Origin of the sequence: Pseudomonas sp. RIT-PI-q, assembly GCF_001297125.1 — a bacterium.
Lineage (GTDB): Bacteria > Pseudomonadota > Gammaproteobacteria > Pseudomonadales > Pseudomonadaceae > Aquipseudomonas.
The window spans coordinates 55,865-112,947 of the sequence record NZ_LHPC01000057.1; the positions used below are offsets into that span (position 1 = coordinate 55,865).

At 58.9% G+C, this 57,083-nt stretch carries 55 protein-coding genes and 1 pseudogene (2 of these 56 running past the window's edge); 10 read left to right on the forward strand and 46 right to left on the reverse strand.

What is annotated here, in order from left to right:
* From fleN to flhA, 3 genes are all read right to left on the reverse strand, one after another.
* A protein-coding gene (gene fleN / locus AEQ67_RS30970; protein WP_008001746.1) for a flagellar synthesis regulator FleN crosses the window boundary here: on the reverse strand, positions 1-647 show its 5' portion. 184 nt of this gene lie to the left of the window's left edge; only the first 647 of its 831 coding nucleotides appear in the window; the start codon lies at positions 645-647; the stop codon falls past the left edge of the window.
* A 116-nt stretch (positions 648-763) separates the two neighbouring features.
* Positions 764-2,092 (reverse strand): flagellar biosynthesis protein FlhF, encoded by a 1,329-nt coding sequence (gene flhF / locus AEQ67_RS30975; protein WP_059407552.1) that lies wholly within the window; start codon positions 2,090-2,092, stop codon positions 764-766.
* 11 nt (positions 2,093-2,103) lie between these two features.
* Entirely contained in the window at positions 2,104-4,233 is a 2,130-nt protein-coding gene (gene flhA / locus AEQ67_RS30980; RefSeq protein ID WP_059407553.1) for a flagellar biosynthesis protein FlhA, read from the reverse strand.
* Between the two features lie 353 nt (positions 4,234-4,586).
* Here flhA and AEQ67_RS30985 point away from each other — a divergent pair, with 353 nt between their 5' ends.
* Positions 4,587-5,141: a cytochrome b gene (locus AEQ67_RS30985; protein WP_059407554.1), complete on the forward strand. Its 555-nt coding sequence runs from the start codon at positions 4,587-4,589 to the stop codon at positions 5,139-5,141.
* A gap of 394 nt (positions 5,142-5,535) precedes the next feature.
* On the forward strand, positions 5,536-6,633 hold the full coding sequence (locus AEQ67_RS33445; RefSeq protein WP_063854485.1) for an RHS repeat-associated core domain-containing protein: 1,098 nt from the start codon (positions 5,536-5,538) through the stop codon (positions 6,631-6,633).
* A gap of 613 nt (positions 6,634-7,246) precedes the next feature.
* On the opposite strand, the pseudogene AEQ67_RS34490 reads toward AEQ67_RS33445, so the two are convergent.
* Positions 7,247-7,444, reverse strand: a pseudogene (locus tag AEQ67_RS34490) (EscU/YscU/HrcU family type III secretion system export apparatus switch protein); the annotation flags it as partial.
* A 251-nt stretch (positions 7,445-7,695) separates the two neighbouring features.
* Here AEQ67_RS34490 and AEQ67_RS34495 point away from each other — a divergent pair.
* The gene (locus tag AEQ67_RS34495; protein ID WP_082378002.1) at positions 7,696-8,862 is read left to right on the forward strand and encodes an RHS repeat-associated core domain-containing protein; all 1,167 of its coding nucleotides are present in this window, start codon (positions 7,696-7,698) and stop codon (positions 8,860-8,862) included.
* 27 nt (positions 8,863-8,889) lie between these two features.
* On the opposite strand, the gene flhB is transcribed toward AEQ67_RS34495, so the two are convergent.
* From flhB to AEQ67_RS31165, 36 genes are all read right to left on the reverse strand, one after another.
* Positions 8,890-10,029 (reverse strand): flagellar biosynthesis protein FlhB, encoded by a 1,140-nt coding sequence (flhB, locus tag AEQ67_RS30995; RefSeq protein ID WP_059407555.1) that lies wholly within the window; start codon positions 10,027-10,029, stop codon positions 8,890-8,892.
* Positions 10,030-10,032: 3 nt separating this feature from the next.
* Positions 10,033-10,818: a flagellar biosynthetic protein FliR gene (gene fliR, locus AEQ67_RS31000; protein WP_059407556.1), complete on the reverse strand. Its 786-nt coding sequence runs from the start codon at positions 10,816-10,818 to the stop codon at positions 10,033-10,035.
* 3 nt (positions 10,819-10,821) lie between these two features.
* The gene (gene fliQ / locus AEQ67_RS31005; protein WP_007948918.1) at positions 10,822-11,091 is read right to left on the reverse strand and encodes a flagellar biosynthesis protein FliQ; all 270 of its coding nucleotides are present in this window, start codon (positions 11,089-11,091) and stop codon (positions 10,822-10,824) included.
* Positions 11,088-11,846 carry a flagellar type III secretion system pore protein FliP gene (gene fliP, locus AEQ67_RS31010; RefSeq protein ID WP_059407557.1) on the reverse strand — a complete coding sequence of 253 codons (759 nt, stop codon included), beginning with the start codon at positions 11,844-11,846 and terminating at the stop codon, positions 11,088-11,090. Before fliP ends, fliQ begins: the two co-directional genes overlap by 4 nt.
* On the reverse strand, positions 11,846-12,292 hold the full coding sequence (gene fliO / locus AEQ67_RS31015) for a flagellar biosynthetic protein FliO (protein ID WP_059407558.1): 447 nt from the start codon (positions 12,290-12,292) through the stop codon (positions 11,846-11,848). The genes fliP and fliO overlap by 1 nt, the downstream gene beginning before the upstream one ends.
* Positions 12,293-12,751: a flagellar motor switch protein FliN gene (fliN, locus tag AEQ67_RS31020; protein ID WP_059407559.1), complete on the reverse strand. Its 459-nt coding sequence runs from the start codon at positions 12,749-12,751 to the stop codon at positions 12,293-12,295.
* A 70-nt stretch (positions 12,752-12,821) separates the two neighbouring features.
* Complete coding sequence (gene fliM / locus AEQ67_RS31025) at positions 12,822-13,790, reverse strand: flagellar motor switch protein FliM (protein WP_059407560.1); 969 nt, start codon at positions 13,788-13,790, stop codon at positions 12,822-12,824.
* A 9-nt stretch (positions 13,791-13,799) separates the two neighbouring features.
* Entirely contained in the window at positions 13,800-14,300 is a 501-nt protein-coding gene (gene fliL / locus AEQ67_RS31030) for a flagellar basal body-associated protein FliL (protein ID WP_059407561.1), read from the reverse strand.
* A gap of 217 nt (positions 14,301-14,517) precedes the next feature.
* Positions 14,518-15,861: a flagellar hook-length control protein FliK gene (locus AEQ67_RS31035; RefSeq protein WP_059407562.1), complete on the reverse strand. Its 1,344-nt coding sequence runs from the start codon at positions 15,859-15,861 to the stop codon at positions 14,518-14,520.
* An 83-nt stretch (positions 15,862-15,944) separates the two neighbouring features.
* Positions 15,945-16,313, reverse strand: coding sequence for an Hpt domain-containing protein (locus AEQ67_RS31040; protein ID WP_059407563.1), 369 nt, complete (start codon positions 16,311-16,313; stop codon positions 15,945-15,947).
* Between the two features lie 30 nt (positions 16,314-16,343).
* The gene (locus tag AEQ67_RS31045; RefSeq protein ID WP_082378003.1) at positions 16,344-18,050 is read right to left on the reverse strand and encodes an ATP-binding SpoIIE family protein phosphatase; all 1,707 of its coding nucleotides are present in this window, start codon (positions 18,048-18,050) and stop codon (positions 16,344-16,346) included.
* Positions 18,051-18,055: 5 nt separating this feature from the next.
* The gene (locus tag AEQ67_RS31050) at positions 18,056-18,361 is read right to left on the reverse strand and encodes an STAS domain-containing protein (RefSeq protein WP_059407564.1); all 306 of its coding nucleotides are present in this window, start codon (positions 18,359-18,361) and stop codon (positions 18,056-18,058) included.
* A gap of 216 nt (positions 18,362-18,577) precedes the next feature.
* Positions 18,578-19,027: a flagellar export protein FliJ gene (gene fliJ, locus AEQ67_RS31055; RefSeq protein WP_059407565.1), complete on the reverse strand. Its 450-nt coding sequence runs from the start codon at positions 19,025-19,027 to the stop codon at positions 18,578-18,580.
* A 6-nt stretch (positions 19,028-19,033) separates the two neighbouring features.
* Positions 19,034-20,392: a flagellar protein export ATPase FliI gene (gene fliI, locus AEQ67_RS31060; RefSeq protein WP_059407566.1), complete on the reverse strand. Its 1,359-nt coding sequence runs from the start codon at positions 20,390-20,392 to the stop codon at positions 19,034-19,036.
* On the reverse strand, positions 20,382-21,182 hold the full coding sequence (gene fliH, locus AEQ67_RS31065; RefSeq protein WP_059407567.1) for a flagellar assembly protein FliH: 801 nt from the start codon (positions 21,180-21,182) through the stop codon (positions 20,382-20,384). The genes fliI and fliH overlap by 11 nt, the downstream gene beginning before the upstream one ends.
* Positions 21,183-21,189: 7 nt before the next feature.
* Positions 21,190-22,209 carry a flagellar motor switch protein FliG gene (gene fliG, locus AEQ67_RS31070; protein WP_007948903.1) on the reverse strand — a complete coding sequence of 340 codons (1,020 nt, stop codon included), beginning with the start codon at positions 22,207-22,209 and terminating at the stop codon, positions 21,190-21,192.
* Positions 22,202-23,989, reverse strand: coding sequence for a flagellar basal-body MS-ring/collar protein FliF (gene fliF, locus AEQ67_RS31075; protein ID WP_059407568.1), 1,788 nt, complete (start codon positions 23,987-23,989; stop codon positions 22,202-22,204). Before fliF ends, fliG begins: the two co-directional genes overlap by 8 nt.
* 14 nt (positions 23,990-24,003) lie before the next feature.
* Positions 24,004-24,333 (reverse strand): flagellar hook-basal body complex protein FliE, encoded by a 330-nt coding sequence (fliE, locus tag AEQ67_RS31080; RefSeq protein WP_059407569.1) that lies wholly within the window; start codon positions 24,331-24,333, stop codon positions 24,004-24,006.
* A 242-nt stretch (positions 24,334-24,575) separates the two neighbouring features.
* Positions 24,576-25,961: a sigma-54-dependent transcriptional regulator gene (locus AEQ67_RS31085; RefSeq protein WP_059407570.1), complete on the reverse strand. Its 1,386-nt coding sequence runs from the start codon at positions 25,959-25,961 to the stop codon at positions 24,576-24,578.
* A 5-nt stretch (positions 25,962-25,966) separates the two neighbouring features.
* Positions 25,967-27,172 (reverse strand): sensor histidine kinase, encoded by a 1,206-nt coding sequence (locus tag AEQ67_RS31090; RefSeq protein WP_161807495.1) that lies wholly within the window; start codon positions 27,170-27,172, stop codon positions 25,967-25,969.
* A 128-nt stretch (positions 27,173-27,300) separates the two neighbouring features.
* Positions 27,301-28,776, reverse strand: a complete 1,476-nt coding sequence (locus tag AEQ67_RS31095; protein ID WP_059407572.1) for a sigma-54 dependent transcriptional regulator — start codon at positions 28,774-28,776, stop codon at positions 27,301-27,303.
* Positions 28,777-28,949: 173 nt separating this feature from the next.
* Positions 28,950-29,246, reverse strand: a complete 297-nt coding sequence (gene fliT, locus AEQ67_RS31100; protein ID WP_059407573.1) for a flagellar protein FliT — start codon at positions 29,244-29,246, stop codon at positions 28,950-28,952.
* A 24-nt stretch (positions 29,247-29,270) separates the two neighbouring features.
* A complete protein-coding gene (gene fliS, locus AEQ67_RS31105; RefSeq protein ID WP_033055968.1) occupies positions 29,271-29,660 on the reverse strand; it encodes a flagellar export chaperone FliS in 390 nt (129 codons plus the stop codon).
* Positions 29,661-29,815: 155 nt separating this feature from the next.
* Complete coding sequence (fliD, locus tag AEQ67_RS31110; protein WP_059407574.1) at positions 29,816-31,201, reverse strand: flagellar filament capping protein FliD; 1,386 nt, start codon at positions 31,199-31,201, stop codon at positions 29,816-29,818.
* 80 nt (positions 31,202-31,281) lie between these two features.
* Entirely contained in the window at positions 31,282-31,632 is a 351-nt protein-coding gene (locus AEQ67_RS31115) for a flagellar protein FlaG (protein WP_059407575.1), read from the reverse strand.
* Between the two features lie 74 nt (positions 31,633-31,706).
* Positions 31,707-33,146, reverse strand: coding sequence for a flagellin N-terminal helical domain-containing protein (locus AEQ67_RS31120; RefSeq protein ID WP_059407576.1), 1,440 nt, complete (start codon positions 33,144-33,146; stop codon positions 31,707-31,709).
* Between the two features lie 252 nt (positions 33,147-33,398).
* The gene (locus AEQ67_RS31125; protein ID WP_059407577.1) at positions 33,399-34,328 is read right to left on the reverse strand and encodes a ketoacyl-ACP synthase III; all 930 of its coding nucleotides are present in this window, start codon (positions 34,326-34,328) and stop codon (positions 33,399-33,401) included.
* A 313-nt stretch (positions 34,329-34,641) separates the two neighbouring features.
* Positions 34,642-36,219: a flagellar hook-associated protein 3 gene (locus AEQ67_RS31130; protein WP_059407578.1), complete on the reverse strand. Its 1,578-nt coding sequence runs from the start codon at positions 36,217-36,219 to the stop codon at positions 34,642-34,644.
* A gap of 13 nt (positions 36,220-36,232) precedes the next feature.
* Entirely contained in the window at positions 36,233-38,242 is a 2,010-nt protein-coding gene (flgK, locus tag AEQ67_RS31135; protein WP_059407579.1) for a flagellar hook-associated protein FlgK, read from the reverse strand.
* 23 nt (positions 38,243-38,265) lie between these two features.
* The gene (flgJ, locus tag AEQ67_RS31140) at positions 38,266-39,564 is read right to left on the reverse strand and encodes a flagellar assembly peptidoglycan hydrolase FlgJ (RefSeq protein WP_059407580.1); all 1,299 of its coding nucleotides are present in this window, start codon (positions 39,562-39,564) and stop codon (positions 38,266-38,268) included.
* Between the two features lie 11 nt (positions 39,565-39,575).
* Complete coding sequence (locus AEQ67_RS31145) at positions 39,576-40,664, reverse strand: flagellar basal body P-ring protein FlgI (protein WP_059407581.1); 1,089 nt, start codon at positions 40,662-40,664, stop codon at positions 39,576-39,578.
* Between the two features lie 27 nt (positions 40,665-40,691).
* Positions 40,692-41,387, reverse strand: coding sequence for a flagellar basal body L-ring protein FlgH (gene flgH / locus AEQ67_RS31150; protein ID WP_059407582.1), 696 nt, complete (start codon positions 41,385-41,387; stop codon positions 40,692-40,694).
* Positions 41,388-41,439: 52 nt separating this feature from the next.
* Positions 41,440-42,225 (reverse strand): flagellar basal-body rod protein FlgG, encoded by a 786-nt coding sequence (gene flgG / locus AEQ67_RS31155; RefSeq protein ID WP_059407583.1) that lies wholly within the window; start codon positions 42,223-42,225, stop codon positions 41,440-41,442.
* Between the two features lie 45 nt (positions 42,226-42,270).
* Positions 42,271-43,011 (reverse strand): flagellar basal body rod protein FlgF, encoded by a 741-nt coding sequence (locus tag AEQ67_RS31160; protein ID WP_059407584.1) that lies wholly within the window; start codon positions 43,009-43,011, stop codon positions 42,271-42,273.
* A gap of 47 nt (positions 43,012-43,058) precedes the next feature.
* The gene (locus tag AEQ67_RS35740) at positions 43,059-43,316 is read right to left on the reverse strand and encodes a hypothetical protein (RefSeq protein ID WP_152974937.1); all 258 of its coding nucleotides are present in this window, start codon (positions 43,314-43,316) and stop codon (positions 43,059-43,061) included.
* Positions 43,317-43,377: 61 nt separating this feature from the next.
* Entirely contained in the window at positions 43,378-44,943 is a 1,566-nt protein-coding gene (locus AEQ67_RS31165) for a sigma-54-dependent transcriptional regulator (RefSeq protein ID WP_059407585.1), read from the reverse strand.
* A gap of 384 nt (positions 44,944-45,327) precedes the next feature.
* Between AEQ67_RS31165 and phhA the strand changes: the two genes are divergently transcribed.
* The 6 genes from phhA (at position 45,328) to AEQ67_RS31190 (ending at position 49,827) form a co-directional block, all read left to right on the forward strand.
* A complete protein-coding gene (gene phhA, locus AEQ67_RS31170; RefSeq protein WP_059407586.1) occupies positions 45,328-46,119 on the forward strand; it encodes a phenylalanine 4-monooxygenase in 792 nt (263 codons plus the stop codon).
* A gap of 104 nt (positions 46,120-46,223) precedes the next feature.
* Positions 46,224-46,580, forward strand: a complete 357-nt coding sequence (locus AEQ67_RS31175; RefSeq protein WP_059407587.1) for a 4a-hydroxytetrahydrobiopterin dehydratase — start codon at positions 46,224-46,226, stop codon at positions 46,578-46,580.
* Positions 46,580-47,773 (forward strand): amino acid aminotransferase, encoded by a 1,194-nt coding sequence (locus AEQ67_RS31180; RefSeq protein ID WP_059407588.1) that lies wholly within the window; start codon positions 46,580-46,582, stop codon positions 47,771-47,773. Before AEQ67_RS31175 ends, AEQ67_RS31180 begins: the two co-directional genes overlap by 1 nt.
* 356 nt (positions 47,774-48,129) lie before the next feature.
* Positions 48,130-48,261, forward strand: a complete 132-nt coding sequence (locus tag AEQ67_RS36540) for a hypothetical protein (RefSeq protein ID WP_269084770.1) — start codon at positions 48,130-48,132, stop codon at positions 48,259-48,261.
* Between the two features lie 77 nt (positions 48,262-48,338).
* Positions 48,339-48,521: a hypothetical protein gene (locus AEQ67_RS31185; protein WP_059407589.1), complete on the forward strand. Its 183-nt coding sequence runs from the start codon at positions 48,339-48,341 to the stop codon at positions 48,519-48,521.
* Between the two features lie 106 nt (positions 48,522-48,627).
* On the forward strand, positions 48,628-49,827 hold the full coding sequence (locus tag AEQ67_RS31190) for an MFS transporter (protein WP_059407590.1): 1,200 nt from the start codon (positions 48,628-48,630) through the stop codon (positions 49,825-49,827).
* On the opposite strand, the gene arfB is transcribed toward AEQ67_RS31190, so the two are convergent.
* The 3 genes from arfB to AEQ67_RS31205 all read right to left on the reverse strand — a co-directional run bounded on the left by arfB (position 49,824) and on the right by AEQ67_RS31205 (position 51,857).
* Positions 49,824-50,237, reverse strand: a complete 414-nt coding sequence (gene arfB, locus AEQ67_RS31195) for an alternative ribosome rescue aminoacyl-tRNA hydrolase ArfB (protein ID WP_008010994.1) — start codon at positions 50,235-50,237, stop codon at positions 49,824-49,826. The two genes, AEQ67_RS31190 and arfB, sit on opposite strands and share 4 nt — an antisense overlap.
* A gap of 428 nt (positions 50,238-50,665) precedes the next feature.
* Complete coding sequence (locus AEQ67_RS31200; RefSeq protein ID WP_059407591.1) at positions 50,666-51,364, reverse strand: DUF4225 domain-containing protein; 699 nt, start codon at positions 51,362-51,364, stop codon at positions 50,666-50,668.
* Complete coding sequence (locus tag AEQ67_RS31205) at positions 51,357-51,857, reverse strand: Hcp family type VI secretion system effector (protein WP_059407592.1); 501 nt, start codon at positions 51,855-51,857, stop codon at positions 51,357-51,359. Before AEQ67_RS31205 ends, AEQ67_RS31200 begins: the two co-directional genes overlap by 8 nt.
* Positions 51,858-52,137: 280 nt before the next feature.
* Between AEQ67_RS31205 and AEQ67_RS31210 the strand changes: the two genes are divergently transcribed.
* Positions 52,138-52,980 carry an alpha/beta fold hydrolase gene (locus AEQ67_RS31210; RefSeq protein WP_059407593.1) on the forward strand — a complete coding sequence of 281 codons (843 nt, stop codon included), beginning with the start codon at positions 52,138-52,140 and terminating at the stop codon, positions 52,978-52,980.
* A 303-nt stretch (positions 52,981-53,283) separates the two neighbouring features.
* Here the strand turns inward: AEQ67_RS31210 and AEQ67_RS31215 are convergent, their stop codons facing one another.
* The 3 genes from AEQ67_RS31215 to AEQ67_RS31225 all read right to left on the reverse strand — a co-directional run.
* Entirely contained in the window at positions 53,284-54,705 is a 1,422-nt protein-coding gene (locus tag AEQ67_RS31215; protein ID WP_059407594.1) for an amino acid permease, read from the reverse strand.
* Between the two features lie 866 nt (positions 54,706-55,571).
* Entirely contained in the window at positions 55,572-56,843 is a 1,272-nt protein-coding gene (gene rluB, locus AEQ67_RS31220) for a 23S rRNA pseudouridine(2605) synthase RluB (RefSeq protein ID WP_059407595.1), read from the reverse strand.
* 156 nt (positions 56,844-56,999) lie between these two features.
* Positions 57,000-57,083 carry the end of a DUF1289 domain-containing protein gene (locus AEQ67_RS31225; protein ID WP_059407596.1) on the reverse strand. It continues 108 nt past the right edge of the window, so 84 of the gene's 192 nt are visible here — the last part of the coding sequence; the start codon falls outside the window, past its right edge — the gene reads right to left on this strand; its stop codon occupies positions 57,000-57,002.

Sequence of the window (57,083 nt, forward strand, 5' to 3'; positions counted from 1 at the left end):
CTTTCGTCGTACGGCACCGCACCGACATATTGTAAGGCGACGTCGAGGAAGCGATCCGTGACCTTGGTCAACTTGGCGAACAGGTTGCGACCTTCCTGCGGGCTCTGGGCCATGTTGGCCAGGACGCGGAAGCGGTTCATGCCGTAATCGCGGTTCAACAGTTTGATCAGTGCGTAGGCGTCGGTGATCGACGTCGGTTCGTCACACACCACCAGCAAGACTTCTTGCGCTGCGCGAACGAAACTGACGACCGAGTCACCAATGCCCGCGGCGGTGTCGATTACCAACACGTCGAGGTTGTCGCCGATATCGCTGAACGCCTGGATCAGGCCGGCGTGTTGAGCCGGGCTCAAATGAACCATGCTCTGGGTGCCGGACGCGGCCGGGACGATGCGGATACCGCCTGGGCCCTGCAACAATACGTCGCGCAGCTCACAGCGGCCTTCGATCACGTCGGCCAGGGTACGTTTGGGTGTCAGTCCCAACAGAACGTCGACGTTCGCCAGCCCCAGATCGGCGTCCAGCAGCATCACGCGCCGGCCGAGCTCAGCTAGAGCCAGGGACAAGTTCACTGACACGTTAGTCTTCCCGACGCCACCTTTGCCGCCGGTCACCGCGATCACCTGTACGGGATGCATGCTGCCCATGAATTTTCTTTACCTTGTCTTACTTAGACGGAGGCCACATTACTGGCTGCGCGTTCACAAACGGAACAATGCATGGCAGACCATCGATGTAGGTACAAAAACTGTTCATTAATACCTCAGCCAACCTGCTTGGTCGGGCTGTGGTAAATATCAGCGAACATGTCAGCCATGGCTTCTTCGCTGGGTTCTTCTTGCATTTGCACGCTTACGGCGCGACTGACCAACTGATGACGACGCGGCAGATGCAAATCATCCGGAATCCGCGGGCCATCGGTCAGGTAGGCCACCGGCAATTCATGACTGATGGCCAGGCTCAACACCTCGCCCAGACTTGCCGTTTCATCCAGTTTAGTCAGGATGCAGCCAGCAAGCCCGCAGCGTTTGTAACTGTGATAAGCGGCGGTTAGAACCTGTTTCTGGCTGGTGGTTGCCAACACCAGATAATTTTTCGATTTGATGCCACGACCGGCCAGGCTTTCGAGCTGCATGCGCAGTGCCGGATCGCTGGCCTGGAGGCCCGCGGTATCGATCAGCACCACGCGTTTGCGCAGCAAGGGTTCCAGCGCCTGCACCAGGGACTGGCCCGGGTCGACGTGGGTCACCGAGACGTTGAGGATGCGCCCCAGGGTCTTGAGTTGTTCCTGGGCGCCAATGCGATAGCTGTCCATGCTCACCAGCGCGATGTTCTGCGCGCCGTACTTGAGCACGTAACGGGCCGCGAGCTTGGCCAGCGTGGTGGTCTTGCCCATGCCGGCGGGGCCGACCATGGCGATCACACCGCCCTCTTCCCGCGGCGCGACTTCCGGGGCGGGGGTCATCCGCCCCCGGGGCGCCCGCCACCTGCGCCCGGCCCGACGAGGGTCTTCAATATCGCTGATCAGTGACAGCAGGTCCCGCGACAACGGGCCGGAAAGGCCAATGCGTTGCAGGCGCCGCCAGAGGTTGGCCTGGGCCGGACGGCTGCCTTGCAGCTGATTCCAGGCCAGCGAGCCCAGCTGCACTTCCATCAATTCACGCAGGCTGTTGAGTTCGAAACGCATTGAGTCGAATGCACGCGGATCGACGCCATTCGACGCAGGCGCAGGAGCCGGCGCAGGGCGACGCGGTTCGGCGTAGGTCGGCTCGATCAGCGGTTCGGCGGCGGTCAGCGGCAGGCCGGCGAACAACTGGCGATTAGTCGCCTTGTCGCTCTCGCCTTCGCTGCGCAGGCTCAGTTCGGCCTGGGCGGTGACGATCCGCGACTGGGTCTTGCGCAACTCGTCTTCGAGCGCCATGTTCGGCACACGCGGGGCCAGCGCCGACAGCTTGTAATCCAGGGCAGCCGTCAGCTCGACACCACCGGCGATCCGGCGGTTGCCAATGATGGCGGCATCGGCGCCCAGCTCATCACGAACCAGTTTCATGGCCTGACGCATATCGGCGGCGAAAAAACGCTTAACTTGCATAAACCACTACCTCAGCCGTTGGGCCCTACTGTCGCAACGATGGTCACTTGCTTGTTGTCAGGAATTTCCTGATACGCCAACACGTGCAAACCCGGGACTGCCAGTCGGCCGAATCGCGACAACATTGCGCGAACCGGACCGGCTACCAGCAGAATCACCGGTTGACCTTGCATTTCCTGACGCTGCGCCGCATCGATCAACGAGCGCTGCAACTTCTCAGCCATGCTTGGCTCCAGCAGAACGCCCTCTTCCGAGCCTTGTCCTGCCTTCTGAAGACTATTGAGCAATATCTGTTCCAACCTTGGTTCCAGCGTGATCACAGGGAGCTCGGAGTCAGTGCCTACAATGCTTTGGACGATAGCGCGAGATACGCCGACGCGCACCGCGGCCACCAATGCGGCAGTATCTTGACTCTTGTTGGCGTTGTTGGCGATCGCCTCGGCAATGCTGCGAATGTCCCGTACCGGTACTTGTTCGGCCAGCAACGCCTGCAATACCTTGAGCAGTTGCGACAGCGACAGCACGCCCGGCACCAGCTCTTCCGCCAGTTTTGGCGAGCTTTTGGCCAGCAATTGCATGAGTTGCTGCACTTCCTCGTGGCCGATCAGCTCACTGGAGTGTTTGTACAAAATCTGGTTCAAGTGGGTGGCCACTACCGTACTGGCATCGACCACGGTGTAACCGAGCGATTGCGCCTGGGCACGCTGGCTGATTTCGATCCAGACCGCCTCCAGGCCAAAAGCCGGATCTTTGGCGGTAATGCCGTTCAACGTACCGTAGACCTGTCCCGGGTTGATCGCCAGTTCGCGGTCCGGGTAAATCTCGGCTTCGGCCAGGATCACGCCCATGAGGGTCAGGCGGTAGGCGCTCGGCGCGAGGTCGAGGTTGTCACGGATATGCACCGTCGGCATCAGGAAGCCCAGGTCCTGGGAGAGCTTCTTGCGCACGCCCTTGATCCGCGCCAGCAACTGACCGCCCTGGTTGCGGTCCACCAGTGGAATCAGGCGATAACCGACTTCCAGGCCAATCATGTCGATCGGGGTCACGTCATCCCAGCCCAGCTCCTTGGTTTCCTGGGCGCGGGCCGGGGACGGGAGCATTTCCTGCTGACGCTTGATTTCTTGCAGGGCCTGAACCTTGACGGTGTTCTGCTTCTTCCAGAACAGGTAAGCACCGCCCGCCGCCAGGGCCGCCATGCTCAGGAAAGAGAAGTGCGGCATGCCCGGCACCAGGCCCATCACCGCCATCAAACCCGCTGCCACCGCCAACGCCTTGGGCGAGGCGAACATCTGGCGATTGATTTGCTTGCCCATGTCTTCGGAACCGGAAGCACGGGTCACCATGATCGCGGCCGCTGTCGATAACAACAGTGATGGCAATTGCGCCACCAAACCGTCACCGATGGTCAGCAGCGCGTAGACCTTGCCGGCATCGCCGAAGGTCATGCCGTGCTGGAAGATACCGACCGCCATGCCGCCGATCAGGTTGATGAACAGAATCAGCAGGCCGGCGATGGCGTCGCCACGAACGAACTTGCTGGCACCGTCCATGGAACCGTAGAACTCGGCTTCCTGGGCCACTTCCATCCGGCGCAGTTTGGCCTGGTTCTGATCGATCAGGCCGGCGTTCAAGTCGGCGTCGATGGCCATCTGTTTGCCGGGCATCGCATCGAGGGTGAAACGCGCGCTCACCTCGGAAATCCGCCCGGCACCCTTGGTGACCACGACGAAGTTGATGATCATCAAAATCGCGAAAACCACGATACCGACCACGTAGTTACCGCCGATCACCACCTCACCGAAGGCCTGGATCACCTTACCGGCGGACGCGTGCCCGTCCTGACCGTGGAGCATCACCACCCGCGTCGAGGCCACGTTCAAAGCCAGTCGCAGCAGCGTCGCCACCAGCAGAATGGTCGGGAACACCGCAAAATCCAGCGGCCGCAAGGCGTAGACGCAGACCAGAAGGACGACAATCGACAGCGCGATGTTGAACGTGAAAAACACGTCGAGCAGGAACGGCGGGATGGGCAACATCATCATCGCCAGCATGACCAGCAGCAACAACGGCACGCCCAGATTGCCCCGACTTAAATCGGCAACGTTTGTGCGAGCACTGTTGAGTAACTGAGAGCGATCCACCGGTTTCCCCCGTTCCTTTAAAGCAAACTTTTGACGCCTGAAGCAGGCGCAAAGCGGCTACTGCAAGAAGCCTTCCAACTTTTGCCGGGGGTTGAAACAGAGGGATGTATCGGGGGGATTTGCGTTGTCTGGACCGGCCCCTTCGCGGGCAAGCCTCGCTCCTACAGGATTTATGTCATATGCGTGAACGATGCAAAACCTGTAGGAGCGAGGCTTGCCCGCGAAGGGGCCGGTACTGCCAAAGAAAAATCTGGAGGACCACGGCGCCCCGATGCCCCCCCTAATACCTGGTTAATAAAACCTCTACACGATGAAAAATCGATAAGGCTTCGAAAACAGGTAGCAAAAGCAAAATGCCGAAAACAAAAACCACTGAATACACTAGCACCGCCAAGTGGCTGCATTGGGGCATGGCGCTCGTCTGGATGACTAGCTGGACACTGGGCATCCTGGCCACCCACTGGCGTGATGAGCTGAACCCGCATCACGAACTGACCTTTCTGCACAAGGCACTGGCCAGCACCCTGCTCTTGATGGTTGTTGTACGCGTTGCCTGGCGACTGAAGAACCGACCGCCAGCCCTGCCGGACAGCATGACGGTGGCGATGAAGCGCGGAGCCATGGTTGGTCATGTTCTGCTCTACGCCATTGCCCTGATTGCCCTGCCCGTTTCCGGCTGGTATTGGAGTTCGGTCGCCGACAAACCCATTCTCGTGGCGGGCCTGTTCTTCCTGCCGCCACTGGTTGATCCTGATCCCGACCTCTACGACCTGGCCAAGTACATTCATACCTGGACGTCGTGGTTCTGTGGCGCGTTGGTTGGCGGGCATTTGTTGATTGCGCTGAAGCACCAATTGATCGACAAGGACAACATCCTGGCCGGGATGCTGCCGAAGGTCAGGCGTTGAGGTAAACGTGGTGCCACGCAGGCACAACTCACTCTTGAATCCCGGCGCAACAACGCATCGAAACAAGGGGATGATTGATTTACGCGAAAAACCACTTTTGCCGGAGGTTGAAATCGAGAGGGTTACGGGATGATTCGTGCCGTCTGGAGCGAACACTAAACACCTGTAGCAGCTGTCGAGCATGCGAGGCTGCGTCCGGCTGCGTCCGGCTGCGCAGCAGTCGTGAAATCCTGGCGAGGACTTCGTCCTCGAACGCAGCCTCGCAGGCTCGTCAGCTGCTACAAAAGCCCCTACTCAAGAATCATGGCGGCGAACCTATCAGTTCTGATAGTACCCAACCTCGTTACCCGCGCAGATACTCAAGACCCTGCCCTTGCTCGTCCGGAGCGCGTAAATGGTTTCCATACAATCAACGCTGCGCTGCCACTATCGATACGATCCACTGGATCGACTGATCAACCAAACCCAACCCGATACGCCCGTGCATCAGCGCTTCTACTGCAAAAGCCGCTTGGCTACGGAGATTCAGGGTGCAATACAGCATTCGATTATCCAGCACGGCGATCTGTTGCTGGCGCAAGGACGGCGCCAGGGTGATTTAATCGAAACCACCTTGCTGGCCACCGACCTGCAACGCTCGGTGCTGCAGACGCTCAAGGCCAACCAGCAAGGACAACCCATCGCCTACAGCCCTTACGGTCACCGCCGCGCCGAAAGTGGCTTGACCAGTTTGCTGGGATTCAATGGCGAACGACCGGACTCGGTGACTGGGCATTATTTATTGGGGAATGGGTATCGGGCGTTTAATCCGGTGCTGATGCGGTTTAATAGTCCGGACAGCTTGAGCCCCTTCGCGAAGGGTGGGCTGAATTCGTATGTGTATTGTGTTGGAGATCCTATCAATCTGACCGACCCTACAGGCCACGTCCTGGAAAAACTCTATGCCCTGCTATTCCCCCCTACACAACCTATAGCCTACAGTTCTGCACTTGTATCAAAGACAGGGGTAACAGCTCAACAAGGCCAACGTGCATACTCCCAATTGAACAATCTAAAGAGTGAAATAACCAACCTTACAAACAATACACAAAATCAAGTATTCGATAGAGACTATAAGACGGCAATTACAGCCGCCAACTCAGACTCCCGCCCAGTCAGCGACCTTCAATTACGAGCTTATAAAAAAATACGACCTGCCAGTAGAATATTTGACGAACCAAAAGATATAGAAACCACATTCGAAGGCCTTGCCCCCACCGGACTTATAGAAAGGGCTGCAATTACTGAACAAGCAAGCTACGCCCCCCTATTTCAAGACATGATCAATATTACGTCATATAATATCTCCGAAAAACTTACATACCCGCACATTAAACACTCACACCCAACAACAGCGCACCTGTATAGAATGAGAACTAACTCAATCACAAACCAAAATATTTCTGAATTGAAAGCCGAATATAAGCGTATTCGCGAGCAAAACTTCCAATAGGCTGCATCCAGCCTTGGACAACTGATAAAAGCCTTTGCCGCTCGCATGACTCGTTACCGCAATAAGTTCGAAGACGTTCGAGGACCTCGTGGGAGAGCCAGTACAAATCCAGTCAATGGAAACCTACCTACTGTCGTGTAGCCGATACATTGAACTGAATCCGGTGAGAGCCCGTATTGTGTCCCGCGCAGAAGATTATCCGCAGCCAAGCTTCCGTCTTCGCATGATGGAGACTGCAGAAAACACCTGGCTCGATCTAGACCCATGCTTTTACGAACTGGGTACAACTGAGCTTCTTCGTCGTAATCGCCCTATGGCATTCGTAGATCAGGTCGCTCCGAGTGACAAGTTAGAGCTTATAAGAGACTCTCTGCAACGCGAGCACCGGGACCGCCTGCTTCGTAACGAGATAGAACACATCACAGGGCTTCGAGCAGGCAATCTTTAGAGGTCGATCAGGTAGACCGCGTTATCGTTCTTCGCTGGCAAGCCAGCTCCTACAAAATCCGACCGCGCCGAAAAATGGTAATCGATGCGAATCCTTGTAGGAGCCGGCTTGCCGGCGAAGGAATTAAATCAGCCAACGCAAGACTCAAGACTCAAGACTCAAGACTCAAGAATCCCGGCGCAAATCCGCCGGAATCGGCAAATCATCCTTAAGCGGATCCGGTCGTTTGCCTTTACCGGCGCGGTATTGCCGAATCTGATAGACGTAGGCCAATACCTGAGCGACCCGCCAGATACAGCCCCCCGGAATTTCCTGCTCCAGCTCCGTGGGGTAATAAATCGACCGAGCCAGCGCCGGCGACTCCGGCCGGGAACACTAAACCCCCGCAGCTGCCGAGCCGGCGAGGATGCGTTCGGCGGCACAGCGGTCGTGAAATCCTGCCGAGGACTTCGTCCTCGAACGCAGCCTCGCCGGCTCGGCAGCTGCTACAACAAGCGCCCACCACAGGGTGGTTTTTGACCAATACCCGCCGAACCTATCAGTTCTGATAGTACCCGACCTCGTGACCTGCGCAGATACTCAAGAACCTGCCCTTGCTCGTCCGGAGCGCGTAAATGGTTTCCATACAATCAACGCTGCGCTGCCACTATCGATACGATCCACTGGATCGACTGATCAACCAAACCCAACCCGATACGCCCGTGCATCAGCGCTTCTACTGCAAAAGCCGCCTGGCTACGGAGATTCAGGGTGCAATACAGCATTCGATTATCCAGCACGGCGATCTGTTGCTGGCGCAAGGACGGCGCCAGGAAGATTTAATCGAAACCACCTTGCTGGCCACCGACCTGCAACGCTCGGTGCTGCAGACGCTCAAGGCCAACCAGCAAGGACAACCCATCGCCTACAGCCCCTACGGCCACCGCCGCGCCGAAAGTGGCTTGACTAGTTTGCTGGGATTCAATGGCGAACGACCGGACCCAGTGACCGGACATTATTTGTTGGGGAATGGGTATCGGGCGTTTAATCCGGTTTTGATGCGGTTTAATAGTCCGGATAGTTGGAGTCCGTTTGGAAAGGGAGGGTTGAATGCCTATGCGTATTGCAAGTGGAATCCCATCAGCGAGAGCGACCCAACCGGACACGCCAACATGGTGAAAGTTGTAAGCGCTGTAAAAATCGGCTTGAAAAGTTCGCTAAACCGAGCACGCGCAAGACTTGCCGTTCCAAGCGGAAAACATGGGGACATGGTTCACCAGCCTTACCAATTAAAAAAGCCAGGAGTTCTCGACAGCTATAGTTCATCCAGCAGAGTAGTCAATAGAGGGACATCCACAGAGTTCACCTACCCATCTGGCCTAACAAGAGCCGTAATGAATAGACCTGAACCCTCACTCTATCAATCGAGCATCAACGCCTTGCCAGGTAAATACATCCAGCACGCATTGAATACACCGGGAGAACTGCCCGCAACACTACAAAATAAATTGCTTCCACTTGATGCTACGCACGCACAAATAAATTATTACAACCATATCGGACGATCAAACATAACAGCACTAAACTCAACCAAAAACCCATTTAAACTAAAAGCAGAACTAATAGCACAAGCGCTAAATGGCGAAGCGCCAGGGGTAACACCCGAAACAGCAAAATCTATACTTTTTCAATCCGGGCAATACGACCCTTCGATGTCGTCTGCCGCACAGAAATTCCACCGAGACTTATATGAGGATCTGTTCAACATACGAAACCACAACGATAATTCATTGGGACAATAAATAACGTTCCAACACTCATCACAGATATCAAGCATCCCGGCGCAAATCCGGAGGAATCGGCAGATCATCCTTGAGCGGATCCGGCCGTTTGCCTTTACCGGCGCGGTACTGCCGGATCTGATAGACATACGCCAACACCTGCGCCACCGCCAAATACAGCCCACCCGGAATCTCCTGCTCCAGCTCGGTCGAGTAGTAAATCGACCGCGCCAGCGCCGGTGACTCCAGCAGCAGCACATTATTCGCCACCGCAATTTCACGCATTTTCAACGCCAGGAAATCGCTGCCCTTGGCCAGCAACACCGGAGCAGCGCCCTTGTCCGGATCGTACTTGAGTGCCACCGCATAGTGGGTCGGGTTGGTGATGACCACGTCCGCGTCGGGCACCGCCGCCATCATCCGGCGCTGGGACATTTCGCGTTGCAGCTGGCGAATCCGTTGTTTGACTTCCGGGCGCCCTTCCTGGTCCTTGTGCTCGTCGCGCACTTCCTGCTTGGTCATCTTCAGTTTCTTGATGCTTTCCCAGAGCTGTATCGGCACGTCGACGGCGGCGATGATGATCAGCCCGCAGGCCATCCACAAGGTGCTCCAGCCGACCACTTGCAGGCTGTGAATGATCGCCATGTCCAAGGGTTCGTGGGCGATGCGCAGCAAGTCGTCGATGTCCGAGGACAGCACCGCCAGGGCCACGAACAACACGATGAAAAACTTTGCCAGGGCCTTGAGCAGTTCGGCGATGGCCTTGGACGAGAACATCCGTTTGAGGCCGGCACCGGGGTTCATGCGGCTGAACTTGGGCGCCATGGTGCCGGCGGAGAACAGCCAGCCACCCAGGGAAATCGGGCCGATCAACGCGGCGAGCAACAAGGTAATCATCACCGGCTGAATCGCCAGCAAGGCAATCTGCCCCGAGTGCAGCAGGTAGGTGCCCATGGAGCGCTGATCCAGCAACACCTCCCGCGACAGCGTGAAGTTCAGGCGCATCAGTTCCATCAAGTCCTGCGCCAGCGCCCCACCAAAAATCAGCAGCCCACCGGCACCGGCGAGCATGATCGCCAGGGTATTGAGCTCTTTGGAGCGGGCAATCTCACCCTTCTCACGGGCGTCCTTTTTCTTTTTGTCCGTGGGGTCTTCTGTTTTGTCCTGACCGCTTTCGCTCTCAGCCATGACTCAGCGCGCCTTTGCCAGTTCGCGTAGCCACTGCAAGGCCTCGGAAGCCAGCGGTTGGTACTGATTGATGATGTCTGCCAGCCCGACCCAGACGATAAACAACCCGAGCACCAGGGTCAGCGGGAAACCGATGGAGAAGATGTTGAGTTGCGGCGCCGCCCGGGTCATCACACCAAACGCGATGTTGACCACCAGCAGCGCGGTGATCGCCGGCAGCACCAGCATCAGCGCCGCCCCGAGGACCCAACCGAGCTTGCCGGCCAGTTCCCAGAAATGATTGACCATCAACCCACTGCCCACCGGCAGCGTGGTGAAGCTTTCGGTGAGGACTTCGAACACCACCAGATGGCCATTCATGGCCAGGAACAACAGCGTCACCAGCATGGTGAAGAACTGTCCGATCACCGCCACCGACACGCCGTTGGTAGGGTCGACCATGGACGCGAAGCCCATGCCCATCTGGATCGAGACGATCTGCCCGGCGACCACGAAGGCCTGGAAGAACAGCTGCAAGGAGAAACCCAGCACCGCGCCGATGAGGATCTGCTCGGCGATCAGCAGCAACCCGCTCAAGTCCAGCGCATTGACCGGCGGCATCGGCGGCAAACCGGGCGCGATCACGACGGTGATCGCCAGGGTAAAGTAGAGGCGCACGCGCTTGGGCACCAGGCTCGTACCAAATACCGGCATGACCATCAGCAACGCGCCAACGCGAAACAGCGGCAACATGAACGTCGCGACCCAGGTACTGATCTGGGTATCGGTCAGTTGCAATAGCGACGGCATGGTTTAGCCAATGACCTGAGGAATACTGCCGTACAGCTGCAGAATGTATTCCATGAAGGTCTGTACCAGCCACGGACCGGCAACGATCAGCGTTACCAGCATCACCAGCAGGCGCGGCAGGAAGCTCAGGGTCTGTTCGTTGATCTGGGTGGCTGCCTGAAACATCGCCACCAGCAACCCCACCAGCAAACTCGGGATCACCAGCACGGCGACCATCATGGTGGTCAGCCACAGTGCTTCGCGAAAGATGTCTACGGCAACTTCTGGCGTCATGGCGAGACACCGCCGAAGCTGCTTGCCAGTGTGCCAATGATCAACGCCCAGCCATCCACCAACACGAACAGCATGATCTTGAACGGCAGGGAAATGATCAGTGGCGAGAGCATCATCATGCCCATGGCCATCAGCACACTAGCCACGACCAGGTCGATGATCAGGAACGGAATGAAGATCATGAAGCCAATCTGGAACGCGGTTTTCAGCTCGGATGTCACGAAGGCCGGCACCAGAATGGTCAGCGGCGCCTGATCCGGCGTGGCGATGTCGGTACGCTTGGACAGGCGCATGAACAGCTCAAGATCGCTGCTGCGCGTTTGGGCGAGCATGAAGTCCTTGATCGGCACCTGGGCCTTGGCCACGGCATCCTGAGCGGTGAGTTTTTCCGCCAGATACGGTTGCAAGGCGTCCTGATTCACCCGGTCGAACACCGGCGCCATGATGAACAGGGTCAGGAACAGCGCCATGCCGGTGAGGATCTGGTTCGACGGTGTCTGCTGCAAGCCAAGGGCCTGACGCAGGATCGAGAAGACGATGATGATCCGGGTAAAACTGGTCATCAGCATGACGAACGCCGGGATGAAACTCAGCGCAGTCATGATCAGCAGGATTTGCAGGCTGACCGAGTATTCCTGCGCACCGTTGGCGTTGGTGCCCAGGGTGATCGCCGGGATCGACAACGGATCGGCGGCGAACGCCAGCGGCGCGGCCAGCATCAGGACCAGCGTCAAGACGATGCGTAACGCACCCATTACTTCTTATCCTTCTGATCCTTGCCGAGCATCTCCAATAGACGCTGGGCAAACTCCGGGGTCGCTTTTTCAGTAGCGCTTGGCACCTGCACCGGCTCCTTGAGCACATGCAGCGCGGTGATGGTGCCTGGGCTCAGACCAAGCAAAATCTGCTCGTTGCCGACCTGTACCAGCATCAATCGGTCACGCGGGCCCAGCGCACGGGAGCCGATCAACTCGATCACCTGCCCCTTGCCGGCCGGCCCCGCCTGCTGGACCCGGCGCAGCAGCCAGGCGAGGAGGAAGATCAGCCCCAGCACCAGCAACAAGCCGAACACCAGTTGCGTCAATTGCCCGGCCACGCCGCTGCTGACGGCCGGCGCAGCGGCAGCCGTTGCAGTCGCCACCGGCTCGGCAGCCAGAACGCTCAACGGCAGCGCCAACACAAAGCCCAGAACCTTTTTCACTTAGCGCAGCTTCTTGATGCGTTCGCTTGGGCTGATCACGTCGGTCAGGCGGATGCCGAACTTCTCGTTGACCACCACTACTTCGCCATGTGCGATGAGCGTGCCGTTGACCAGCACGTCCAGCGGTTCACCGGCCAGGCGATCGAGCTCGATCACCGAACCCTGGTTGAGTTGCAGCAGGTTGCGAATGTTGATGTCGGTGCTGCCGACTTCCATGGAGATCGACACTGGGATATCGAGGATCACGTCCAGGTTCGGACCGTCCAGGGTGACCTGCTCATTGTTCTTCGGCACGCTGCCGAACTCTTCCATCGGCAGACGGTTGGACGGCGAACTGGCGGCATCGGCAGCCAGCAAGGCATCGATGTCGTCCTGCCCGGCGTCACCGGTTTCTTCCAGGGCCGCAGCCCATTCATCGGCCAGCGCCTGGTCGTCCTGGGTGTTCATATCGTTAGCCATCAATTTGTCCTCGGCGTGCGACCATTCAATTAGAAGCGGTCAGTCAAAAAGCGAATGTGGGAGGCGCCGCTCAGCGGCGCTCGATCGGCTCGATCACTTGCAACGCGAGGTTGCCTTTGTGCGAGCCCATCTTGACCTTGAACGCAGGCACGCCGTTGGCGCGCATGATCATTTCGTCCGGCATTTCGACCGGGATAATGTCCCCCGGCTGCATGTGCAGGATGTCCCGCAGGCGTAGCTGGCGACGGGCGACCGTGGCACCAATCGGCACGTCGACGTCGAGCACGTCCTGGCGCAAGGCGTTGACCCAGCGCTCGTCCTGATCGTCGAGGTCCGACTGGAAACCGGCGTCGAGCATTTCGCGCACCGGCTCGATCATCGAGTACGGCATGGTCACGTGCAGGTCGCCGCCACCGCCATCGAGTTCGATGTGGAACGTGGAGACCACAATGGCTTCGCTCGGGCCGACGATGTTGGCCATGGCCGGGTTCACTTCCGAGTTGATGTACTCGAAGTTCACTTCCATGATCGCCTGCCAGGCTTCCTTCAAGTCGACGAAAGCCTGCTCCAGCACCATGCGCACCACGCGCAGTTCGGTGGGGGTAAATTCACGCCCCTCGATCTTGGCGTGACGGCCGTCGCCGCCGAAGAAGTTGTCCACCAGCTTGAACACCAGTTTGGCGTCGAGGATGAACAGCGCGGTGCCGCGCAACGGTTTGATCTTGACCAGGTTGAGGCTGGTCGGCACGTACAGCGAGTGCACGTATTCGCCGAACTTCATCACCTGCACGCCACCGACGGCAACGTCCGCCGAACGGCGCAGCATGTTAAACATGCTGATGCGGGTGTAGCGGGCGAAGCGCTCGTTGATCATTTCCAGGGTCGGCATGCGTCCACGGACGATGCGATCCTGGCTGGTCAGGTCGTAGCTTTTTACGGTGCCGGGTTCGGCAGCGATATCGGTCTGTACCAGACCATCGTCGACGCCATGCAACAGCGCATCGATCTCATCCTGGGACAGCAGGTCCTGCACGGCCATGTCGTGTTCCTACTGCAGTACGAAATTAGTGAAAAGCAACTGTTCGATGACCACTTTGCCGAGCTCTTTCTGCGCCACTTCCTGGACGCTGGCCGTGGCCTTCTGACGCAACATCTCCTGGCCGACTGGCGACGCCAGGGTGGCGAAGTCCTGCCCGGAGAACAGCATGACCAGGTTATTGCGAATGACCGGCATGTGGACTTTGAGCGCGTCCAGATCGGCCTGATTGCGCCCCTGCATGGTGATGCTCACCTGCATGTAGCGCTGACGACCGTTCTGGTTGTAGTTGGCGACGAAGGCCGGCGCCATCGGTTCGAAAATCGCTGGCTGCTTGCCGACCGCGGCGGTTTCAGCCGCGACGGCAGGCTTGCTCTGGGCGCTGTGCATGAAGAACCAGGTCGCCCCCACGGACAAGCCGATCGCCAGCAACAAGGCCACCACGACCGCGATGATCAGCTTGAGTTTGCCTTTGGTTGCGGGGTCTTTTACTGCTGCTTCGCTCTTCGCCATGCCAATAATCCGTCACTATTCGGGTTTTCACAGTCGCACGGCAAGGCAAGAGCAAGTGTTATGCCAGAAGTGTCGAGAGGTATTGGAGACAGCGAATGATCGGTGAACCCTTGTAGGAGCGAGGCTTGCCCGCGAAGAACGATGACGCGGTTTATCAGTTAAACCGCGTCATCGTTCTTCGCGGGCAAGCCTCGCTCCTACAGGGTTTTGCGTTGGGTCAGGCGTAATAGTCGACGGCGCTGGAGCCGATGATGCTGGTGGTACTGGCCGCCACTTCGGCAACGCTTGGGGCAAGCTCGTCATCCATCGAGTCAACGCGACCGCCACTGGCGCTGGTGCGTCCACCCTGACTCTGTTGAGCCTGATCCTGACCTTGCTGCGACCCTCGGGATTGGTCGGAGACGTTGACGTCGACCTGGCCCATGCCCTGCTGCGCAAACATGTCACGCAGGCGATGCATTTGCCCGTCCAGCGCTTCGCGAACGCTGGGGTGCGCGCTCATGAATGTCACTTGGGTCTGTTGATCCGGAACCATGTTCACCCGAATATCGAGGCGCCCCAGTTCGGCCGGTTGCAACTGGATGTCGGCCGCCTTGAGATTGGCGCTGGACAGGTACATGACCCGGTTCACCACTTCCTCGGTCCAACCGCTCTGGTGCATGGCGATCGGCTGGTTGACCGGCAAGGCATTGGCGGTTTTCGGCGTGGCGGCCTGGGTCAGCGCAGCCAGGCGGTTGGCGAAACCGTCGACGCGGGTATCGCTGCTCGCCGCCTTCAGATCCTTGAGACCGTCATCAATCAGGCCACTGAAGGCCTTGTCGCCCTGGCCAGTGCTGTCCTTGTCGGCTTGCACATCGAGCATGCTCGCCATGCCCGCGGCAAAGTTCTGCGCCGAGGTCGGCTCACCGTCGGCCTGGGCCGAGGTCGGTGCAGCTTTTGGCTGGGCCTGACTGGAAGCGGAGACGTGGCCGCTGGCCTCAAGGGCCATGCGCACGGCTGGCAGCGCATCGAGGGGATCGGCTTCGGGGTCGAAATCGGGGTCAGCGGTGGCTGCGGTCGTTGCTGCGTTAACGACCGCAGCAAGCGGCGCTTCGACCTGTGATTGCACGGTGGCTGCCACGGGCGGCGTTTCCAGTGCCGGCGCTGGCACTGGCTGCACCGCCTGCATCAATGCAGGATCGAGCGCCGGGTCGACCGGAGCGGTATCAGCCACCGGCGCCTCAATGGTGTCCGGCGCGTCGTCGCTGGCCGTATCGTCGGCCGGTGCCGGTTTATCGGCGGGCAAGGATTTGCCGCTATCGGCAACCGCAGGTGGCGGGGCGGCAGACTTATCGTTGCTGACGTCCTTTTTGCCGGCGCTGTCCGGGGTCTTATCGCGCATCGGCTTCGCTGGTCCGTCAGTGACGGCAGAAGGTTTGTTCTGGGCTTGTTTGGCGTAGACCTGAGCGAAGCTGGACGCCTTGTCCCCGGCCTCAGGCGCCGGCGCCGGTGTATTGGCGGAGGCGGCTTGAGTCTTGGCCTGTGCGGCGGCCTGTAGAAGCGAATTGGGGGTAACGGGCATGAAACGGTCTCCGCTGCACTGGGATCGTAGGTACAGTTGACGGAGATGATTGCAAAGGTCGCGCCAGCTTTGCTGAAGAAACACTAAAAGCGCTGGACGGTCGCCTTCGTCGGCAAGGAGCGCTGACGCTCTGCCTCATACAAGGGGCGGACAAGAGCGAACTCGCGGTCAATCTCACCGACGAGACTTTCAATGTCCGACAGCTTTCGCCCCTTGGCCAGTTGCTCCAGCTCATGGCAAAGCTCAGCCAGACGAACGGCGCCCATGTTGCTGCTACTGCCTTTGAAACTATGGGCAGTGTTCATGAGTTGCGCGGCATCTTCAGCCTTGCGTAACAGATCCAGGCGTTCTTCGGAATCGGCAAGGAAGGTATCGAGCAACATTGGATACTCGTCCTCCATGACCTCTTGCAACGCGTTCAGCACGTCGCGGTCCAGATGTGTGTCAGCCACTTGCTCACTCCTTGATCAAGAATGCGTGGATTATGCCAGAGCCTCCCAGTAAAACTCCACGCGGGCACTACGACCATCGTCGGACCAGCTCGCGTTGCGGCCCAACTGACGGATCAGACTGACACCACGTCCCGACAGACGGACACCCTCAACAGGCCGTTCCATCACTCGCGCAACATCAAAGCCTTTGCCACTGTCTTCGACGCGAACCGTCAGGCAGCCGCCCTCGCCCTTCGGTGTCACCTGCAAATGCACCCGCACAAAGCCGTCCTGCAGCTCGTCCAGGCGCGTATTGCGCTGTTGATAGTAGCGCGTAAAACCCGAAGCATCGCGCTTGAGGCTCGAATCCAGGCCCAGTACGCCATGCTCCAGGGCATTGGAATACAGTTCGGCCAGCACACTGTAGAGCGCCCCGCTCTGCGCCCGCAGCCCATGCACCTCCAGCAGCAATTGCAAAAGATACGGCAACGGATTGAAACGCTTAAGAGTGGCGGCGCGAAACTCGAAACTCACCGACCAGTCCAGTGGGCAGGACTGGCCGCTGTCGGAATAGACCAGGGCCGGTGGGCTCACCTGCGCGGCTTCCAGCAGCCTGACCTCGACCATGCTGACATCGTCGCGGGCTTCACCGCGAAAATCGCGCAGCGCTTGTTCGATCTCTTCGAACAGTTCGTCGGGCTGACGATTGGCTGCAAATACCCGCTGCAATCGCTCGACACCAAACAACTGTTCGTTGGCGTCACAGGTATCGATCACCCCGTCGGACAACAGGAACACCCGATCGCCGACCGCCATCGGAAACACTTCAGTGCTGTCATCAAAGGTCTGTGCGCTCAGCACACCGAGTGGCAAATGCCGCGCCGTCAGAGGCGTGCGCTCACCGCTGGCGATGCTATGCAGGTAGCCGTCCGGCATGCCGCCATTCCAGACCTCCACCGAACGCCGCTGAAAACTCAGGCACAACAGCGTGGCACAACAGAACATGTCCACCGGCAGGATGCGCTTGAGCTTGGCATTCATCTCGCGCAGGGTTTCCGACAGGCCATAACCCTTGGCAGTCATGCCGTAAAAGACTTCGGCCAGAGGCATGGCACCGACAGCGGCGGGCAAACCGTGACCGGTGAAATCGCCGAGCAGCACATGCATGTCGCCAGCCGGGGTGAACGCGGCCAGCAACAGATCGCCGTTGAACAGCGCATAGGGTGATTGCAGGTAACGGATATTGGGGGCATTCAGACAGCCGGAGTGAGCCACCTTGTCAAACACGGCTTTGGCCACCCGCTGCTCGTTGAGCAGGTAATCGTGGTGCCTGGCGATCTGGTCACGCTGCTGTAGCACGGTGGCCTGCAACCGCCGCAAGCGGTCCATCGCCTTGATCTTGGCGGCGAGAATCACCTGGTTATAGGGCTTCGCCAGAAAGTCGTCGCCGCCAGCCTCCAGGCAGCGGGCCAGGGCTTCGCTTTCGGTCAGCGAGGTCAGAAAGATGATCGGCACCAGGGTTTCCCCGGCCAACGCCTTGATCTGCCGGGCCGCCTCGAAACCATCCATCACCGGCATCATGGCGTCCATGAGCACCAGTTGCGGTCGTTGCTGGCGAAACGCTTCGACCGCTTCGGCACCGTTGGTGGCCGTCAGCACGTCATGGCCCTGGCGACGGACGATACTCGACAGCAGCATGCGATCGGCCGCGCTGTCTTCGGCGATCAGAATCGTCAGCGGTTCGAACGCGGACTGCACGGCAGTCACGCCACGTCGAAAATTTGTTCGAAGTTCGAGATCGCAAGAATCTTGCGTACATCGGCGTTGGCGTTGGTCAACGTGATCTCGGCATTCTCGCCACCGGCGTGATCACGCAACAGCAGCAACATGCCGAGTGCCGAACTGTCGAGGTAGGTGGCGTCCTTCAAGTTCACTTCGAAGGACTCGGGTTTTGGCTCAAGGTTTTCGTAGGATTCACGAAATTCCTGATGCTTGGCGAAATCGAATCGTCCCTTGATCGATATCGTCAGCTTTTGCCCATCCGGGGAGACTTCTGTGACAACTGACATTTAACGGCTTCCTTGTCATTGGAGAACGTACGTGTAGAAGGTTTAGCACTTGGCCGGGGCTCGAGCAAGGCTTGAACCTGTGTGGCGTGAATGAGATTGCCTTCGCGGGCAAGCCACGCTCCCACAAGTGTTGTGTCGTTCATGATTTCTGTGATCGACACAACACCTGTGGGAGCGAGGCTTGCCCGCGAAGAACGATAACGCGGTCTGACTGATTCAATACGGATCCTGACGCGGCAAGCGCTGGGATAACTCATCCAGCAGCTTCTGCTCGCGCTTGTCCTCCAGCCGTCGCGCCTCATCGGCGTAGCGTTCAACCAATTTGCGCAAACCTTCGACCCGGGCATACGCCTGTTGCCAGGTCTCCCGCGCCTTGTTCAAATTATTCTGGTGCCATGCGAGGCTTTGTCGCTGCTGATCGATGGCCGTGCCCAATTGCGCCAGGAAACCTTGATACCCCAGCAACCACTGGCCCGAAACGCCGCCACTGCCGCGCACGATCCATTGTTCCTGATAGTCGAGTCGAAAGGCCTCAAGGTCGGCGAGTTTGCTTTCCGCCAGACGGACCTGACCCTGGAAGTGACCCAGGCGCTGGACTGCGGCCTTCTCGACCTTTTCGGCCATGTCGACCACGGGGGCCAGGCGCGAGGCGCGGCTCTGGGCCATGGCCGGTTAGCCGCCTGCCGCTGGGGCGAAGATCGAGCCCAGATAGGCTTCGCTTTCGCCCAGGCTGATGCTGTCGTTCAAGCCCTGGCGCAGGTATTTGACCAACTGCGGTTGCAGGGAAATCGCCAGGTCGGTTTCACGGTCACCGCCGGCGACATAGGCGCCGACGCTGATCAGGTCCCGACTCTGTTGGTAGCGCGACCACAGCTGCTTGAAATACTGGGCGCGCTTCATGTGTTCAGGCGTGACCACCGACGGCATGACCCGGCTGATGGACGCTTCGATATCGATGGCCGGGTAATGCCCTTCCTCGGCCAGGCGCCGCGACAGCACGATGTGCCCGTCGAGCACGCCCCGCGCCGAGTCCGCGATCGGATCCTGCTGGTCGTCACCTTCGGACAGCACGGTGTAGAACGCGGTGATCGAACCACCGCCCTTCTCGGCATTACCGGCCCGTTCCACCAGTGTCGGTAACTTGGCGAACACCGACGGCGGATAACCCTTGGTCGCGGGCGGTTCGCCGATGGCCAGGGCGATCTCGCGCTGGGCCTGAGCGAAACGGGTCAGGGAGTCCATCAGCAACAGGACGTTCTTGCCCTTGTCGCGAAAATATTCGGCGATGCGTGTGCAGTACATCGCAGCGCGCAGCCGCATCAGCGGTGCATCGTCGGCAGGTGAGGCGACCACCACCGAACGCTTGAGCCCTTCTTCACCGAGGATGTGCTCGATGAATTCTTTAACTTCGCGACCCCGCTCACCGATCAGGCCGACGACGATGATGTCGGCCTCGGTGAAGCGCGTCATCATGCCCAACAGCACACTTTTGCCGACGCCAGTACCGGCGAACAGCCCGAGCCGCTGGCCACGACCGACCGTCAACAACCCGTTGATGCAGCGGATGCCCACGTCCAGCGGCTCGCTGATCGGTTCGCGCTTGAGCGGGTTGATGGTCGGGCCGTCCATCGGCACCCAGTCTTCAGCCTTCATCCCGCCCTTGCCATCCAGCGCGCGACCGGCGCCGTCAAGTACGCGCCCGAGCATGCTCATGCCCATCGGCAGGCGACCGGTGTCCGCCAGTGGAACCACCCGCGCACCCGGAGCGATACCGGCGACGCTGCCAACCGGCATCAGAAAGACTTTGCTGCCGGAGAAGCCCATGACTTCGGCTTCGACCTGCACCGGGTGATAACTGTCGTCGTTGATGACCATGCAGCGGCTGCCCATGGCGGCGCGCAAGCCTTCGGCTTCAAGCGTCAGGCCGACCATGCGCAGCAAGCGACCTTCGAGGATCGGTGCGCCGGCAAGCGTGGCGGCCTCGGCATAACTGCCCAGGCGCTTGGCGAAGCTGGTGCGATCAAGGCGCATCAGGAGCGTCCGGGGCGGCGGCGGCCGCAGGTTGGGTGTCGATGGGCAGCTCCAGGCTCAGGTCCGGCGCGGCCGGGTGCAGTGCCTGTTCGTGCAACTGATCGAAGAGCTTGTCCATGACTCGCGCAACACGGGTTTCGACCGTGGCATCGATCCGACTGTGTTCGGTCTCGACCCGGCAACCGCCGGGCAACAACGCCTCGTCCTCGACGATGCGCCAGGTTTCTTCATGGCGCTCGCGCAGGGCTTTTACCAGTGCGAAATCCTGCGGATTGATGTACAGCCGCACATTGCCCACGCCCAGCGGCAACAGCTTGAGCGCCTCGCGCATGACGTGTTCGATTTGCGTTGAGTCGATGGCCAGTTCGCGCTGGATCACCTGTTTGGTGATGTGCTGCACGAGGTCGACCAGGGACTTTTCAATCTGCGTGTCCTGTTCGGCGATGGGCTCGAACAGATGCCCCATCAACGCCTCCAGCCCGGCGATCTTGGCGGCCAGGGCCACTTCGGCTTCCTGACGGACCTTGAGCGTGGTGCTGTGGAAACCTTCTTTCTCGCCCGTCGCGAAGCCTTCGTTGTAGGCCTCCTGACGAATGCTTTCGAGTTCTTCGAGGGTCAGTGGCTGGACTTCTTCCAGCGGCACTTCTTCCATTTCCGGCGGCTCGGGCTCAGGTTCAGGCTCGGGCTCCGGCACGTGGGGATCGAAGCTGGGCAGCGACCAGACGTCGAAACCACCGACGTCCTTGCCGCGGATCAGGTCGGTGTTGGACTCATCATGTTTGGACGACATAGTGACCTTAGATCATCTCTTCGCCGCCCTTCCCGCCGAGAACGATTTCTCCGGCTTCGGCCATACGGCGGGCAATGGTGAGGATTTCTTTCTGCGCGGTTTCCACGTCGCTGACGCGCACCGGGCCTTTGGCCTCGAGGTCGTCGCGCAACAGTTCGGCCGCCCGTTTGGACATGTTCTTGAAGATCTTCTCTTTGACGCCTTCGTCCGAACCCTTGAGGGCCAGCACCAGTACGTCGGAGGACACTTCGCGCAGCAGCGCCTGGATACCGCGGTCGTCGACATCGGACAGGTTGTTGAACACGAACATGAGGTCTTCGATCTGACCGGACAGGTCTTCGTCGACTTCGCGGATCGAGTCCATCAGTTGACCTTCGATCGAGCTGTCGAGGAAGTTCATGATGTCGGCCGCACGCTTGATGCCACCCAGGGTGGTGCGCGAGGCATTCGAGTTGCCGGAGAACTGCTTCTCGAGAATCTGGTTGAGTTCTTTCAGGGCGGCTGGCTGCACGGTGTTCAGCGAGGACACTCGCAGAATGATGTCCAGTCGCACCTTGTGGTCAAAATTGCCCAGCACTTCGCCGGCCTGGTCGGGGTCGAGGTACGCTACCACGATCGCCTGGATCTGCGGGTGCTCGTAACGGATCACGTCGGCGACGGCGCGCGGCTCCATCCACTTCAGGCTGTCGAGGCCACTGGTGTTGCCGCCCAGCAGGATCCGGTCGATCAGGCCGTTGGCCTTGTCTTCGCCCAAGGCCTGGGTGAGCATTTTGCGCACGTAGTCGTCGGAACCGACGCCGAGGCTGGTCTGGTCGCCGACGATGTCGACGAACTCGCTCATCACCTGCTCGACCTGCTCGCGGTGCACGTTCCCCATCTGGGCCATGGCCACACCCACACGCTGGACCTCTTTGGGCCCCATGTGGCGCAGCACCTGGGCAGCATCGGTCGAACCCAGCGACAGCAGCAGAATCGCGGCTTTGTCGACTTTGGACAGTTTGGCGGCAACGGCTCGGTTATCACTCATCTGCGTTAATCCACTCTTTCACGACCTGGGCCACACGACCCGGATCTTCTGCCACCAGACTCTTGATTGCGTTCAACTGTGCGTCATAGCCTTCGCTCGGACTCGGCAGCAGAATGCTTTGCGGGCCACCGAGGCTGACGCGGTCGTTGGCCAGTTCGCCGTCCAGGCCGCCCATGCCACCCAACTCGACGTCGCTGCCGATGCCGGCCAACTGTTTGCCTTTGCCACCACCGGTGATGTTGTTGAGCACCGGACGCAGCACGCCGAACACCAGCACCAGGATGAACAACACACCCAGCACTTGTTTGACGATGTCCCAGAACCACGGCTGGGAGTAGAACGGAATATCGGCAATCACTTCACCGCGCTCGGCGGAGAACGGCATGTTGATCACGCTGACGCTGTCGCCACGGCTGGCGTCGAAACCGACGGCGTCCTGGACCAGGCGCGTGAAGCGCGCCAATTCGTCGGCGCTCCACGGTGCGCGGCTCATTTCACCGTTGGCGGCGTTGATCTTGACCTGGTCATCCACCACCACCGACACCGACAGGCGATTCAAACGGCCCTGCTGTTGCTTGGTGTGGCTGATGGAGCGATCAAGCTCGAAGTTCTTGGTGGATTGTTGACGCTTGTCCGCCGGGTACGGTGCCAGCATAGGCTGCCCAGTGGCCGGGTCCATGATTTGCTGACCGTTGGCATCGAGCAATGGTTGGCCTGGCTGCACCATGCCGGCCGACGCGGTAGCGCCACCGGTGGTTTGCGGTGCCGAGGCCGGCGCTGGCGGCTGGTTGCTCAAGGCACCCGGCACGCCTTGCGGGCCATTACTGGCGGTGCGCTGTTCGGTGGTCGACTGCTCGCTGCGCAGCGCCGGTTGGTCCGGGTTGAACTGTTCGGAGGTGGACTCGACGGCACTGAAATCGACATCGGCCGAGACTTCGGCTTTATAGCGATCGTTGCCCAGCACCGGTTGCAGGATGTTATGCACGCGCTGGGTGAGCATGCTTTCCATGCGACGGCTGTAATCGAATTGCTTGCCGGCCATGGTCAGTTCGGAGTTCTCCGCCTGATCGGACAGCAACGTGCCCTTCTGGTCGACGACGGTGATCTGCGATTTGCTCAGTTCGGGAACGCTGGTGGCGACCAGGTTGATAATCGCCAGCACCTGGCCCGGCTCCAGCGAGCGACCGGAATACAGCTCCACCAGCACCGAAGCGCTCGGCTTGCGCTCATCGCGCACGAACACCGAACTTTTCGGAATCGCCAGGTGCACACGGGCACCCTTGACGTTGTTCAGGCTGGAGATGGTCCGCGCCAGTTCGCCTTCGAGACCGCGACGATAACGGGTCGCTTCCATGAACTGGCTGGTCCCCAGGCCCTGGTCCTTGTCGAGAATCTCAAAACCGATGTTGCCGTCGCTGGGAGTGACACCAGCGCCCGCGAGCTTGAGCCGCGCACGGGACAGGTCATCGGCCTTGACCAGCAAGGCACCGGAATTGGGTTCAACGGTGTAAGGAATATCGGCAGCGGCCAGGGTATCCATGACCTGCTTGGCGTCCATGCCGGCAAGGCTGCCGTACAGAGGCCGGTAGTCCGGCTGCTGGGACCACAACACCACGGCAAAGCCAATCGCCACGCTCGCCGCCAGGCCGACCAACAGGCCCACCTGACGCAACATGGTCATCTCGGAGAGGTTTTCCAGGAAGGACAGCCCGAACAGCGGCGGTTTGCCGTCTATTGGAGTGGCCTTGGCCGGAACATTATCGGCGATTGCTTCTGCCATGACTCAATTCGTCCTTAAACCGGCATCTGCATGATGTCTTGGTATGCCTGAACCAGCTTGTTGCGCACTTGGGTCAACGCCTGGAAAGACACGCTGGCCTTCTGCGAGGAAATCATCACGTCCGTCAGGTCGACGCCGCTCTTGCCGATCTCGAAGGCCGTGGCCAACTGACTGGACGCCTGCTGGGTGTCGTTCACTTTATTGACGGCCTGACCGAGCATGTCGGAAAAGCTGTTGCCCGCCAGTTGTGGAACGGCGGCAGTCGATTTCGACGCAGACATGGCATCCATTTGCATGGACCGCATGTCCAGCATCAAGCGATTGAATTCAATACCTTGGCTCATGGTTTCTCTCTATGACGAGCTACGTCGTTGGCGACCCGCAATTTTTTGACACTCACTCGGCGGGTAGTGAGGTGTTAGCAACAAGGGTGCCAGCTCGGTGGCCGCCCTGAACAAAAGCCCGAACCCCAATCGCGATCCTGTAGGAGCTGGCTTGCCAGCGAATCGATGGTGGCCGTGATGCCGCCTTCGCTGGCAAGCCAGCTCCTACAGAAGGCGCATCAAGGGACGCATCTGGAATCGAATCAGGTGGCGAACAAATAGGCTTCCACGTCCATTCCGGCGTCACGCATTTGCGCGAGCTTGTAACGCAAGGTGCGCGGGCTGATGCCCAGGCGCTCGGCGGCCTCTTTGCGACGGCCGCGCTCGGCACGCAGGGTGTCGATGATCATCTGGAACTCACGCCGGCGCAGGTCATCGCCCAGCGCCCCGGCCGACTCGGCTTCCACTTCCACGGCGCGCACAGGCGTCGACGCCAATGCCGGCAACGGCGCGCAGGCGACCGGCCCGCTCAGGCAGAAATCCTGCGGCTGGATCAAACCGCCCTGCTGGAGAATCAGCGCACGCTGAATCGCGTTATCCAGTTCCCGCACGTTACCCGGCCATGGGTAACCGATCAGGCACGCCTGAGCCTCGGGCGACAGTTTTGCCGCCGCATGCTTCATTTTATTGACGTGTTTGGCCAACAGGCGCTCGGCCAGCGGCAGGATGTCGGCGGTACGCTCGCGCAGCGGACGCCATGCCAGCGGAAACACCGACAGGCGATAGTAAAGATCTTCGCGAAAACGCCCCGCCGCCACTTCCCCGGCGAGGTCACGGTTGGTGGTTGCGACGACGCGAATGTCCAGCGCGATCGGCTTGCGTGCGCCCACCCGCTCGACTTCGCGCTCCTGCAATACGCGCAGCAATTTGGCCTGCAGGCCCAGGGGCATTTCGGAAATTTCGTCGAGCAGGATGGTCCCGCCGTCAGCCTGTTCGAACTTGCCCGCCTGCGCCGCAATGGCGCCGGTGAACGAGCCCTTCTCGTGCCCGAACAATGTGGCTTCGAGCATGTTGTCGGGGATGGCTGCGCAGTTGATCGCAATGAACGGCTGGCTGGCGCGGTGGGAATGCTGGTGGATGTAGCGCGCCAGCACTTCTTTACCGGTCCCGGATTCACCCGAGATCAACACCGTGGAATCACTGCGCGCGACCCGCGCGGCCAATTCCAGCAATTGCGCACTGGCCGGTTCGAACGCGACCGGGCCTTCGTGCTCGGTCGCGCCAAGACTGCCCAGCGCATGACGCGCCACCAGATCGAGCAATGCCTTGGGCTCGAACGGCTTGACCAGATAGTCCGCCGCGCCATGGCGCATGGCATCGACCGCGCGCTCCACGGCGCCGTGAGCGGTCATCAATAACACCGGTAATTGTGGCTGACGCGCACGCAGCAGACTGAGCAATTGATGCCCGTCCATGCCCGGCATGTTGACGTCACTCAGCACCAGGTTAAACGCTTCGACACCGACTGCCGTCAGCGCTTCTTCGGCCGAACCGACAGCCTTGTAATCGTGCCCGGCAAGCAACAGCGTATCGGCCAATGCCTCCCGTAGCGCGCGGTCATCCTCGACCAGTAAAACCTTGATCCCCATGTCCTTCACTCCGCTCCCTGAGCGTTGGCTTTTTCATCGCAAAAAAGCGGCAGGATGACCTGCGCACACGTGCCGCGACCCAGCCGCGAGCGCAGTTGCAATTCTCCCTGATGAGCACGGGCCACCGCCTTGACCACGGTCAGGCCGAGGCCGGTTCCGGTGGTTTTGGTGGTAAAAAACGGCTCGCCCAAACGCGCCAGCACATTGGCGTCGATCCCACTGCCGCTGTCGCTGACACTCAGGCGCAGCGTATTGCCGCGGGTATAGAGGTGGACTTTCAAGCGCACATCACCGGCACTGGCCTGGATAGCGTTTTCGATCAGGTTGAGGATCGCCCCGACCAGTGTGTCGCGATTGCACAGCAACTCACCGCAATGACTGTCGCACTGCCAGCGAATCGGCAGGCCCTGCACATGGGTCAGCGCGGCCGCTTGCAGCGACTGCATCAATATTTTTGGCGTGACGCGATCGGTCAGCGGCAGCTCGCCGCGCGCGAACACCAGCATGTCGCGCACCTGATGTTCCAGCTCATGCAGACGCTCTTTCAGGCGCCCGGCAAAACGCTGCTGGGTGGCGACGGGCAACTCCTGCTCAGTCAAATGACTGGCGTAGAGCAGGGCCGCGGACAAGGGGGTGCGAATCTGATGGGCCAGCGATGCCACCATCCGGCCGAGGGACGACAGGCGTTCGTGGCGGGCCAGCTGATCTTGCAGATGGCGGGTTTCAGTCAGGTCATTGAGCAACACCAACTGGCCGGGCTCGGCATCCAGCGAGCGCGTGGAGATCGACAAACGCCGACCGTCCTTGAGGGAAATTTCATGACCGTCGTCTTCGCGAGGCGCAAAGCAGCGGGCAATCACCTGCCGCCACAGTTCACCTTCGAGGGGCAGACCAAGTAGCTCGCACGCAGCGGGGTTGGCCTCGCGCACAATGCCCTGTGCATCGATGACGATGACGCCACCGGGCAACAGATCGAGGAGGTTTTGCAGGCGGTTGGCCAGGCGTTCTTTTTCCGCCAGTTCCTGCATGCGCTGAGCGCTGACCACCGCCAGCTCACCCTTGAGCTCGGTGACCCGGGCTTCGAGCATGCTGTAGGAGTCGGTCAATTGGCTCGACATCTGATTGAACAGTGCATACGACTGCTCAAGGCCAAGCCGGCTTGCCTGCTCTACGGACGACGGTTGCCCCGATGCGTCAGGGACAGGAAACATCTGGGCGGCTTGGGGCATCGTGCTCACTCGCTTGGCTGACCGTCAGTGAAACGGAACGTTGCGAGGGATGTAGCAATACCCGTGCCTAAAAAAAACTACCTATAAATGAAGGACTTGAAAAACAGGCGTCAATCATCCGCCTGTTCATCACCGTCACGACGACTCATGCCGTACTTGCGCATCTTCTCCACCAGCGTGGTGCGACGGATACGCAGCCGTTCGGCGGCGCGTGCGACGATGCCATTGGCATCATCCAGCGCCTGCTGAATCAGCCCTTGCTCCAGACCACCGAGGTAGTCCTTCAGGTCCAGGCCTTCTGGCGGCAGCATGGCGTTGGCCGTGAAGTCCGCAGTATGACCGTTGATGGCCACCCGCTCTTCAAGGTCGCTGCGCAGACTGTCGACAAGCTGCTCGTCTTCGTCATCGACGTAGCGGAATTTCTTCGGCAACTCGACCACACCGATCACCCCGTACGGATGCATGATCGCCATGCGCTCCACCAGGTTGGCCAGCTCGCGGACGTTGCCCGGCCAGCCGTGACGGCACAGCGACATGATCGCTGCCGAGTTGAAACGGATCGAGCCACGCTTCTCGTGCTCCATGCGCGAGATCAACTCGTTCATCAGCAGCGGGATGTCTTCGACACGTTCGCGCAGTGGCGCCATCTCGATCGGGAACACGTTCAGGCGGTAGTACAAGTCTTCGCGGAAGGTGCCGATCTCGATCATGCTTTCGAGATTCTTGTGGGTCGCCGCGATGATGCGCACATCGACGCTCTGGGTCTTGTTGCTGCCCACGCGTTCGAAGGTGCGTTCCTGCAATACGCGCAACAGCTTGACCTGCATCGGCAGCGGCATGTCGCCGATTTCGTCGAGGAACAGGGTGCCGCCATTGGCCAGCTCGAAACGCCCGGCACGGCTGGTGATCGCTCCGGTGAAGGCGCCCTTCTCGTGGCCGAACAATTCGCTTTCCAGCAACTCGGCCGGGATCGCACCGCAGTTGACCGGCACGAACGGCGCGTCACGACGCTTGGAGTGGTAGTGCAGGTTACGCGCGACCACTTCCTTGCCGGTTCCGGACTCACCGAGGATCAGCACGCTGGCGTCGGTGTCGGCGACTTGCTGCATCATCTGGCGGACGTGTTGAATCGCCCGGCTGGTGCCGACAAGACTGCGGAAAAGATTGGGTTCGCGATGACGCCCGCGCTCGCGCGCCTGGTCGTACATCTCGCGATAGACCTGTGCACGGTGCAGGGAATCGAGCAATTTGCTGTAGCTGGGCGGCATTTCGAGGGTCGAAAGCACTCGGCGACGCTGGTCTTCTGGCAGGTCAACGGAAGAATTATCGCCCATTAACAAAACCGGAAGGAACTCATCCCAGGTTGAGAGTGTCTTTAACAAGCCCAGAAGTGCGCCAGGAGCATTGACCGTCCCGATCAGGACACAGATCACTTCACGACTTGATGACAAAGAGCCGACAGCCTGCTGCCAGTCATGGCTTCCGCAGGGTAAATTTTCTTCACCGAGAAAATTTAAAATCACCGCCAGGTCGCGGCGGCGGACGCTATCGTCATCAATCAGCAGAATTTTGGTTTCACGCCACATGCAATAGCAACTTCCCTAGTCAACTCAATGCCCGAAATGAGGGGGCAAGCTAGACGCTTGCAGGCATGTTACGCCTGTAGACGCCTGAAATCTGGAACCAGCCACTAGTTAAGTCAAAAAACCGTGCACAGTCAAATTTATGGCGCACTATGTTTGGATTAACTGAGGGTTAACTAACCAAACAGATGGTAAACCTTTGCCGCGTTCTGCGCATGGGTGATCTGCGACATCTCGTCGACTATCGCTTGGCGCTCTCCCATCGTCGCCGTCAACAAATCCTTGTACACCGCCAGCAGCCCTTCCAGATTGGTCCGCAATGCTTCTTCGTCGATCGGCGCTTCGCTCAGCACCTCATCGACGCACTCGCGACAGGCCACATCCAGTTCGCCAATCGCATCCCAATTACGCGCCGCCAAGGCATCAACCAGGGCTTCACGCGTTTGTTCAATCCGCTGCAGTGCTTGACTCATGGCGCTATCCTCAGACCCGCAGGCCTATTGGTTTGCAATTGCATCCCAGCCGCTTTTCAAGGTATCGAGCAAACCCGATACTTCGTCGATGATCGCTGCATCGTTGTTGCGGTTGGCTTCCATCAGACGCGTCATCATGTAGGCGTACAGGTTGTCGAGCTGCTGGAGCGAAGCCGGGTCTTCGGTCTTCTCCGGGTTCAGGCCGTCACGCAGGCCAATGATGATGTCAACGGCCTTGCCGAGCATCAATCCCTTGAGTGCGATGTCGCCCCGCTCCATTGCGCCCTTGGCTTGAGCCATGCGGTCCAGCCCACCCTCCATCAGCAATTGAACCAGGCGATGGGGATTGGCTTCAGAGATCTGAGCATGGGAATTGACCTTCTGGTACTGGCGAAGGGCTCTCATGGGATTCATGTTTCTACCTCGTGACAGACAACAAATGAAAATAGGTTTGCTCTGATCATTATGTCGACTGGTCGACACAAAACTTTAATCCGGACCCGCCACCAAAGAAAAAACCCAGGCGCTGTGATAACAGCCTGCCTGGGTTTTTTTATGCCTGATCCGGATCAGTCAGACTTCGGATTGTTCAGCGCGTTGAGCGTGGTCATGATGCTGTCGCTCTGCGCCCGCAGCCTGGCCACCAGGGAATCCATGGCGGTGTACTTGGCCGTCAGGCTCAATTGCAGGCTGGTCATCCGCGAATCGAGTGTGTCCTGCTGCTTTTTCAAGTCGTTCAGGCTGTCGGTAAGGCTTGCCGAGCGTGCAGCGAACACACCGGTCTTGCTCAAGGCAAAACTGTCAGTCGCGGTTTTCATACGAGCGAGCAAACCGGTATCGCCGGTAAAAATACCGTTGATGTCCGAAGCGTTGGTGATGGCCGCTGCATCGAACAGTTTGTCGTCGATTGAGAGTGCCCCGGTTTTCTGGTCTGTCTTGACACCGAACTGAGCGAGAGACTTCAACTGACCAGAGCCACCCATCGCATTCAGTTCAGTACGCACCGCTGACAGCATCGAGCGCAGCGAGGCATCGCCCGTCAGGGCGCCGGACGTTACCGAACCATCGGGATTGGTGGTGACCTGGGTTTCAGCGTTCGCTGCCTTGATCAACGCGTTGTAGGTATCGACAAAACCTTTGACCGAAGACTTCAGGTTCGCGTTACTGGCGGCTACGGTAATAGTGCTGGCTGTAGGTGCAGAAGCGCCGGATGCTGTCGCAGAGACCCCCGTCAGTTTAACGGTAACCCCACTCACGGCGTCGGCAATAGTGTTGCTCTTGGATTCCATGACCAAGCCGTCAAGTGTGTACTTGGCGTTCTGTGGCGGAGCGAGGACCGAGGTTCCGGTTTCCAGGCCTGAGTTGCCCGACAAGGTCAGGTCTGTACCGACACCGGTGTTGCTCGACGTCAGCACCAGTCGAGAACCGCCGGCGTCGGTCAGAATGTTGGCACTCAATCCTTGGTTGGCGTATTGCGAGTTGATCGAATCGCGAACCTGCTGCAACGTCGCGCCGCCCGGAATGCTGACGTCGTACGTGCTGCTGCCCTGTTTGATACTTAGGGTGGTCGGTGTCGCGCCTGCGTTGATGACCGTCGAAGCGCCGCCCGCATAAACCTTGCTCGAAATCTTCGACGCGGTTGCCAACTGAGAAGCCACCAGCGAGAAACTACCGGCCGCCGCACCAGTACCGGTGGTGACCGTGGCGACTTTTTCGTCGGACGATGTACCGTTCAGCCCGCTGAAGCTGGCGGTATTCTTCATGGTCTCCAACGCGCCACGAAACGCATCCAGCGCAGCCTGGATTTTGCCGATAGACGATAGCGACGTGGTTGCTTTCAGTGTCTGATTGTTGATCTGCGTCTGCTTCGGTGCTCTTTCGGAGTCCACCAAAGACTTCACAATCGCCTGGGTATCGATGTTCGAACCGATACCGCTAACCGATGTACCCGCCATCATCTATCTCCTTGTTCGGTGGCTGCTGCTTTCTTGACGAAATGGCCTTGATCACAGACAGCAACAAAATTCATGCCAGTTCAGACTTTGTCATCAAACAACAAACTGCTGGCGTCCGACAGGCTTTGTGCCAGTTTAAGTGCAGCTTCCGACGGGATCTGACGAATCACGAGGCCCGTTTCGGTGGCGATGACCTTGACCACAACCCGGCCAGTGGAATCATCAATGGAAAAATCCAGATTGCGCTGGGCAGCCTGGACGAACTCCTGAATATCGGTCACTGCCTTTTCCAACTCATCGCGCTTGGGCTCGGAACCCGATGCCGCGACTGCTTCAGCCTTGGGCTGTTCCTGTTTGGCGGTGACGATCGGCGTTATGCCCTGAGGCGCAACAGCGGGATAGGTCAGGTTCAACTTGACGCTCATGTCCATGCCTAATCTCCTGATCATGAAAAAAACAAAAGGGCGCGTAAACGCGCCCTTCCGTCATTCACCAAGCGCCGGAATTAACCCAGCAGCTTCAGCACAGCCGATGGCAGCTGGTTAGCCTGGGACAGGATCGCAGTGGAAGCCTGTTGCAGGGTTTGCTGCTTGGTCAGCTGGGCAGTTTCTGCCGCGAAGTCAACGTCCTGGATCACGCCACGAGCAGCGGTGGAGTTGTCGGAGATGCTGCGCAGGTTCGACACGGTGCTGTCGAAACGGTTTTGTACGGCACCGAGGTCAGCACGCTGGGAGTCGATAGCCGAGATCGCCTGGGTGATCACGTCAACCGCGTTTTGCGCGTTGGCCGCAGTGGTCACGTCAGTGTTGCTGACAACGGTTTTGGTCGAATTGGCAGAGATGGCTGCAGCAGCACCGAACAAGCCACCAACACCAGCACCCGACAGCGAGTAGCTGTTGGTGGAGTTCAGCGAGATAGAACCTGTGGCGATGATCGGACCAGCACCTACGACGAGCGGGGTGGAGCCACTGAGGACGCCGGCACCGTTTTTCGACGCAACACCGATGAGGGCGGCGTTGGCGTTACCATTGGTGAAGCTCATGTTTTCGCCGGTATCGGATTTCACCGACAGGGCTTGAGTCGAAGAATCGTAGTTAACGCTGATGCCCAGTTTTGCGGCGTTGGACTTCAACTGATCTGCCAGATCGGAAGTGCTAGTCAAGCCGGTGAAGCTAACGGTTGCACCACCAACGGTCAGGTCGAAGGCAGCAGGCGTTGCAGCAGCAGCAGTTACAGAGAATGCAACTTCAGTGCTGGCGGTTGCGCCCAGACCACCTACAGCACCGTTCAATTTGGCAGCAATGGTCTTGGCCGAATCGCCAACAGCTACCGCGATAGAAGAACTGGTCTGGCCGCCGCCGGTAACAACGATTGGGCCGCCGGTGAGACCACCAGTAGCGCTCGGTGCGTTTGTTACGCTTTTCAGTTGCTGCGAACCAACGTTGTTAGCAGCTACGTTGCCCAGAGTCATGTTGATGGTCTGGTTAGCGTTTGCGCCCACTTGGAAAGCGGTAGTACCGAAAGAACCGTCCAGCAGGTTACGACCACCGAAAGTAGTAGTGGTAGCGATACGGGTCAGCTCGGAAGTCAGAGCCGAGTATTCGGCGTTGTTCGACTTACGGTCTTCAGCGCTTGGCGAGCCGTTCGCGGAAGCCAGGGCCAGGGTACGCATTTTCTGCAGGATGTTAGTGGATTCCTGCATCGCGCCTTCAGCAGTTTGCGCGATGGAGATACCGTCACCGGCGTTCTTGATGGCAGTGCCCAGGCCGTTGATCTGGCTGGTCAGACGGTTGGAGATTTGCAGGCCGGCCGCATCGTCTTTAGCGCTGTTGATACGCAGGCCGGAAGACAGACGCTGCATCGAAGTTTGCAGATTACCGGAAGCTTTGTTCAGGTTGTTCTGTACGGTCAGCGATGCAAGGTTGGTGTTTACTGTTAAAGCCATGACGAAATCCTCGTTGGATGGATACTGCGGCTTCCGGCCCTGACATCCGTCGGGTGTGGCCTAGAGAACCTACGTAATAGTTATCGTCGTGAAGAGGCTTTGCTTGAGCGGTTTTTTGCAAATTTTTAGTGGCAGCTTGCCAGCCCTTTAGTTTCAAGGCCTTGGAGCCAAAAATTCGGCGTCAGTAAAACGCAAAACGCCCGGAAACTTTCGTTGCCGGGCGTTTTTATTGCGTTACTGCTGCACAGCGGATCAGCCGCGGAAGAGAATCGCCGAGCCCCACGACAGGCCTACGCCAAAGCCGCTGATGGCGACACGGGTCCACTTGGAATCGAACACGTGATTCTGCAACAGCAGCGGAATACTCGAAGACACCGTGTTACCGGTTTCGAGCATGTCCTTGACGAACTTCTCAGGCTCACCTTCTTCAAAGCGGCGCGCCACGGCATCGACAATCGCCGCACTGCCTTGGTGAATGCAGAAGGCATCGATATCGCCCGCCTGCAAATTCGACTCATCCAGCAGCTCGTGCAAATGCGCCGGGACTTTCAGCAACGCGAAGTTGAAGACCTGGCGGCCATTCATGAAAAACACACCGTCGCTGACTTTCAAGTGCGGCGCACCGGAACCGTCGGTGCCGAACTTCGACTTGCCCAGCTGCCAGACAGCGTTTTCGCCCATCCAGGTCGCGGTGGCGGCATCACCGAACAGCATCGTGGTGTTGCGGTCTTCCGGGTCGACGATCTTCGAGTAAGGGTCGGCGGTGACCAGCAGGCCGTTTTTCAGCCCCGTCGCTTCCATGAACCCCTTGAGGGCATAGATGCCATAGACGTAACCGGAACAACCCAGGGAGATATCGAAAGCAGCCACATGGGTCGGCAGGCCCAGTTTGTCCTGAACGATCGCCGAGGTGTGCGGCAGCCCTTCTTCATCGCCGTTCTGGGTGACGACGATCAAGCAATCGATGGATTCACGCTTGAGTTCGGGGCTGGCGGCGAACAGTGCATTGACTGCTTCGACGCACAGGTCTGAAGTTTCCTGATCGGCATCCTTGCGCGGCAGAAACGCCGAACCGATCTTGCCAAGAATGAAGGTTTCATCCTTGTCGAACTTTGCACCCTGGGCGTAGTTGTCAACCCCGGCTGCCGGCACGTAACTCGCTATGTTTTTTATGCCAATCATTATGGCTTCCCAATAATAAACAGCTGAATATCGCCGCTCGCTGAATCGAGGGCGTCTACAGTCAGGGCTTGGCCCCCAGAGGAGGCAACGTCGGGACTCAAGGATCACCTTGAACAGGCCCGCCACCTTCACCGCCCGCAGACAGGATACAGTGAAGATGCGCGTTTTGACTGGCGGGTCACTCAGAGATCAGTGCTTTATTTGATTTTGTGCCCCTGGCGCAGTCCTGATCCACTTCACTCCCATCAAAAAACAAGCAAAAAAAAAGCCAGCCCCTTATGACAGGGACTGGCCGCGAGCGGTCAAGACCGACTCAAAGCTTGTTGAACAGGCCCAACTGGGAAATCTTCGAGAACGCCAGTTGCGCCGCTTGCAGCATGGTCTGCTGCAAGGTCAGACGCGTCAACACTTCTGCGGGATCGGCGTTCTTGATCGCGCTCTGCGTCGATTCGTTGATCAGGCCGGTACTCTGGTTCTGATCGGCTTGCATGTCCATCACATTACCCCGGGCACCGATGGCGCCACGGGCCAGGTCGACCTGGTTCTTGGCATTGCCCAGGTTGGCAATGGCTGAAGCCACGGTGTCTTCCAGAAAGCGCTGCGCGGTCGGGTTGCCCTGGGTCGGCGAATCAAGCGCCTGACGCAGCTGGCTGATGGTGTCCAGCACGTTCTGTGTCTGGTGCGTATTGACCGCGATGTCGAATTGATCCCCCGCAGCGGGTGCGCCGCCACTGAGGGCAAAGCTGACACCAGCTGCCGTCGCCGTGCCAGCCGCTACAGTACCGGAGGTAACCGGTGTGCTGCTGCTGGTCAACGGACGGGCGTAGAGGTCGAAAGTCGTTGGGCTGGTGAATTTCAGAATCGCCCCGCCTTCAGGGAAAAAGCTCTTGTAGTCAGCAGCATTGGTCACCGACGTCTGACTGACCAACGCTGTCGATCCGTTGCTCGGCGCACGGTTGCTGACGAAGGTGTCTGGCTTGGCCGCCAACTGGAAACTGTGACCCGCGATCACCGCGTCGGCGTTGGTGGCGTTGTCACCAGCCTTGAAAGTGATGTCAAGTTTAAAGGTCACGCCACGGAAGTTGACATCGGAGCCACCCTTGGCATTCGGGTCAAACACACCGCCCTGACTCGCCTCGGCGGTCACGTCGTTACCCAAGGCATCCTTGATCGAAAACTGGGTGCTGCTGGTGAACGCCAGGGTATACGGCTCACCGCTGCGGAAACTCGCGTCGAACGCAGGTCCGGAATTCACCAGGCCTGGCGACAGATCCACTCGTCCGTCATTGACCGCGGGCGCGGTCATGGTGGTAGAGCTGCGAGCAGCGTTGATCGCCTGCTGGAACACGTCCCAACCGGTATCGTTGAGCCCCAGCGACATCGAGTCACCGATCTTCAGTTGCAACTGAGTCTGGTCACCCTGATAGCTGTAGGTGCCATCGCTATTGCGCGCAAAGGGCTGAGTATTGTTGCTGGCGCCGGAAAAGATGTACTTGCCGTTGGCGTCCTTGCTGTTCATCAGGCTCAGCAACTGATCTTCGGACGCACTGAGTTCTGCCGCAATGGATTTACGGTCGTCGTCGTTCAACGAACCGCCACCGGCACGCACCGCCAACTCGCTGACTTTCTGCAGCACGTTGTTGATGCTGTCGAGCACGCTTTCTTCTTGCGCCTGGGCAGTATTCAACGCGCTGATGTTGGTGGTGTACTGACCCAACATGGCTTTTTGCTGATCGAGTTGCAGCAGGCGGGCCGCACCGACCGGATCATCCGCCGCGGTCTCAAGTTTCAAGCCACTGCTGGCCTGCTCGGCCGTCTTGATCGCGTTGTTGAAGTTGCGCTGATAGTTGGCAGCCGTCGTCGCATAGTACTGTGCAGTAGAAATACGCATGTTTTACGGCTCCTTATAGGGCGTTGATCAGGGTGCTGAAAATTTCCTGCGCAGTCTTGATGATCTGCGAAGAGGCCGAGTAGTACTGCTGGTATTTGATCAGGTTGCCGGTCTCTTCATCGAGGTCGACACCCGACAGCGAGTCGCGAGAATTACGCGCCTGGCTCAGGATGGTGTCAGTGGCCGTGGCATCGAGTTGCCCCTGCTTGGTCTTGGAGCCGACCGACGAGACCAGGCCACCGTAGGCATCGGTGAAACTCACGCCCGGGCTGGTGGAATTGGCACCGACCGTGGCCTTGGTTTGCAGGCCGAGCAATGCCTGGGCGTTGCGGTTGTCCGTGCTGCCGGGCGCCGTCAGCGAGATATTGAAACTGTCGTCCTTGTCCGGACTGCCGCTGAGGGTCATCGCAACATTGAAGGTTTTCGCGACACCCAATGAGTCGGTGTAAGGCACCGCAATATTCAGATCGTTGTTCTGGCCGGGCACAATGTTCCCGGTCCCCATGCTGTTGCCCTTGGCGTCAAACACTTCATAAGCGGTGCTGCTGGTCATCAGCAAGCGAACCGGCATCGCTGCCTTGACTGCCGTCTGCATGTCTTGACGCTGGACAGGATCGTAGATGTCCAGGGCGGTGCTCAGGGTCGGCTGGCTGACGGCACCGGTGCCGTCATTACCCTGGGCCTTGGTGGACGTCAGCGGCGCGGCCGTGGCCAGGCGCTTGACGTCGGTCATGACGGTGGTCATGTCCGCCGCTGCATTGCGCGTCGGGGTGATCTTGAAGGTGTCGCCGGTATTCACCGGGGCGGCGTTGAGGCTCAGGCTGAAACCGTCGATGACCGGTGCCGGGCTCGCGCCCAGGGTGAAACTGCCCATGTCGGTGTTATCCGACAGACGACGCACGCTATAGCCCGTGGCGCTGGTGAAGGTCACCTGATAGTCGCTGACCGCCAGCTTGCTGGTGTCGTTGATGGTGACGTTGAGGTTGCCGGACGCCGGGTTGTTGTTGCCATTGGCGATGCTGCGCTGGCTGATGGCCGCCGCACTGTTGATATCGTTAAACAGCCCCGAGCCGAAGTTGCCGTTCTGATCGACCCCCTGCCCTTGCTGTTTGTTGACCTGATCGGCCACCACCATGGCAATGCGACCCAGGCCGTTGACGGCAGGTGTCAGCACGTCGTCGCGGTAACGCAACAGGCCGCCCATCTCGCCGCCCGAGACCGCGGACGTGATGTCGACCGTCGAACTGCCACGATCCATGATGATCGATGAACGGGTAGGGTCAGACTTGTCGGTCTGTATGCGCAGTGTATTGACGGTATTGCCCATGACCAGCGGCTGGCCGCTACCCAGGTAAATATCCAGGCTGCCGTTGTTTTCGCTGACCTGCGTACCAATCAGCTCGGAGAGTTGGCGAACGGTTTCGTTACGCTGGTCCAGCAGGTCGTTGGGCTGGCCGCCCGAACCACTGACCTCACTGATTTTCTGGTTGTAGGCTGCTACGGTCGCCGCCAGCTTGTTGACCTGATCGGCCATCGAGCCCAGCTGATCGTTGATGTACGTACCCTGCTGCTGCAACTGCTGGGAGATGGCATTGACCCGACTGGTCAAGGCTTGGGCATTGGTCAACAGCGCCTGACGCGCAGCGGTGTCGTTGGAATTGCCGGACAGTGTTTGCAGCGACGAGAAAAACGATTGCAGGGTTTTGGTAATGCCCGTGCCGCTGTCGGACAACAGTTTGTCCACTTGCGTGGCCTGCCCCAGGTAAGCCTGCGCATCACCGTTGAGCGATGTGGTGGTCTGCAACTGCGCATCGAGGTAGCTGTTGTAGACCCGACGCACATCGGCCAGCGTCGTACCGGTGCCGATGAATACATTGCCGTACTGACCGGAGGCTTTGGTGCTCTGCACAGTTTGTTGGCGTGAGTACCCGGCGGTGTCGACGTTGGCAATGTTGTTGCCAGTGGTCAGCAACGAAGAATGGCCAGCAGCCAGACCCGACATCCCGATATTGAGCAAACTCATGGTTCAGACCTTATAGCTTATGCCTATAAAGGCGTGGTGGTAGCGCCCGCCGCAGCGTAGTTCTGGTAACTCGTCATCTGCTTGGCTATCTGCGAAATCTTGCTTGCGTAGTCCGGGTCGGTTGCGTAACCGGCCTTTTGCAACTCGCGCACAAACTGTTCTGGGTTATCGGCCGACTTCACGACATCTTGATAGCGATTGTTGGTTTGCAGCAGCGTCACAAGGTCATGGAAGCTGTCCTTGTAGGAGTCGTAGGAACGGAACTCGGCCGTCTCCTTGACCTTCTGGCCATTCCTGAATTCGCTGGTGATCGCCCGTGCCGATTCGCCCGTCCAGCTGCTGCCGGCCTTGATGCCGAACAGGTTGTGACTGCTACTGCCATCCTGGGCGCGCATGACCGATTTGCCCCAGCCGGTTTCCAGCGCGGCCTGCGCCACCAGGTAACGCGGATCGACGCCAATGCGCTCGGCGGCCTCTTTGGCCATCGGCAGCATGGTGTTGACGAATTCGTCGGCGGAACTGAAGGCTTTTTTCGCCGGCGCCAAGGGAATCTGCGCCATGGCACGGCCATAGATCTGCAGTCGTCCGCTGGAGGTGGAATCGGTTTGCGCGGTCAGCCAATCGCCGTTGTACAGAGGGCCAGAACCGGTCTTGGTGCTCGATGGCACCTGGATTTTATTCGGGCTGGTCGCTGCCGTTGCGGCGTTGGTCGATGCCGATGGCACCAGCCCGGCGAGCAAGCGGTCGGCCAGTTTCGGTGGCAGCGCCAGACGCCGTTGATTGATCAGTGCCATGTCATTGTGGTGAGCGCCCTCGCCCGCGCCTGTCGGCGACTTCAGCGAACGCGAAGCCCACAACGGACGCTCGCCATTGAGGCGCGACAGCGGCCCGTGGGTGGCAGCCGTACCGGCAGCAATCGGCGTTTCCACGGCGGCTTTCGCGGCAAGCTGCTTGGCGGCAGACGCGGCGGCGGCCTCACCCGGCGCCATGGGTTTGTTCTTCGACATCTGCCGCATCAGCACGTCCGCCAGACCAATACCGCCACCCTCGCGGGACATGGAAACGGCCAACTGCTGGTCGTACATTTCCTGGTATTGCTTGGCTGCCGGGGTGTTGAGCGGGTTGTCCTGGCCCAGCGTATCGGTAGCCGAGCGCATGGACTTGAGCATTTCACCCAGGAACAGCGACTCGAATTCCTGCGCCACTTTGCGCATGTTGCCGTCACTGTCCTTGTCGCCGACCTTGAGCTGGTTCAGGCGGTTCAGGTCCGAATAGGAACCCGAATCGCTACTGCTGACAAAACCGCTCTTGCGCATATCCATGGTCGCCGTCCTCAGATCACGATCAGGTCGGCTTGCAACGCGCCGGCCTGCTTCAGTGCTTCGAGGATCGCCATCAAGTCACCGGGTGCGGCGCCGACCTGGTTCACCGCACGGACGATTTCGTCGAGGGTGGTGCCAGGGCCGAACTTGAACATCGGTTTGGCTTCCTGCTGGGCGTTGACCCGCGAGCGTGGCACGACCGCCGTCTGACCATTGGACAGAGGGCCGGGCTGGCTGACGATCGGGTCTTCGGTGATGGTCACGGTCAGGCTGCCGTGAGTCACGGCGGCCGGGGACACCTTGACGTTCTGGCCGATCACGATGGTGCCGGTGCGGGAGTTGATGATGACTTTGGCCACCGCCTGACCCGGATCGACTTCAAGGTTTTCCAGGATCGACAAATAGTCGACCCGCTGGCTTGGGTCCAGCGGCGCGCTGACGCGAATCGACCCGCCGTCAATGGCCTGTGCCACGCCAGGGCCGAGCATGTCGTTGATCTTGTCGACGATGCGCTTGGCGGTGGTGAAGTCCGAACGGTTGAGGTTCAGGGTCAGGCTGTTGCCCTGGTTGAAACCGCTCGGCACCGAACGCTCGACCGATGCACCGCCAGGGATACGACCGGCCGACGGCACATTAACGGTGATCTTCGAACCATCGCGACCTTCCGCGTCAAAACCGCCGACCACCAGGTTGCCCTGGGCGATTGCGTAAACATTCCCGTCGATACCTTTCAGCGGCGTCAGCAGCAACGTACCGCCGCGCAAACTCTTGGAGTTACCGATGGACGAAACCGTGATGTCGACCTGCTGACCCGGCTTGGCAAACGCCGGCAAATCGGCACTGATCGATACCGCCGCGACGTTCTTCAATTGCACGTTGCCCGAACCCGGCGGCACTTTGATGCCGAACTGCGAGAGCATGTTGTTGAAGGTCTGCAGGGTGAATGGCGTCTGAGTCGTCTGGTCACCGGTGCCGTTAAGCCCGACCACCAGGCCGTAACCGATCAATTGGTTGGAACGCACGCCGGAAATACTGGCGATGTCTTTCAGCCGCTCGGCTTGAGCACCGAAGGCTGCGGACATCAGGAGCGCAGCCACCATCAGGTGTTTAAGATTCAACGTAGCCACCTAGAAAGGGAACAGCGGGCTGAGGAAGAAACGGTCGAACCAGCCTGGCTGACTCGCATCGGCAAACGAACCGGTGCCCGAATAGGTGATGCGTGCATCGGCGATACGAGTCGACGACACGGTGTTGTCGGTGGCGATGTCATCGGCCCGGACCAGTCCGGCAATGCGTACCAGCTCATCACCGGTATTGAGGGTCATCCACTTCTCGCCGCGTACGGCGATGATGCCGTTGGGCAAGACGTCAGCGACGGTCACGGTGATCGAGCCGGTCAGGCTGTTGCCCTGCCCGGCCTTGCTGTCACCCTTGGTCGCGCGGTCACCTTCATAGCTGGCGCTCAGGCTCAGGTCACCGCTGCCGAACGGGTTGTTGGTGGTTGCACTGCCGCCGAACAGCGAGGTCAGGCCGAGCCCGGTCTTGCTGTTTTTCGCCACTTGCGAGTTGGCGTTTTTGCTGGCCTGGGTCTTCTCGTTCAGGGTGATGGTAATGATGTCACCGACCCGGAACGCCTTGCGGTCGCTGTACAGGTTCTGTTCGAAACCGGCCTGGTAGATCGAGCCGTTGTTCGCGGCAGCCGGCAACGGCGTGCGCGGCAACACCGGGGCGTAGTAGGGATCATTGGGCTTGGGTGTCACAGGAACACAGCCCGCGAGCACGGTGATCCCACTCAATGCCAGAACAGAAACGAAGCGATTCATGACCCTACCTCACGGTGTTGCAGGCGGCCTCATGGCCGCCTCATAGACTTGATTACAGATTCTGCGTTACGAACGAGAGCATCTGGTCGGCGGTGGAGATCACCTTGGAATTCATCTCGTAAGCGCGTTGGGTGGTGATCATGTTGACCATCTCCTCTACGGTGCTGACGTTGGACGTTTCCAGGGTGTTCTGCAGCGTGGTGCCGAAACCGGCCAGGCCCGGCGTACCGACTTGCGGCGCACCGCTGGCGGCGGTTTCCAGGAACAGGTTGTTACCCACCGCTTGCAGGCCGGCCGGGTTGATGAAGTCGGCGGTTTGCAGGTTGCCGATCACTTGGGAGGCCGGGTTGCCGGTCACGGTGATGGACACGGTGCCGTCGCGACCGACCGTGAAGGTCTGCGCGTCGTTCGGGATGACAATGGCCGGCTCCAGGGCGAAGCCGCTGGCGTTGACGATCTGGCCGTTGGAATCCAGGTGGAACGTACCGTCACGGGTGTAGGACGTGGTGCCGTCCGGTTGCAGGATCTGGAAGAAACCGCGACCGTCGATAGCCATGTCAAGCGGCTGTTCGGTGGTTTGCAGGCTGCCGGCGGTGAAGTTTTTCTGGGTGCCGACGATGCGCACACCAGTACCCAATTGCAGACCCGACGGCAGTTCGCTGTCCTGGGTCGACTGGGCGCCTGGTTGGCGTTTGATCTGGTAGAGCAGATCCTGGAACTCGGCGCGATCACGTTTGAAACCCGTGGTCGACACGTTGGCCAGGTTGTTGGAAATGGTCGTCAGGTTGGTGTCCTGGGCGGACAGGCCTGTTTTGGCAACCCATAGAGCCGGAAGCATTTAATTCTCCTCGTGCGCCTGTTTTACGGCGCGACGTTCTGATGATTAGCTGATCTGCAAGACCCGAGCCATGGCCTGGTCATCTTCTTTGGCGGTGTTCATCATCTTGATGTGCAGCTCGAATTGCTTGGCCAGGGCCAGCACCGACGTCATCTCTTCCACGGCATTGACGTTGCTCGATTCAAGGAACCCGGACACCAGTTTGACGTTGGCATCGGCTTGCGCCGGCTTGCCGTCCTTGGTGTGGATCGAACCGTCCAGGCCTTTGGTCATGTTCTTGAAATCAGGATTGACCAGCTTGATGCGGTCGACTTCGGCCATCACGCGCGGGCCTTCGCCCATCGCACGGATGCTGATGGTGCCGTCTTCGCCCACTTCGATTTGCTGCTCGGGCGGCACGGCAATCGGCCCGCCGTTGCCGATCACCGGCATACCGTTGCCGGCCCGCAGCACGCCGAGGGCGTCAACGTTCAGGCTGCCAGTGCGCACGTAGCTTTCACCGCCGTCAGGATTCTGCACGGCGATCCAGCCACCACCTTGCACCGCGACATCGAGATCGCGACCGGTTTCCACCAGGGCACCCGGAGAGAAGTCGGTGGCCGGACGCTCGGACAGGGCAAACGCACGCGCCGGAAAGCTGTCACCGAACACCGGCATCGAACGCGCCTGCTCCAGGTCTTTCTGGAAGCCGTTGGTGGAGATGTTCGCCAGGTTGTTGGCATGAGCCTTCTGCGCCAGTGCATTCTGGCTGGCGCCGGTCATTGCCACATAAAGGTACTTGTCCACGCTCTTTCCTCTGCATGCCGGACGTTTGCCGCCCACTGCTGTACTGATCAGCCATAAGCAATTTGCAGACCAACTTTTTTCTGGCGACGCGGGGCCCGGCAAACAAAGGACTTGAGGGGTTCGGAGGGCAATTGGGGATTGTGTTGAAGACGAAAAACCGGCGGTGTTATGCCGCTTCGCGGCAATAGATCGATGTATTGCGCGCGACACGCCCCTGTAGCAGCTGTCGAGCCTGCGAGGCTGCGTTCGGCGGCGAAGCCGTCGTGAATTCCGGCGCCACGGTTCTTCCGGTCAATCACGTTCATGGGGTTTACGACGGCTTCGCCGCCGAACGCAGCCTCGCACGCTCGACAGCTGCTACAAAAGCTATGCGCTGCCGGGATCTTTGCCGACCTCGTATTCGCGCAATTTGTTGGCAATGGTGGTATGCGAAACCCCTAATCGCTTGCCCAGTTGCCGACTGCTCGGATGCTCCGAATACAAGCGCTCCAGCACCGCTTTCTCAAAGCGTCCGACGATCGCATCCAGTCCACCCTCAAGGGAAAAATCGCCAAGCGGCTGACGCACGCCGTAGTCCGGCAGACGAATATGCTCAGCCTTGACCGTCCCGCCCTCGCACAGGGAAACCGCCTGGAACAGCACGTTCTCCAACTGCCGGACATTGCCCGGCCAATGGTAGTGACTGAGCCGTTCCATGGCGGCGGGTGCCAGTTTCGGCAACGGGCAACCGATCTGTCGGCTGGCCTGGTCGAGGAAGTGTTCCACCAGCGGCGTCAAACCATCGAGGCATTCGCGCAGCGGCGGAATGTGCAGCGAAAGCACGTTCAAGCGGTGATACAGATCCTGGCGAAACTCACCGCGCGCGCACAGTTCGGACAGATCGACCTGGGTCGCGCAGATCACGCGCACATCCAGATAAACCTCTTCATCACTGCCCACACGACGGAAGCAACCGTCCTGCAGGAAGCGCAGCAATTTCACCTGCAAGCGCGGGCTCATTTCCCCGACGCCGTCGAGAAACAGCGTGCCGCCCGCCGTCAATTCAAGCAGCCCGAGCTTGCCTTCGGCCCGCGCCCCTTCAAAGGCACCGGGGCCGTAGCCGAACAACTCGGTCTCGGCCATCGACTCCGGCAAACCGGCGCAATTGAGCGCCATCAACGGTGACTGCCCACGAGGACTCGCCAAGTGACAGGCTCGCGCCAACAACTCTTTACCGGTGCCGGTTTCCCCTTCTATTAATAGCGGCGCATCCAGCGGCGCCATGCGCCGGGCTTCGCGCACCACCGCTGCCATCACTTTCGAACTTTGGAAGATGCTGTCGAACCCGCGCAGTTCCTGCTTGCGCACGTTATAGATGCGCTCGCCTACCCGGTCGGCGCGGTGCAGCGTGAGAACCGCGCCGGCCATGGCTTCGCTGTCGTCATGTTCCGATTGCAGCGGCGCGATGTCGGCGAGAAACACGTCGCCCTTGACCTTCACCCGCAAGCCGTTGATCCGCGACTTGTTGGCGCGTACCAGTTCCGGCAGGTCAAAATCCTCGGCGTAGCGCGACAATGGAATCCCCGGCACCTCGTCCACCCGCACCCCAAGCAATTGCGCCGCTGCGCGGTTGGCCGCGACGATTGAGCCACCCATGTCGATCGACAGCACCGGGAACTCCAGGGCGCCGAGCAGCGCATTGAGTTCCATGTGCCGACGTTCGCTGGGCATCAGCCCTACACGCTTGACGCCGAAGACCCCGGCAATTGCCTCGAATTTCGGACGCAACGCCTGGAACTGGATGTTGATCAGGTTGGGGCAATGCAGGTAAATGGCATTGCCATGCTCACCGCCGACCTCGCCGCGAGCGACGTTGATCCCGTACTCCACCAGCAGGTTGAGAATGTCGCGCAGGATGCCGATGCGGTTCTGGCAGTGGACTTTGATACGCATATAAAACACCTGAAAAGCGGTGATTGAGGTTGTGATGCGTGGCGCGCAACCTGTGGGAGCGGGCTTGCTCGCGAAAGCATCGGCACATCCAGCATTGCTGTATCAGAAAGACCGCTTTCGCGAGCAAGCCCGCTCCCACAAGGGTATTTTTCTGCGAGGGTGCTCAGATAGCCGTCAAGATTATGTGACAGGTGGAGTGCATTTCAAACCCGGAAATCTCAATACCTGCGCACCAACCGCTAAACCGTAACGAAAACTTTACGAATATCGACGAATTTTCCTACGCATGATGCGGATCACCTGCTGCAACGTCGCACTCCTTGGGGTATTTCTAAGTCCATAGCAGGACATAACAAGAACGAAATCCCCTAGCAGGAGAGCAGCATGAAGCAGACGCAATACGTGGCTCGCGAGCCCGATGCGCAAGGTTTTATCGACTACCCCGCCGAAGAACACGCGGTGTGGAACACGCTGATCACTCGCCAACTGAAAGTGATCGAAGGGCGTGCGTGCCAGGAGTACCTGGACGGTATCGAAAAACTCGGTCTGCCCCACGACCGCATTCCGCAACTCGGTGAGATCAACAAGGTCCTCGGTGAAACCACCGGGTGGCAAGTTGCCCGAGTGCCGGCGCTGATCCCCTTCCAGACCTTTTTCGAATTGCTGGCCAACAAGCAGTTCCCGGTGGCGACGTTTATTCGTACCCGAGAAGAGCTGGATTACCTGCAAGAACCGGACATTTTCCACGAGATCTTTGGTCACTGTCCGCTGCTGACCAACCCCTGGTTCGCTGAATTCACCCACACCTACGGCAAACTCGGCCTACAGGCTTCCAAGGAAGAACGCGTGTACCTGGCGCGCCTGTATTGGATGACCATCGAGTTCGGCCTGGTCGATACCCCGCAAGGCCAGCGCATCTACGGTGGCGGTATTCTGTCCTCGCCGAAAGAAACTGTTTATTGCCTGTCGGACGAACCTGAGCATCAGGCCTTCGATCCGCTGGAATGCATGCGCACGCCTTATCGCATCGACATTCTGCAGCCGCTGTACTTTGTCCTGCCGAACCTCAAGCGCCTGTTCGACCTGGCGCATGAAGACATCATGGGCATGGTCAAGCAAGGCATGCAGTTGGGTCTGCACGCACCGAAATTTCCGCCCAAACCCAAAGCGGCGTGATCCGCGACTTTTACGATCAAGTGAGTCTGTCAGGAAGCCACGATTTGCATTAGCGTGGTGACACTGACGGCCGATTTCCATTTATTCGATTTCAGGAACCCATCATGTCCACATTGAACCAAGCCCACTGCGAAGCCTGCCGCGCCGACGCTCCGCAAGTCAGCGACGAAGAACTGCCGGTACTGATCAAGCAGATCCCGGACTGGAACATCGAAGTGCGCGACAGCGTCATGCAGCTAGAAAAAGTCTTCCTGTTCAAAAACTTCAAGCACGCACTGGCGTTCACCAACGCCGTCGGCGAAATCTCCGAGGCCGAAGGTCACCACCCGGGCCTGCTGACCGAATGGGGCAGTGTCACCGTGACCTGGTGGAGCCATTCCATCAAGGGCCTGCACCGCAACGACTTCATCATGGCCGCGCGCACTGACGAAGTGGCCAAAGATGCCGAGGGCCGCAAATAATGCATTTCGACGCCATAGGTCGAGTACCCGGCGACCCGATTCTCGGCCTGATGGAGGCCTATGCGCAGGACCCCAACCCGCGCAAATTCGACCTTGGCGTGGGTGTCTATAAAGATGCCCAGGGCCTGACACCGATCCTGCAGTCCGTGAAGCTCGCCGAGCAGCGGCTGGTGGACCGTCAGTCCACCAAGACCTACATCGGCGGCCACGGCGAACCGGCGTTCGGCAAGGCGATCAATGAGCTGGTGCTCGGCGCCGATTCCCCGCTGATCGCCGAACAACGCGTCGGCGCCACCCAGACGCCGGGCGGCACCGGAGCGCTGCGCTTGAGCGCTGACTTCATCGCCCAATGCCTGCCAGGCCGTGGCGTGTGGCTGAGCAACCCGACCTGGCCGATTCACGAATCGATCTTCGCCAAGGCCGGGGTCAAGGTCAGCCATTACCCATATGTCGGCAGCGACAACCGCCTCGATGTGGAAGCAATGATCGCGGTGCTTAAAGAAGCGCCGAAGGGCGATGTGGTTTTACTGCACGCCTGCTGCCATAACCCGACCGGCTTCGATCTGTCCCATGACGACTGGCGCCGGGTGCTGGACGTAGTGCGCAGCCGTGATCTGGTGCCGTTGATCGACTTCGCTTATCAGGGTTTCGGCGATGGCCTGGAACAGGACGCCTGGTCGACCCGGCTGTTCGCCGCCGAGTTGCCGGAAGTGTTGATCACCAGTTCCTGCTCGAAGAACTTCGGCCTGTACAGCGACCGCACCGGCGCGCTGATTGTCTGCGCGAAAACTGCAGACAAGCTGGTGGATGTCCGCAGCCAACTCGCCAACATCGCCCGCAATTTGTGGTCGACGCCACCGGATCATGGCGCTGCCGTGGTCGCGACCATTCTCGGCGATCCAGAACTGAAAAGCCTTTGGGCCGATGAAGTGGAAGCCATGCGTTTGCGTATCGCCCAACTGCGCAGCGGTTTGCTGGAAGCACTTGAGCCTCACGGTTTGCGTGAGCGGTTTGCACACATGGGCGTGCAGCGCGGGATGTTTTCCTACACCGGTTTGACGCCGGATCAAGTCAAACAGCTGCGTGATCACCACAGCGTTTACATGGTCGGCACTGGCCGGGCGAACGTGGCCGGGATTGATGCAACGCGCCTGGACCTGCTGGCCGAGGCGATCGCCGACGTCTGCAAATAACCCCTGCGGCCCTCCTCCCCGTAGACCCATTGGCCTATTGGCCTATTGGCCCATTGGCCCATTGGCCCATTGGCCCGTTTGGCCCATTGGCCCGTTTGGCCCGTAGGAGCTGTCGAGTGAAACGAGGCTGCGATCTTTTGATCTTGCTTTTTTAAGATCAAAAGATCGCAGCCTCGTTTCACTCGACAGCTCCTACAAGGCCATCAACAGGTTGCTAAACCTGTATAGACAAGCCCATCCGTCGAAACAAATAGATATAAAAGTCTTTTTGTCATTTCTACTGATGTATCCTCCCCAAGCTTTTTAAAAGCGCGGATCTACCCAGATCTATCAACAGACTTTGCGAGGAGCGCGATATGCACGAGATCCCTAATCTCCCCTTCCCAAGCCTGCACGAAACTGAGCAGACGACCACGCAACAAGCCGGCGCCCAACAGCCCGAGCCGAAAGAAGCCACTGAACGCAGCCAGGCCGACAGAGAAGACTGATACACCTGCAATGCCAGACCGTGTGGAAAGCGCTAATATGCGCTTTCCACACCGCCTGAACCCTTGAGCAGCACACCATGACCGACGAATTCAGTGAGACCGAGGCCAGCGTCCTGATCGGCACCGCCGAGAAGATGATCGAGATCTGGAATCGCCTTTCCCCCGAGAAACAAGCCGCCCTGCTCGCCCGTTTCGGCAGCGAAGAGAATGCGCTGGCCGCCCTGGTCACGACGCAACTGGTCGCCCCCGCCAAACCCTGAGTCAACGCCGCCCGGCAAATAGTTTTACTTTTTCCACGACCGCTGGCCGCTCGCGCCGCTATCATAAGCAGCCTATCTATCCTGCTTCCCCGTGGACCTTTTACCCATGTCTGAAAACCAGCGCCCCCTGGCGGTCACGCTGCAAGTCGTTTCCATCGTCCTGTTCACCTTCATCGGCTACCTGAATATCGGCATTCCCCTGGCCGTATTGCCCGGCTACGTCCACAGCGACCTCGGTTTCGGCGCCGTCATCGCCGGGCTGGTCATCAGCGTGCAATACCTGGCCACCCTGCTCAGCCGCCCTTATGCCGGGAAGATCATCGACAACAAGGGCAGCAAACTGGCGGTGATGTATGGCCTCGCCGGCTGCGGTTTGAGCGGTGTGTTCATGCTGATTTCGGCCTGGACCCAAAGCCTGCCGACGTTGAGCCTGATCAGCCTGTTGATCGGCCGCCTGGTACTGGGCAGCGCGGAAAGCCTGGTGGGTTCGGGTTCGATCGGTTGGGGCATCGGCCGGGTCGGCGCGGCGAATACCGCCAAAGTCATCTCCTGGAACGGCATCGCCAGTTATGGCGCACTGGCCATCGGCGCACCGCTGGGCGTGTTGCTGGTCAATCAATTGGGCTTGTGGAGCATGGGCGTCAGCATCGTGCTGCTGGCCGTTTTGGGTCTGGCGCTAGCCTGGCCGAAAACCGCCGCGCCGATCGTCGTCGGCGAGCGTTTGCCATTCATGCATGTGCTGGGGCGCGTGCTGCCGCATGGGTGCGGACTGGCGTTGGGCTCCATCGGTTTTGGCACCATCGCAACCTTCATCACGTTGTATTACGCCACGCAACACTGGGAAAACGCGGTGCTGTGCCTGAGCCTGTTCGGCGCCAGTTTCATTGGTGCGCGATTGCTGTTCGGCAACCTGATCAACCGCCTTGGTGGCTTTCGCGTGGCGATTGCCTGCCTGTCGGTGGAAACGCTGGGATTGTTGCTGCTGTGGATGGCGCCGGATGCCCATTGGGCCTTGGCCGGTGCGGCGTTGAGCGGGTTCGGGTTCTCGCTGGTGTTTCCGGCGCTGGGGGTGGAGGCGGTCAATCTGGTGCCAGCTTCCAGTCGTGGAGCGGCGGTCGGGGCTTATTCGCTGTTCATCGATTTGTCGCTGGGGATCACCGGGCCGGTGGCGGGTGCGATTGCGGCGGGATTTGGTTTTGCCTCGATCTTCCTGTTCGCTGCCCTCGCCGCTTTGAGCGGTTTGGCATTGAGCGTTTACCTGTACCGGCAGGCGCCCAAGTATCGCGAAGAAAGAGCCGCCCGTTAGAAATCGACCTTGCCGCGCCCGGCCTTGATGCTGCCGCGCTTGGTCTTGGATTCAAGCCGACGCTTCTTCGAACCGAGGGTCGGCTTGGTCGGGCGGCGCTTCTTTTCCACTTTAGTGGCGCTGAGGATCAACTCGGTCAACCGCTCCAGCGCATCCGCGCGATTGGCTTCCTGCGTCCGGTATTGCTGGGCCTTGATGATCAACACCCCTTCGCTGGTGATGCGACTGTCGCGCAGCGCCAGCAACCGTTCCTTGTAGAACTCGGGCAACGACGAGGCGGGGATGTCGAAGCGCAGGTGCACGGCACTGGAGACTTTATTGACGTTCTGCCCACCGGCGCCTTGCGCGCGAATGGCCGTCAATTCGATCTCGGCATCCGGCAGATGCACGTTGTTGGAAATTACCAGCATGGAAAAGCGTCCGAGTTCAGGGTGGTCAGGATACCTCGAATGGCGGTCTGAATAGCAGGTACTCACTGAAGCAGGCTAAATCAAGCAAGTCACGCCAGACTTTTCTTACAGCATTTTCGTATTTGCAAATGGGGAGTTGCTTTATTTTGAATGGCTATATTAATCTCAGTCACCCACACCAACGGGATATATTATTTTATGTCACTTGAAAACATTCGATACCATTTGGCGGTAACCTGCTTGGTTTTAGGCTGCTCAATCCCTGTTATGGGAGCAGTTGTCTGGATAATAACCGAAGCAATACCACTAGAGGGACGCGCTTTAAACATTGCTTACATAGCAACGTATATCCCCATTGCATTACTTGGCTTACGCTTCTACCTCCCAAGACTACGAGGAATTGCATAACATCGCTGCGCCGCACCACATCAATCGCTTCGCACCATTGACTGCTCACCCTTAATCATTGAATTTAAAGTTATAGAATCAACCAAACCTTCGAACAACAAAGCTAGAGTGCCAGACTGCTGATAAGCCCGCTCATTACTTATTGGATCATATCTAAAGAACTGCAAAGATCCAGGCTTGCGCACCGTCCTGAACATGCCATACCCCGACAGCAGTAAATCGGTCGAGTAATACGCCATATTACCGTTATAGCTATCCCTAAAAAGAGCCTGATAGCCGCGCCTGATAGGACCTTGAGTGCTTGGTGCGGCGGGACCGTTATAAATGTTAGCCATCCCTTCGGCGATATTATTTGCCCCATGACCAATTAGAAGCGCACCTGGCACGGCCCCGATCCCCCACGACGCACCCGTAACCGCGATGCCGACTTCAATTTGCATCCCGCCTGCCAAAACACCGATACCGTTTTGAGTATAAAAAAGCGCCTTCGACAATAACGCTTCGTGCTCAACTCTTAGTTCCTGTAGCCCCTGCCACGCGCTGATAAGCCCCTCATCAACAGCCTGAATAACCTCGTTCGCGTAGACTGAAATAATCGAACTGAAGCGAAGTCGCGCAATACCATCCGTGAAATGAGTCATGCCGATGTTGCAACCAACCGCAACCAGATCGGAAGCCGCTTTAGTCACATCGTGAATATCACAGGAAGTCTCATTCATATTCCTCACCCCAGGCACTATAAGCACTCGTCGCCCCAGGAACGTGCGCCCAGGCAATTTCTCTATAACGAATGGACACCTGTTCTTGAGGCTCCGCATCGTTCATACGAATAGCGTGAGGAACGTGCTGACTGATATGCGCAATACGCGCACCGGTGAGATGGATTGAATAATATCGCTCTTGCCCACCCGCCGGAGTGGTGCGATAGAGGTTGAGAATACAATCCACTTCTTCACGCTCATGTAACGCGCTGGCCAACAGTGGTGATGATTTATCGATACTTTTAGTAATCACGACCGGCAAGTGCCTGCCGCGACCTCCTGCAATACTGCCATCATTACCCGTCACCATATCGTGTGAGTAAGCCAACACCATGATTTCGTCCAAGTGTGCTGACTGGCACTTATTGCCGATCGAGCTGTGGCCGGAGCAACCAGCAGAAATCAAACCTTGCCGTTTACCGGTAATAGTTATGTAACTGTGACTGGCCATACAGGCAACTCCTTAATGTATTCGGAGCGCCAGCCTATGACAAAAATAACCAGACAGGTTGTAGGGCACTTCTGATTTAACGAATCTGCTTCTGTTTGATCAAAATTCCGAAATTACGGTAGTAAATAGTGAATATCCATGTAGGAACGGGACTTCAGCAAAATCAAGCTCAGTCAGGCGGCGGTCATTATGGATGAGCGAAAGTCAGACTGTCTGACGACTTGGTTCTACGCTAAAGAATCCGGATCAGATTGATCAGGCCTTTTTAATGGAGACACCTATGCCTCGTCGCTTGCTTGCTGCTTTCTGCCTGCTGCTGTCATTCAATGCGGCCCACGCTGCAGAGCGCTGGGAAACACTGCCCGCCACCCCGGCCCCCATCACCAGCGCAAAAACCGGCCATGCCGACGTCAATGGCATCAAGCTCTACTATTCGATCACCGGGCATGGATCGCCCGTCGTGCTGCTGCACGGCGGCCTGGCCAACTCCGATTACTGGGGCAACCAGGTCAAGGCCCTCTCGGCGAAACACACCGTCATCACCCTCGACAGCCGTGGCCATGGCCGCAGTTCGCGGGATGCGCGACCCTTCGGTTATGACCTGATGGCGGACGACGTCATCGCCGTGCTCGATAAACTGAAGATCGCGCGGGCGGACGTTGTAGGCTGGAGTGACGGCGCCATTCTTGGGCTGGATTTGGCGATGCGCTACCCACAGCGCGTTGGCAAGGTATTCGCGTTCGCCGCCAATACCCAGACGTCGGGGGTGAAGGAAGGTGTCGAGAAGAACCCGACGTTCGCCGCCTACATCGAACGTGCCGGCAAGGAATACGCGAAGCTCTCGCCTACCCCCAAAGAGTACGACGCGTTCGTTGAGCAGATCAGCCATATGTGGGCGAGCCAGCCAAACTGGACAACCGAAGACCTGGCGAAAATCAAAAGCCCGGTCTTGATCGTTGATGGCGATCATGACGAAGCCATCAAACGCGAACACACCGAGTACATGGCATCGGCCATTCCTGGTGCGGGCCTGTTGATCCTGCCCAATGTCAGTCACTTCGCCTTTATCCAGGACCCGGAGTTTTTCAATGCTTCGGTGCAGAGCTTTCTGGACCACAAGTAGTGACTGATGAACAAACAACGAACCTCCCCTGTAGGAGCTGGCTTGCCAGCGAAGCATTCGAATGCACCACGTTTATCCTGTTAAAACGCGTCATCGTTAACAACCTTCGCTGGCAAGCCAGCTCCTACAGGTCGCGCCACGTTATCCTGATGAAACGCGTCATCGTTGACGACCTTCGCTGGCAAGCCAGCGCCTACAGGTCGAGTGTTAGCTCGCGTGCTTTTGATGTTGATGCGCCGCCCCCGTCAGCCCCATTAACAACAAACCCGGCACATGGCCGGGTTTGTTGTGTCTGCATCTACGTTATTTCGCCACAGAACCTGCAGCCTGCAACGCATGCTGGTCACGACGCTTGTTCTTGATGCCGTAGCAAACCCACATGAACGCGACCCACACCGGAATCGCATACACCGAAATCTGGATGCCCGGAATCAACAGCATCACGCACAAAATGAACACCACGAACGCCAGGCAGATGTAGTTGCCGTACGGATACCACAGGGCCTTGAACAGCGGCGTCTGTTGGGTCTTGTTCATGTGCTGGCGGAACTTGAAGTGCGAGAAGCTGATCATCGCCCAGTTGATTACCAGGGTCGCCACGACCAGCGACATCAACAGTTCCAGCGCATTTTGCGGGATCAGGTAGTTCAGCAACACGGCGATCAACGTCACCGCCGCCGACGCCAGGATCGAACGCACCGGCACGCCGCGCTTGTCGATCTTCGCCAGGGCTTTCGGCGCATCACCCTGCTCAGCCATGCCCAGCAGCATGCGGCTGTTGCAGTAGGTGCCGCTGTTGTACACCGACAACGCCGCGGTCAGGACCACGAAGTTGAGGATGTGCGCGGCGGTGTTGCTGCCGAGCATCGAGAACACCTGTACGAACGGGCTGCCGCTGTACGAATCGCCGGACGCGTTGAGGGTTGCCAACAGGTTGTCCCATGGAGTCAGCGACAACAGAATGACCAGCGCGCCGATGTAGAAAATCAGGATCCGGTAGATCACTTGGTTGATGGCTTTCGGGATCACGGTTTTCGGCTTGTCGGCTTCCGCTGCGGTGAAACCGAGCATTTCCAGGCCGCCGAAGGAGAACATGATGATCGCCATGGCCATCACCAATCCGCTGACACCGTTCGGGAAGAAGCCGCCGTGGGTCCACAGGTTGCTCACCGCCGCTTGCGGGCCGCCGTTACCGCTGACCAGCAAATAACTGCCCAGGGCAATCATGCCAACAATTGCCACGACCTTGATGATCGCGAACCAGAACTCGGCCTCGCCAAAGACTTTGACGTTGGCCAGGTTAATCAGGTTGATCAGGATGAAAAACCCGGCTGCCGAGACCCAGGTCGGGATGTCCGGCGCCCAGTAGTGAATGTACTTGCCGACCGCAGTCAGCTCCGACATGCCCACCAGAATGTACAGAATCCAGCAGTTCCAGCCCGACAGGAAGCCGGCGAAACCGCCCCAGTATTTGTGCGCGAAGTGGCTGAAGGAACCGGCCACGGGCTCTTCAACGATCATTTCGCCCAGTTGGCGCATGATCATGAAGGCAATGAAACCGCAGATGGCATAGCCGAGGATCATCGACGGGCCGGCGGATTTCAGGACCCCGGCCGAGCCGAGGAACAAGCCTGTACCGATCGCGCCACCGAGGGCGATCAGTTGAATGTGGCGATTTTTCAGGCCGCGTTTCAGCTCGCCTGAATGCGAGTTTTGTCCACTCATGAAAAGGGTCTCACGCAAGGTTTGATGATGTTCGTTAGACGTGCTGCTCAGGTTTCGATTTCAAGCAGCGCCGATCAAACCCCAGCGCAGGCAAAAGGAGTTCAGCGATTTTTTTACAACGGTCATGCGTCACCTGTTTGTTTTTATCTGTGACGAAATCGAACCCGACACGCTCGTGACGCGGCGGAGTGAACAAGGCGGATAGCCTTGAGGTTTGCGCAGATGCGCAGGAGGTCACAGTTAAAACGCGGCGCATTGTACACCTGTAACCCCCTGCTGCCAGACACCGCTGGATCAGCGTATCGTTTGCCGGGATTGCCTGTGTCCACCCCGAGCGTCTCGGGCGGCTGCAACAATAGGGTCAGACCTTTGCGGGTCTTCGACGGGGACGGCACAAAAGGCGCCCCACGGGAGGAAATGGAGATGAGTCACGGCGTACATTGCGCCTCCTTCTTGTTATGCACCTGCACGACAGGCTTGGGGCGCATCTGACCCTTGATGATGCTTTGAAACAAGCGGGCCAGAGCGCTGCAAAGAGTCAGCAACGGCATTCCAATGGAACAATTTCCTTACAGCATCTGGAGAATCACGATTTCAAAGGAGCAAGCAGTAGATTCCGTCAGATTTTCGTTACAGGTCGTAACGCTGGTTTTCCATTCCGAGTCCGGCGCAGTAGCTGCTGATGCCATCGCGGGCAAGCCCGCTCCCACAGGGTGAGTGGGTGTACGCCAAAATTCGGGATCATCCGCAATCACTGTGGGAGCGGGCTTGCCCGCGATGGCACCTGTAAAAACAATGCAGAGCTAAAACCAGGCCAAAAAAAACGCCAACCCGAAGGTTGGCGTTTTTCATGTGGCGCTTACCGATTACTCAGGCTTGCGACGACCAAAGCCCGGACGCTGGCCGGAGCCGGCTGGCGCACCGCGGCGTTTGCCCGATGGCGCGTCACGGTCGACCAGGACGATGCCTGGGCGTTTCTTCGGCGCTGGCTTGGCCGGGCGCTTGGTATCAGCTGGACGGTCTGCCACAGGCGTACCGCGACCGGCTGGAGCACCACGATCGCTGCGACCACCACTTGGCGCACCGCGGCCTTCGCCACGTTCAGTGCGACCGTTGGCCGGACGCGGCGTACGTGGGCCGCGCTCGCCGTCTGCACGAGGTGCGGCTGGCTTGCGGGCCGGACGTTCGCCTTCGATATGCGGTTCGCGGGTATCACGCGGCGTAGCAGCGGTCTGGTTACCGATGGCTGGACGCAACGAACGCACGCGCTCGGTCTTGCCCATCGGACGCGACGATTTACGCTGCATGCGATCGAGCTTGTCTTTGCTCTTGGCGGTCATCTGCGGCATGGCGACAGGCGTCAGGCCCACTTCAGCACTCAGAATGTCGACTTCGTACTGGCTCATTTCGCGCCAGCGACCCATCGGCAGGTCGGAGTTGAGGAACACCGGACCGAAACGCACGCGCTTCAGACGGCTGACCACCAGCCCCTGGGATTCCCACAAGCGACGGACTTCGCGGTTACGACCTTCCATCACCACGCAGTGATACCAGTGGTTGAAACCTTCACCACCTGGCGCCTGCTTGATGTCGGTGAACTTGGCCGGGCCGTCTTCGAGGACGACGCCTGCTTTCAGACGCTCGATCATCTCGTCATCGACTTCGCCACGCACACGTACCGCGTACTCACGGTCCATTTCGTAGGAAGGGTGCATCAGGCGGTTGGCCAATTCACCGTCGGTGGTGAACATCAGCAGACCGGTGGTGTTGATGTCCAGACGGCCGATGTTGATCCAGCGACCTTCTTTCGGGCGCGGCATCTTGTCGAATACAGTCGGACGGCCTTCCGGATCGACACGGGTGCAGATTTCGCCGTCGGGCTTGTTGTACATGATCACGCGGCGTACCGACTCGGCGGCTTCTTCGCGCTTGATCACGCGGCCATCAATGGTGATGGCGTCGTGCATGTCGACGCGCTGACCAAGGGTGGCGTCTTTGCCATTGACCTTGATGCGGCCGTGGCTGATCCAGGCTTCTACGTCACGGCGCGAGCCGACGCCGATACGGGCGAGGACTTTCTGCAGTTTTTCGCCTGCTGGGCCGATTTCCTGGTCGTCTTTCTGGTCGTTGATACTCATCTGGGCACCTCCCGGTGTGGTCTGTTCAGGCGGCCCTGAATTGAGCGTCCTGAAGCGATGTAAAACTGGGTACTTGGCGAATGGATCGCCGAAGGGTCGCGAATCATACGCTCATGGGAGCGTTCGCGCATCAGAGACTAGCTGATGAATGGCAACTTACCGGGATTTCCGCCGACCGGTGGCGCCCAACTTAATCAAGCGCAACGCGGCTTCGGCGAGAACGGTGCGTTTGTCGACCTT

Excerpts from the sequence above, each read along its gene's own strand:
- flhF (WP_059407552.1), bottom strand. The coding sequence starts at position 2,092 with ATGCAAGTTAAGCGTTTTTTCGCCGCCGATATGCGTCAGGCCATGAAA.
- AEQ67_RS30985 (WP_059407554.1), top strand. The coding sequence starts at position 4,587 with ATGCCGAAAACAAAAACCACTGAATACACTAGCACCGCCAAGTGGCTG.
- AEQ67_RS33445 (WP_063854485.1), top strand. The coding sequence starts at position 5,536 with ATGGTTTCCATACAATCAACGCTGCGCTGCCACTATCGATACGATCCA.
- AEQ67_RS34495 (WP_082378002.1), top strand. The coding sequence starts at position 7,696 with ATGGTTTCCATACAATCAACGCTGCGCTGCCACTATCGATACGATCCA.
- flhB (WP_059407555.1), bottom strand. The coding sequence starts at position 10,029 with ATGGCTGAGAGCGAAAGCGGTCAGGACAAAACAGAAGACCCCACGGAC.
- fliR (WP_059407556.1), bottom strand. The coding sequence starts at position 10,818 with ATGCCGTCGCTATTGCAACTGACCGATACCCAGATCAGTACCTGGGTC.
- fliQ (WP_007948918.1), bottom strand. The coding sequence starts at position 11,091 with ATGACGCCAGAAGTTGCCGTAGACATCTTTCGCGAAGCACTGTGGCTG.
- fliP (WP_059407557.1), bottom strand. The coding sequence starts at position 11,846 with ATGGGTGCGTTACGCATCGTCTTGACGCTGGTCCTGATGCTGGCCGCG.
- fliN (WP_059407559.1), bottom strand. The coding sequence starts at position 12,751 with ATGGCTAACGATATGAACACCCAGGACGACCAGGCGCTGGCCGATGAA.
- fliM (WP_059407560.1), bottom strand. The coding sequence starts at position 13,790 with ATGGCCGTGCAGGACCTGCTGTCCCAGGATGAGATCGATGCGCTGTTG.
- fliL (WP_059407561.1), bottom strand. The coding sequence starts at position 14,300 with ATGGCGAAGAGCGAAGCAGCAGTAAAAGACCCCGCAACCAAAGGCAAA.
- AEQ67_RS31035 (WP_059407562.1), bottom strand. The coding sequence starts at position 15,861 with ATGCCCGTTACCCCCAATTCGCTTCTACAGGCCGCCGCACAGGCCAAG.
- AEQ67_RS31050 (WP_059407564.1), bottom strand. The coding sequence starts at position 18,361 with ATGTCAGTTGTCACAGAAGTCTCCCCGGATGGGCAAAAGCTGACGATA.
- fliJ (WP_059407565.1), bottom strand. The coding sequence starts at position 19,027 with ATGGCCCAGAGCCGCGCCTCGCGCCTGGCCCCCGTGGTCGACATGGCC.
- fliI (WP_059407566.1), bottom strand. The coding sequence starts at position 20,392 with ATGCGCCTTGATCGCACCAGCTTCGCCAAGCGCCTGGGCAGTTATGCC.
- fliH (WP_059407567.1), bottom strand. The coding sequence starts at position 21,182 with ATGTCGTCCAAACATGATGAGTCCAACACCGACCTGATCCGCGGCAAG.
- fliG (WP_007948903.1), bottom strand. The coding sequence starts at position 22,209 with ATGAGTGATAACCGAGCCGTTGCCGCCAAACTGTCCAAAGTCGACAAA.
- fliF (WP_059407568.1), bottom strand. The coding sequence starts at position 23,989 with ATGGCAGAAGCAATCGCCGATAATGTTCCGGCCAAGGCCACTCCAATA.
- fliE (WP_059407569.1), bottom strand. The coding sequence starts at position 24,333 with ATGAGCCAAGGTATTGAATTCAATCGCTTGATGCTGGACATGCGGTCC.
- AEQ67_RS31085 (WP_059407570.1), bottom strand. The coding sequence starts at position 25,961 with ATGGGGATCAAGGTTTTACTGGTCGAGGATGACCGCGCGCTACGGGAG.
- AEQ67_RS31090 (WP_161807495.1), bottom strand. The coding sequence starts at position 27,172 with ATGTTTCCTGTCCCTGACGCATCGGGGCAACCGTCGTCCGTAGAGCAG.
- AEQ67_RS31095 (WP_059407572.1), bottom strand. The coding sequence starts at position 28,776 with ATGTGGCGTGAAACCAAAATTCTGCTGATTGATGACGATAGCGTCCGC.
- fliT (WP_059407573.1), bottom strand. The coding sequence starts at position 29,246 with ATGAGTCAAGCACTGCAGCGGATTGAACAAACGCGTGAAGCCCTGGTT.
- fliS (WP_033055968.1), bottom strand. The coding sequence starts at position 29,660 with ATGAATCCCATGAGAGCCCTTCGCCAGTACCAGAAGGTCAATTCCCAT.
- fliD (WP_059407574.1), bottom strand. The coding sequence starts at position 31,201 with ATGGCGGGTACATCGGTTAGCGGTATCGGTTCGAACATCGATACCCAG.
- AEQ67_RS31115 (WP_059407575.1), bottom strand. The coding sequence starts at position 31,632 with ATGGACATGAGCGTCAAGTTGAACCTGACCTATCCCGCTGTTGCGCCT.
- AEQ67_RS31120 (WP_059407576.1), bottom strand. The coding sequence starts at position 33,146 with ATGGCTTTAACAGTAAACACCAACCTTGCATCGCTGACCGTACAGAAC.
- AEQ67_RS31125 (WP_059407577.1), bottom strand. The coding sequence starts at position 34,328 with ATGATTGGCATAAAAAACATAGCGAGTTACGTGCCGGCAGCCGGGGTT.
- AEQ67_RS31130 (WP_059407578.1), bottom strand. The coding sequence starts at position 36,219 with ATGCGTATTTCTACTGCACAGTACTATGCGACGACGGCTGCCAACTAT.
- flgK (WP_059407579.1), bottom strand. The coding sequence starts at position 38,242 with ATGAGTTTGCTCAATATCGGGATGTCGGGTCTGGCTGCTGGCCATTCT.
- flgJ (WP_059407580.1), bottom strand. The coding sequence starts at position 39,564 with ATGGATATGCGCAAGAGCGGTTTTGTCAGCAGTAGCGATTCGGGTTCC.
- AEQ67_RS31145 (WP_059407581.1), bottom strand. The coding sequence starts at position 40,664 with ATGGTGGCTGCGCTCCTGATGTCCGCAGCCTTCGGTGCTCAAGCCGAG.
- flgH (WP_059407582.1), bottom strand. The coding sequence starts at position 41,387 with ATGAATCGCTTCGTTTCTGTTCTGGCATTGAGTGGGATCACCGTGCTC.
- flgG (WP_059407583.1), bottom strand. The coding sequence starts at position 42,225 with ATGCTTCCGGCTCTATGGGTTGCCAAAACAGGCCTGTCCGCCCAGGAC.
- AEQ67_RS35740 (WP_152974937.1), bottom strand. The coding sequence starts at position 43,316 with ATGAACGTGATTGACCGGAAGAACCGTGGCGCCGGAATTCACGACGGC.
- AEQ67_RS31165 (WP_059407585.1), bottom strand. The coding sequence starts at position 44,943 with ATGCGTATCAAAGTCCACTGCCAGAACCGCATCGGCATCCTGCGCGAC.
- phhA (WP_059407586.1), top strand. The coding sequence starts at position 45,328 with ATGAAGCAGACGCAATACGTGGCTCGCGAGCCCGATGCGCAAGGTTTT.
- AEQ67_RS31175 (WP_059407587.1), top strand. The coding sequence starts at position 46,224 with ATGTCCACATTGAACCAAGCCCACTGCGAAGCCTGCCGCGCCGACGCT.
- AEQ67_RS31180 (WP_059407588.1), top strand. The coding sequence starts at position 46,580 with ATGCATTTCGACGCCATAGGTCGAGTACCCGGCGACCCGATTCTCGGC.
- AEQ67_RS36540 (WP_269084770.1), top strand. The coding sequence starts at position 48,130 with ATGCACGAGATCCCTAATCTCCCCTTCCCAAGCCTGCACGAAACTGAG.
- AEQ67_RS31185 (WP_059407589.1), top strand. The coding sequence starts at position 48,339 with ATGACCGACGAATTCAGTGAGACCGAGGCCAGCGTCCTGATCGGCACC.
- AEQ67_RS31190 (WP_059407590.1), top strand. The coding sequence starts at position 48,628 with ATGTCTGAAAACCAGCGCCCCCTGGCGGTCACGCTGCAAGTCGTTTCC.
- arfB (WP_008010994.1), bottom strand. The coding sequence starts at position 50,237 with ATGCTGGTAATTTCCAACAACGTGCATCTGCCGGATGCCGAGATCGAA.
- AEQ67_RS31200 (WP_059407591.1), bottom strand. The coding sequence starts at position 51,364 with ATGAATGAGACTTCCTGTGATATTCACGATGTGACTAAAGCGGCTTCC.
- AEQ67_RS31205 (WP_059407592.1), bottom strand. The coding sequence starts at position 51,857 with ATGGCCAGTCACAGTTACATAACTATTACCGGTAAACGGCAAGGTTTG.
- AEQ67_RS31210 (WP_059407593.1), top strand. The coding sequence starts at position 52,138 with ATGCCTCGTCGCTTGCTTGCTGCTTTCTGCCTGCTGCTGTCATTCAAT.
- AEQ67_RS31215 (WP_059407594.1), bottom strand. The coding sequence starts at position 54,705 with ATGAGTGGACAAAACTCGCATTCAGGCGAGCTGAAACGCGGCCTGAAA.
- rluB (WP_059407595.1), bottom strand. The coding sequence starts at position 56,843 with ATGAGTATCAACGACCAGAAAGACGACCAGGAAATCGGCCCAGCAGGC.